The 57,671-nt window shown below is 55.0% G+C and carries 53 protein-coding genes; 21 read left to right on the forward strand and 32 right to left on the reverse strand.

The window, feature by feature from the left end; all coding sequences use genetic code 11:
• Positions 1 to 92: 92 nt before the first annotated feature.
• From QNN88_RS16765 to kdpF, 11 genes are all read right to left on the reverse strand, one after another.
• Positions 93 to 524: a nuclear transport factor 2 family protein gene (locus tag QNN88_RS16765; protein WP_414241215.1), complete on the reverse strand. Its 432-nt coding sequence runs from the start codon at positions 522 to 524 to the stop codon at positions 93 to 95.
• A gap of 204 nt (positions 525 to 728) precedes the next feature.
• Positions 729 to 1,220 (reverse strand): pyridoxamine 5'-phosphate oxidase family protein, encoded by a 492-nt coding sequence (locus QNN88_RS16770; protein ID WP_414241216.1) that lies wholly within the window; start codon positions 1,218 to 1,220, stop codon positions 729 to 731.
• Between the two features lie 66 nt (positions 1,221 to 1,286).
• Complete coding sequence (gene potE / locus QNN88_RS16775) at positions 1,287 to 2,606, reverse strand: putrescine-ornithine antiporter (protein WP_414241217.1); 1,320 nt, start codon at positions 2,604 to 2,606, stop codon at positions 1,287 to 1,289.
• Entirely contained in the window at positions 2,603 to 4,801 is a 2,199-nt protein-coding gene (speF, locus tag QNN88_RS16780) for an ornithine decarboxylase SpeF (protein WP_414241218.1), read from the reverse strand. Before speF ends, potE begins: the two co-directional genes overlap by 4 nt.
• A 257-nt stretch (positions 4,802 to 5,058) precedes the next feature.
• Positions 5,059 to 5,163 carry a leader peptide SpeFL gene (gene speFL, locus QNN88_RS16785; RefSeq protein ID WP_114149115.1) on the reverse strand — a complete coding sequence of 35 codons (105 nt, stop codon included), beginning with the start codon at positions 5,161 to 5,163 and terminating at the stop codon, positions 5,059 to 5,061.
• 278 nt (positions 5,164 to 5,441) lie between these two features.
• A complete protein-coding gene (kdpE, locus tag QNN88_RS16790; protein WP_414241219.1) occupies positions 5,442 to 6,119 on the reverse strand; it encodes a two-component system response regulator KdpE in 678 nt (225 codons plus the stop codon).
• A complete protein-coding gene (kdpD, locus tag QNN88_RS16795) occupies positions 6,116 to 8,803 on the reverse strand; it encodes a two-component system sensor histidine kinase KdpD (RefSeq protein ID WP_414241220.1) in 2,688 nt (895 codons plus the stop codon). Before kdpD ends, kdpE begins: the two co-directional genes overlap by 4 nt.
• Entirely contained in the window at positions 8,790 to 9,368 is a 579-nt protein-coding gene (gene kdpC, locus QNN88_RS16800; protein ID WP_414241221.1) for a potassium-transporting ATPase subunit KdpC, read from the reverse strand. The genes kdpD and kdpC overlap by 14 nt, the downstream gene beginning before the upstream one ends.
• Positions 9,369 to 9,376: 8 nt before the next feature.
• A complete protein-coding gene (gene kdpB / locus QNN88_RS16805; RefSeq protein WP_414241222.1) occupies positions 9,377 to 11,425 on the reverse strand; it encodes a potassium-transporting ATPase subunit KdpB in 2,049 nt (682 codons plus the stop codon).
• A 20-nt stretch (positions 11,426 to 11,445) separates the two neighbouring features.
• The gene (gene kdpA / locus QNN88_RS16810) at positions 11,446 to 13,125 is read right to left on the reverse strand and encodes a potassium-transporting ATPase subunit KdpA (protein WP_414241223.1); all 1,680 of its coding nucleotides are present in this window, start codon (positions 13,123 to 13,125) and stop codon (positions 11,446 to 11,448) included.
• Positions 13,125 to 13,214, reverse strand: coding sequence for a K(+)-transporting ATPase subunit F (gene kdpF, locus QNN88_RS16815; RefSeq protein WP_414241224.1), 90 nt, complete (start codon positions 13,212 to 13,214; stop codon positions 13,125 to 13,127). Before kdpF ends, kdpA begins: the two co-directional genes overlap by 1 nt.
• 308 nt (positions 13,215 to 13,522) lie before the next feature.
• On the opposite strand from kdpF, the gene QNN88_RS16820 reads away from it, so the two are divergent.
• From QNN88_RS16820 to nei, 11 genes are all read left to right on the forward strand, one after another.
• A complete protein-coding gene (locus tag QNN88_RS16820; protein WP_414241225.1) occupies positions 13,523 to 13,729 on the forward strand; it encodes a YbfA family protein in 207 nt (68 codons plus the stop codon).
• A 92-nt stretch (positions 13,730 to 13,821) separates the two neighbouring features.
• Positions 13,822 to 14,775 (forward strand): YbgA family protein, encoded by a 954-nt coding sequence (locus QNN88_RS16825; RefSeq protein WP_414241226.1) that lies wholly within the window; start codon positions 13,822 to 13,824, stop codon positions 14,773 to 14,775.
• A gap of 21 nt (positions 14,776 to 14,796) precedes the next feature.
• A complete protein-coding gene (phrB, locus tag QNN88_RS16830) occupies positions 14,797 to 16,215 on the forward strand; it encodes a deoxyribodipyrimidine photo-lyase (RefSeq protein WP_414241227.1) in 1,419 nt (472 codons plus the stop codon).
• A 129-nt stretch (positions 16,216 to 16,344) separates the two neighbouring features.
• Positions 16,345 to 17,088 (forward strand): radiation resistance protein YbgI, encoded by a 744-nt coding sequence (gene ybgI / locus QNN88_RS16835; RefSeq protein ID WP_414241382.1) that lies wholly within the window; start codon positions 16,345 to 16,347, stop codon positions 17,086 to 17,088.
• A gap of 161 nt (positions 17,089 to 17,249) precedes the next feature.
• Positions 17,250 to 17,906, forward strand: coding sequence for a 5-oxoprolinase subunit PxpB (gene pxpB / locus QNN88_RS16840; protein ID WP_414241228.1), 657 nt, complete (start codon positions 17,250 to 17,252; stop codon positions 17,904 to 17,906).
• Positions 17,900 to 18,832 (forward strand): 5-oxoprolinase subunit PxpC, encoded by a 933-nt coding sequence (pxpC, locus tag QNN88_RS16845; protein ID WP_414241229.1) that lies wholly within the window; start codon positions 17,900 to 17,902, stop codon positions 18,830 to 18,832. Before pxpB ends, pxpC begins: the two co-directional genes overlap by 7 nt.
• Complete coding sequence (gene pxpA, locus QNN88_RS16850) at positions 18,822 to 19,556, forward strand: 5-oxoprolinase subunit PxpA (protein ID WP_414241230.1); 735 nt, start codon at positions 18,822 to 18,824, stop codon at positions 19,554 to 19,556. The genes pxpC and pxpA overlap by 11 nt, the downstream gene beginning before the upstream one ends.
• 77 nt (positions 19,557 to 19,633) lie before the next feature.
• Entirely contained in the window at positions 19,634 to 20,362 is a 729-nt protein-coding gene (locus QNN88_RS16855; protein WP_414241231.1) for a DUF969 domain-containing protein, read from the forward strand.
• A complete protein-coding gene (locus tag QNN88_RS16860; RefSeq protein ID WP_414241232.1) occupies positions 20,359 to 21,354 on the forward strand; it encodes a DUF979 domain-containing protein in 996 nt (331 codons plus the stop codon). The genes QNN88_RS16855 and QNN88_RS16860 overlap by 4 nt, the downstream gene beginning before the upstream one ends.
• Before the next feature lie 9 nt (positions 21,355 to 21,363).
• The gene (pcp, locus tag QNN88_RS16865; RefSeq protein ID WP_414241233.1) at positions 21,364 to 22,008 is read left to right on the forward strand and encodes a pyroglutamyl-peptidase I; all 645 of its coding nucleotides are present in this window, start codon (positions 21,364 to 21,366) and stop codon (positions 22,006 to 22,008) included.
• A 23-nt stretch (positions 22,009 to 22,031) separates the two neighbouring features.
• The gene (nei, locus tag QNN88_RS16870; protein ID WP_414241234.1) at positions 22,032 to 22,823 is read left to right on the forward strand and encodes an endonuclease VIII; all 792 of its coding nucleotides are present in this window, start codon (positions 22,032 to 22,034) and stop codon (positions 22,821 to 22,823) included.
• Here the strand turns inward: nei and QNN88_RS16875 are convergent.
• Both QNN88_RS16875 and QNN88_RS16880 read right to left on the reverse strand, forming a co-directional pair.
• A complete protein-coding gene (locus QNN88_RS16875; protein ID WP_414241235.1) occupies positions 22,820 to 23,866 on the reverse strand; it encodes an AbrB family transcriptional regulator in 1,047 nt (348 codons plus the stop codon). The genes nei and QNN88_RS16875 overlap by 4 nt on opposite strands.
• A 187-nt stretch (positions 23,867 to 24,053) precedes the next feature.
• Positions 24,054 to 25,337, reverse strand: a complete 1,284-nt coding sequence (locus QNN88_RS16880; protein ID WP_414241236.1) for a citrate synthase — start codon at positions 25,335 to 25,337, stop codon at positions 24,054 to 24,056.
• 694 nt (positions 25,338 to 26,031) lie between these two features.
• Here QNN88_RS16880 and sdhC point away from each other — a divergent pair.
• The 8 genes from sdhC (at position 26,032) to sucD (ending at position 35,877) form a co-directional block, all read left to right on the forward strand.
• A complete protein-coding gene (sdhC, locus tag QNN88_RS16885; RefSeq protein WP_414241237.1) occupies positions 26,032 to 26,436 on the forward strand; it encodes a succinate dehydrogenase cytochrome b556 subunit in 405 nt (134 codons plus the stop codon).
• Complete coding sequence (gene sdhD, locus QNN88_RS16890; protein ID WP_414241238.1) at positions 26,430 to 26,777, forward strand: succinate dehydrogenase membrane anchor subunit; 348 nt, start codon at positions 26,430 to 26,432, stop codon at positions 26,775 to 26,777. Before sdhC ends, sdhD begins: the two co-directional genes overlap by 7 nt.
• Positions 26,777 to 28,543: a succinate dehydrogenase flavoprotein subunit gene (gene sdhA, locus QNN88_RS16895; RefSeq protein ID WP_414241239.1), complete on the forward strand. Its 1,767-nt coding sequence runs from the start codon at positions 26,777 to 26,779 to the stop codon at positions 28,541 to 28,543. The genes sdhD and sdhA overlap by 1 nt, the downstream gene beginning before the upstream one ends.
• Before the next feature lie 15 nt (positions 28,544 to 28,558).
• Positions 28,559 to 29,275 carry a succinate dehydrogenase iron-sulfur subunit SdhB gene (sdhB, locus tag QNN88_RS16900; RefSeq protein WP_042285348.1) on the forward strand — a complete coding sequence of 239 codons (717 nt, stop codon included), beginning with the start codon at positions 28,559 to 28,561 and terminating at the stop codon, positions 29,273 to 29,275.
• Between the two features lie 414 nt (positions 29,276 to 29,689).
• Positions 29,690 to 32,491: a 2-oxoglutarate dehydrogenase E1 component gene (sucA, locus tag QNN88_RS16905; protein WP_414241240.1), complete on the forward strand. Its 2,802-nt coding sequence runs from the start codon at positions 29,690 to 29,692 to the stop codon at positions 32,489 to 32,491.
• 14 nt (positions 32,492 to 32,505) lie between these two features.
• A complete protein-coding gene (odhB, locus tag QNN88_RS16910) occupies positions 32,506 to 33,726 on the forward strand; it encodes a 2-oxoglutarate dehydrogenase complex dihydrolipoyllysine-residue succinyltransferase (protein WP_044256556.1) in 1,221 nt (406 codons plus the stop codon).
• A 115-nt stretch (positions 33,727 to 33,841) separates the two neighbouring features.
• Positions 33,842 to 35,008 carry an ADP-forming succinate--CoA ligase subunit beta gene (gene sucC, locus QNN88_RS16915; RefSeq protein ID WP_042320639.1) on the forward strand — a complete coding sequence of 389 codons (1,167 nt, stop codon included), beginning with the start codon at positions 33,842 to 33,844 and terminating at the stop codon, positions 35,006 to 35,008.
• On the forward strand, positions 35,008 to 35,877 hold the full coding sequence (sucD, locus tag QNN88_RS16920) for a succinate--CoA ligase subunit alpha (RefSeq protein WP_005122544.1): 870 nt from the start codon (positions 35,008 to 35,010) through the stop codon (positions 35,875 to 35,877). Before sucC ends, sucD begins: the two co-directional genes overlap by 1 nt.
• 165 nt (positions 35,878 to 36,042) lie before the next feature.
• Here sucD and QNN88_RS16925 read toward each other — a convergent pair whose 3' ends face one another.
• From QNN88_RS16925 to otnK, 8 genes are read right to left on the reverse strand one after another with little or no spacing between them, the layout of a single operon-like run.
• Positions 36,043 to 36,699 carry an aspartate/glutamate racemase family protein gene (locus QNN88_RS16925; RefSeq protein WP_200081795.1) on the reverse strand — a complete coding sequence of 219 codons (657 nt, stop codon included), beginning with the start codon at positions 36,697 to 36,699 and terminating at the stop codon, positions 36,043 to 36,045.
• Positions 36,696 to 37,115, reverse strand: a complete 420-nt coding sequence (locus QNN88_RS16930; RefSeq protein WP_414241241.1) for a GlcG/HbpS family heme-binding protein — start codon at positions 37,113 to 37,115, stop codon at positions 36,696 to 36,698. Before QNN88_RS16930 ends, QNN88_RS16925 begins: the two co-directional genes overlap by 4 nt.
• A 6-nt stretch (positions 37,116 to 37,121) precedes the next feature.
• Positions 37,122 to 38,465, reverse strand: coding sequence for a bile acid:sodium symporter family protein (locus QNN88_RS16935; protein WP_414241242.1), 1,344 nt, complete (start codon positions 38,463 to 38,465; stop codon positions 37,122 to 37,124).
• A gap of 24 nt (positions 38,466 to 38,489) precedes the next feature.
• Complete coding sequence (locus QNN88_RS16940; RefSeq protein ID WP_414241243.1) at positions 38,490 to 39,299, reverse strand: 3-keto-5-aminohexanoate cleavage protein; 810 nt, start codon at positions 39,297 to 39,299, stop codon at positions 38,490 to 38,492.
• Positions 39,300 to 39,335: 36 nt separating this feature from the next.
• Positions 39,336 to 40,112 (reverse strand): hydroxypyruvate isomerase family protein, encoded by a 777-nt coding sequence (locus QNN88_RS16945; protein ID WP_414241244.1) that lies wholly within the window; start codon positions 40,110 to 40,112, stop codon positions 39,336 to 39,338.
• On the reverse strand, positions 40,093 to 40,899 hold the full coding sequence (locus QNN88_RS16950) for a DeoR/GlpR family DNA-binding transcription regulator (protein ID WP_414241245.1): 807 nt from the start codon (positions 40,897 to 40,899) through the stop codon (positions 40,093 to 40,095). The genes QNN88_RS16945 and QNN88_RS16950 overlap by 20 nt, the downstream gene beginning before the upstream one ends.
• A 9-nt stretch (positions 40,900 to 40,908) precedes the next feature.
• Complete coding sequence (locus QNN88_RS16955) at positions 40,909 to 41,553, reverse strand: aldolase (protein WP_414241246.1); 645 nt, start codon at positions 41,551 to 41,553, stop codon at positions 40,909 to 40,911.
• A complete protein-coding gene (gene otnK, locus QNN88_RS16960; protein WP_414241247.1) occupies positions 41,550 to 42,815 on the reverse strand; it encodes a 3-oxo-tetronate kinase in 1,266 nt (421 codons plus the stop codon). Before otnK ends, QNN88_RS16955 begins: the two co-directional genes overlap by 4 nt.
• A gap of 371 nt (positions 42,816 to 43,186) precedes the next feature.
• Here otnK and QNN88_RS16965 point away from each other — a divergent pair, with 371 nt between their 5' ends.
• Positions 43,187 to 44,080 carry a PocR ligand-binding domain-containing protein gene (locus QNN88_RS16965; RefSeq protein WP_414241248.1) on the forward strand — a complete coding sequence of 298 codons (894 nt, stop codon included), beginning with the start codon at positions 43,187 to 43,189 and terminating at the stop codon, positions 44,078 to 44,080.
• On the opposite strand, the gene cobA is transcribed toward QNN88_RS16965, so the two are convergent.
• Positions 44,059 to 44,838, reverse strand: a complete 780-nt coding sequence (cobA, locus tag QNN88_RS16970) for a uroporphyrinogen-III C-methyltransferase (protein WP_414241249.1) — start codon at positions 44,836 to 44,838, stop codon at positions 44,059 to 44,061. The two genes, QNN88_RS16965 and cobA, sit on opposite strands and share 22 nt — an antisense overlap.
• Before the next feature lie 405 nt (positions 44,839 to 45,243).
• On the opposite strand from cobA, the gene QNN88_RS16975 reads away from it, so the two are divergent.
• Complete coding sequence (locus QNN88_RS16975; RefSeq protein ID WP_414241250.1) at positions 45,244 to 46,152, forward strand: LysR family transcriptional regulator; 909 nt, start codon at positions 45,244 to 45,246, stop codon at positions 46,150 to 46,152.
• Between the two features lie 53 nt (positions 46,153 to 46,205).
• Here QNN88_RS16975 and cobO read toward each other — a convergent pair whose 3' ends face one another.
• From cobO to glmS, 10 genes are all read right to left on the reverse strand, one after another.
• Positions 46,206 to 46,808, reverse strand: a complete 603-nt coding sequence (gene cobO, locus QNN88_RS16980; RefSeq protein ID WP_414241251.1) for a cob(I)yrinic acid a,c-diamide adenosyltransferase — start codon at positions 46,806 to 46,808, stop codon at positions 46,206 to 46,208.
• 9 nt (positions 46,809 to 46,817) lie between these two features.
• Positions 46,818 to 48,470, reverse strand: coding sequence for a class I fumarate hydratase (locus tag QNN88_RS16985; protein WP_414241252.1), 1,653 nt, complete (start codon positions 48,468 to 48,470; stop codon positions 46,818 to 46,820).
• A 64-nt stretch (positions 48,471 to 48,534) separates the two neighbouring features.
• Positions 48,535 to 49,536 carry a glutaminase A gene (gene glsA / locus QNN88_RS16990; protein WP_414241253.1) on the reverse strand — a complete coding sequence of 334 codons (1,002 nt, stop codon included), beginning with the start codon at positions 49,534 to 49,536 and terminating at the stop codon, positions 48,535 to 48,537.
• 146 nt (positions 49,537 to 49,682) lie between these two features.
• Positions 49,683 to 50,990, reverse strand: a complete 1,308-nt coding sequence (locus tag QNN88_RS16995; protein WP_414241254.1) for a dicarboxylate/amino acid:cation symporter — start codon at positions 50,988 to 50,990, stop codon at positions 49,683 to 49,685.
• Positions 50,991 to 51,158: 168 nt separating this feature from the next.
• On the reverse strand, positions 51,159 to 51,476 hold the full coding sequence (locus tag QNN88_RS17000; protein ID WP_414241255.1) for a DUF4387 domain-containing protein: 318 nt from the start codon (positions 51,474 to 51,476) through the stop codon (positions 51,159 to 51,161).
• The gene (locus tag QNN88_RS17005) at positions 51,473 to 52,843 is read right to left on the reverse strand and encodes an acyclic terpene utilization AtuA family protein (protein ID WP_414241256.1); all 1,371 of its coding nucleotides are present in this window, start codon (positions 52,841 to 52,843) and stop codon (positions 51,473 to 51,475) included. Before QNN88_RS17005 ends, QNN88_RS17000 begins: the two co-directional genes overlap by 4 nt.
• A 3-nt stretch (positions 52,844 to 52,846) precedes the next feature.
• A complete protein-coding gene (locus tag QNN88_RS17010; RefSeq protein WP_414241257.1) occupies positions 52,847 to 54,088 on the reverse strand; it encodes a methylaspartate ammonia-lyase in 1,242 nt (413 codons plus the stop codon).
• A complete protein-coding gene (locus tag QNN88_RS17015) occupies positions 54,088 to 55,533 on the reverse strand; it encodes a methylaspartate mutase subunit E (protein ID WP_414241258.1) in 1,446 nt (481 codons plus the stop codon). The genes QNN88_RS17010 and QNN88_RS17015 overlap by 1 nt, the downstream gene beginning before the upstream one ends.
• Before the next feature lie 18 nt (positions 55,534 to 55,551).
• Positions 55,552 to 56,940, reverse strand: a complete 1,389-nt coding sequence (glmL, locus tag QNN88_RS17020; RefSeq protein ID WP_414241259.1) for a methylaspartate mutase accessory protein GlmL — start codon at positions 56,938 to 56,940, stop codon at positions 55,552 to 55,554.
• Positions 56,940 to 57,389 (reverse strand): methylaspartate mutase subunit S, encoded by a 450-nt coding sequence (gene glmS / locus QNN88_RS17025; protein ID WP_414241260.1) that lies wholly within the window; start codon positions 57,387 to 57,389, stop codon positions 56,940 to 56,942. Before glmS ends, glmL begins: the two co-directional genes overlap by 1 nt.
• Positions 57,390 to 57,671 lie beyond the last annotated feature (282 nt).

A 57,671-nucleotide genomic window follows, 5' to 3' on the forward strand; every position in this document is an offset into this window, starting at 1 on the left:
CCCGAACGCTTTTCCCGTTGGCTACCGTTTGATTGCCTGATGGCGCTGCGCTTATCAGGCCTACGCTAGTACGCTGTCGGAAGTTCGCGCGATTACTGGGGGAGCTTATATGCCTGACGCGCTAATAACTTCCAGTCTCCGGCACTGTCTTTTTTCATCACCAGCATCACGCCGATTTTTACTTCGCCAGGCTTGCCGCTGTCGTTGGTTTTGGCCTCCAGGATATGGCGGACAATCGCGACATCGCCATCAATCTGCACCGTCTGGTCGTTCAGATTCAGGGTTTTAAATTGTGATTTTCCGGTCACGATAGCGTCAACAAATTCGGCGTTATTTTCAATTCTTCCGCTGGAGTGACCATAGCTCAGAGAAGGTAACCCCACCTTTTCCAGACTCGATTTTTCGCCGCTCAACATCGCCTGACGCATGCTTTCTACTGCATCTGTCACCGCGTTAACGTCTGTGCTCTGTGCAAAGCAAGAACTGCTTAACAGCAAGAGCGCCATACAAAAGGTTTTTTTCATGTCCATCTCCTGATAGAGGTTTTCGGTCTTAGTCGACCCCTGACCAAATAAAACATTGTCACGACATTTAGGAAATAAATAGAACATGTATTCATTAAAAATGAAACTACGTTTTAATGATGGTTGTCACAGACCGCGAAAAAGGTTAGCGGCGGGCCGGACGAAATGCGGTTGGTATTGTTGATGACGCTTTGCTTATCAGGTTTACGATAACGGTGCGGCTACTGCGGTATGCCGCCGACAGGTTAATGTCTGGCAGTCAATGCGAACCACACATACCGCTTTCATCATCTCTTCGCGATAATGGAACGTTTTTTCTGGTACAACCTGACGCATTATCACGTTCAGGCCGTGTTCCATCTCGCTTCGCTGCCGGACAACGAACGCTCTTCCGCTGGCAATAATACTGGTATATGCGAAGCTATAGTCGCAGGCCTCTTCGGCCTCCATCAGCTGGTGATCACCATCAATCTCGATACTGATTGCCGGATTTCTACGTAACAGACGCATCTTTTTCCCGTTACGTGCGCCGTGGAACCAGAAAGTCCATTGCCCGTTCTGATACTCATAACCAAAATTGACGGGCACAATATACGGACTGGTCTCATCGTTGAGCGCTATCCGGCAGATCGGGTGATTTTTGATAATGGCGAGAATTTCATCAGGATCGCTGACGATACGTTCTGGATTACTCATGATTGCAGTCTTAACCAGGAAGTTGAGGGAACCGGACCGCAGTGACCTGCAGTCCGGGAAAGGGTATTAACTGTGTTTATTTTTCAGCTCAAAGCGTGGCGATACCAGGCCATACAGCGTCCAGCCGAGGAAGGTCACGATGGAACCATACAGCATCGCTTCTTCACCTGAAGAATACAGCGCATAGAAGCTGTACATCGCACCGATGAAGGCGACAAAGTTTGCCATCTTCGCTTTTGACGGCGGAACGTTCGCCACTCTCTGGATGATAACCAGCGCCGCCATCGACAGGATGTATGGGATGATATTCGTGACCACGGCCAGGTTGACCAGCACGTTAAACTGGCTGTTCAGCGACGGGCTGATGGTCATCAGCGATAAACCACTCTGGATGATCACAATCGTCAGCATTCCCTGAACCGGTGCATCGACTTTCGTCACGCGAGAGAAGATTTTCGGGAAATAGCCTTCGTCGGCCGAGGATTTAAACACCTGGGCAATGGTGAACTGCCAGCCCAGCAGTGAACCGCAGCAGGACATGATCATCAGTGCCATGATCACTTTACCCACTTCCGGGGTGAACATCTGTGCAAACGCCAGACCAAACGGCGCCGTAGAGTTGGCCAGATCCATATTTGGCACAATCCCGGCAATCACGTTAGTGGAGACGATGTAGATCACCGCCGCGCCCAGCGTACCGCCCAGTACCGCAATCGGTACGTTCTTCTCCGGGTTTTCCACCACTTCCGCGTTAGCGCAGGCGGATTCCAGACCGAGGAACGCCCACAGCGTCATCGCGATAGAGGAACCGACCGCCGTGAAGAACGGTACGTGATGCGGGTTCCACGAATTGGCGTACAGCGTTGGGCTAAACCAGAACCAGCCGATGATGCACAGGCCGACCACCGGAATGATCACCCCCCAGACGGTAATGCTACTGATCTGCCCGGTAATGCGCGCACCGCCAAAGTTAGCCACTGTGCAAATCCACAGCACGCCGATTGTGGCAAGACCGATTTGCACCGGGGTGAGGCTCGCGCCAAACAGCTCGGTACCGTAACCCACAGCAGAAATTGCGATGGCGACGTTAGCAATTAACAGCGACACGCCATAGGTGTAGTTCGCCATAAAGTTACCGGATTTACCAAACGCATATTCTGCGTAGCCACCCATCCCGCCGGCTTTACGGCTGAACATTCCGCACTTGGCGAATGCCCAGGCCAGCGCCATGGAACCGACAGCGGTCACCAGCCAGGAAATAATTGAAATGGTACCGACTTCAGCCAGTTTGGTCGGCAGCATGATGATCCCGGAACCCATCATATTGACCATGGTCAATATGGTGAGCTGCATCACGCCCATCTTATTGGATTTGGCTTTACTCATAATACTTCTCCTTTCAACAGGCCGTTCTGCGCTTCACGCGGTTTTATCACGTAGCACCACACCTGTTTGCGACCATCACGTTCTTCGATGTACACACCCTGAAGTTCCGGCGCGAAACCGGGCAGCAGGTTGATCCCTTCTTCCAGCGCGCTGAAGTAACGCAGCACCGCACCGCCCCAGACTTCCCCAGGAACCACGCACAGCACGCCCGGCGGGTAAGGGAGCGCGCCTTCCGCGGCAATACGACCTTCGGCTTCGGGCAGTGGCACCAGATCCACTTCACCACGCAGATAGGCGTAGTTGGCATCCTGTGGATTCATGCTGACGCGCGGGAAATGCGACTTGCGGAACATCTCTTTTTGCAGTTGTTTCACGTTGTGACGCGCATACAGATCGTGCATCTCCTGGCACAACTGGCGCAGGGTGTAACCGGCATAACGCGCTTCGTGCTGTTTGTAGATAGACGGCAGTACCTCCGCCAGCGGCGCATCAGACTCCAGCAGTCGCTCGAAGCGCACCAGCAGGGCGACGAGCTGTTGCAGTTTCGCCATGTCTTCCGCCGGGGTTAGCAGGAACAGGATCGAGTTGAGGTCGCATTTCTCCGGTACCACGCCGTTTTCACGCAGGAAGTTGGCGAGGATGGTCGCCGGAACGCCAAAGGTGTCGTATTCGCCATTACGTGCGTTGATGCCCGGCGTGGTCAGCAGCAGTTTGCAGGGGTCAACAAAGTACTGGTGCTCGGCGTAACCTTCGAACGCATGCCAGTGTTCACCGGGTACGAAGTGGAAGAAACGCAGATCGTTGGCGATTTCCGCGGTCGGGTATGACTGCCACGGTTTACCCTCAACCAGTTCCGGAACAAACGGACGGATATGATGGCAGTTATCAAGGATCAGTTTACGGGCGTCGATACCGTTGGCGACACAGTCCATCCACATATTGCGTCCACTGACGCCTTCGTGCATTTTGGCGTTAATATCCAGCGCGGCAAACAGCGGATAGAACGGGCTGGTGGAGGCGTGCATCATGAACGCGTTATTCATGCGTTTATGCGGCACATAGCGCGACTGACCTTTGATATGGCTGTCTTTTTTGTGAATTTGCGAGGTCTGGGAGAAACCGGCCTGTTGTTTATGCACGGACTGCGTCACAAGAATACCCGGATCGTTTTCGTTCAGTTCCAGCAGGAGTGGAGAACAGTCTGCCATCATCGGGATAAACTGCTCATAGCCCACCCAGGCGGAGTCGAACAGGATGTAATCGCAAAGGTGACCAATCTTATCCACCACCTGACGGGCGTTATAAATCGTGCCGTCGTAGGTGCCCAACTGGATAACAGCAAGACGGAATGGACGTGCGTCGCGAGCCCGTTGCGGCGCCACTTCGCTGACCAGTTCGCGCAGGTAATTCTCTTCAAAGCAGTGGGCATCGATCCCGCCGATAAAGCCGTACGGGTTACGTGCGGTTTCCAGATAGACTGGCGTTGCGCCCGCCTGTAACAGTGCACCGTGGTGGTTTGACTTATGGTTGTTGCGGTCAAAGAGCACCAGATCGCCCGGGGTCAGCAGCGCGTTCAGCACCACTTTGTTAGATGAAGAGGTTCCGTTTAACACAAAGTAGGTTTTATCGGCATTAAACACTTTCGCCGCGTGTTGCTGTGCGATGCACGGCGCGCCTTCATGGATCAGCAAATCGCCCATTGCCACGTCAGCATTGCACAGGTCGGAACGGAAAAGCGTTTCGCCGAAATATTCCACGAACTGGTTGCCAGCAGGGTGACGGCGGAAAAATTCGCCGCCCTGATGTCCGGGGCAGTCGAAGGCGCTGTTTCCCTGGTTTACATAATCAACCAGCGCGCGGAAGAACGGTGGTCGTAATTGTGTTTCGTAATGACTGGCTGCCGTTTCTAACTGACGACCGTAGAAAGCGGTACGGGCTTCATTGCATTCGAATACGCCCGAAATGCGCGGCAGATGTTCTGCCGGAACGCGCTCTTCTTCTTCGGTTGCGATAAATACCGGAATACCGTATCCGGTTGCGTCAATTTCATCGAGTTTTCCACGTTCAATATCATTGACAGACAACACCACGGCAGCGACATCAATAAAATTACTTTCATCAACATTCACAATCGTGCGTTGTGTTGAAAAACAGTCAGGGCAAGAACGACTCACGGCAATTTTTAATTCAGACATTTTCATCTCTTTATTTTTCAGATAATAGCAGGTCCTCAATTTCCCGAATGAGAAACTGATAACGCCGGAATAAAAGCAAAGTCTGTCCCCTGATAAATAAATCAGTGAATTGCTTTTTTCAGGATGCAAAAAACCTCACCTGTCCGGTCACAGGCAAATCAAGGTTTAAGCAGTGTGAGCACTATGAGATACAGGCGTAAGCCTGCGATACAGCGAGTCAGGAAGACCTGTATGCTGGAGTGCCCTTAGTCGAAAGACTAACGGGCATTAAAGAAATGAAAGTCAAAACTATTACGGTGGGCAAACATCATAATATGTGTTGTCCGCCTGATATGTGGCATAGTACGGCTATTGTTTTCCATTTTGATTACCTTTCCTTTATCAGTAGAAGGTGAAGGTATTTTATCCAGGAAAACGGCCTAATCCGTGAAGGAGATCAATAAAAAACGATCATTTTCAAAATATTTAGTCGTTTTTAATGCATGGTCTGCGATAAGATATCATTTTGTTAATTATTTGTTATAACTCTGTATTTATTAATTTTGTGGAAAATCTTAAATTCCCGAAATAATATAATTTAGGGAAAGTAAGAATAATGGAAATTAATTTTTAGATTTATTTAAAAATAATGAATAACCATTCATGGCATAAAACGATAACCAATCCCGGTTTCGGTAATGAAATGACGTGGTCGCGCCGGATCCTGCTCCAGTTTCTGGCGCAGGTGACCCATATAAATACGCAGATAATGGCTATGTTCGACGGCGTTCGGTCCCCAGACCTGATTCAATAACTGGCGCTGGGTCAGCACTTTTCCGGCGTTGTTAAGCAAGACGGCCAGGAGACGAAACTCAATCGGCGTCAGATGGATCTCCGTTTCGCCGCGATGAATCAAGTGGGCGGCGAGATCGACGACCACATCGGAAAAGCGTACTACCGGCTCAGGAGAGGGGGTCGCAGAATGACGCCGCAGAGCGACGCGCAAGCGCGCCTGCAGTTCGCCAATGCCAAATGGTTTACTCAGATAATCGTCGGCACCAGCGTCGAGCGCGGCAATTTTATCGCTCTCTTCGCTACGTGCAGAGAGTACGATCACCGGGACGGCGCTCCACTGTCGCAGGTCGCGTATGAAATCGATGCCGTCACCATCCGGCAGGCCGAGATCGAGAATGATGAGATCGGGCTTACGCGTTGCCGCCTCCAGCAAACCGCGTTGAAGCGTCTCGGCTTCGAACACGCGCAAGCCATCGGCTTCCAGCGCGGTGCGCAGAAAGCGGCGAATGGCTTGCTCATCTTCAACAATCAGAACGTTTGTCACATATCCTCATGAAAATCTTCAAGTTCTGGCGGGGCTTCTTGCGCCAGTGTAACACGAAAACAGGCACCGCCCTGGGGGCGATTATAGACGGCAATGGTCCCGCCGTGTACTTCGACAATTGCCCGACAAATGGCCAGCCCCAGCCCGACCCCCGGCACGGCGGACTCTTTGTTGCCCCGGGCGAATTTATCGAAAACAGACTGTTCCTGACCCTGTGGAATACCCGGCCCATTATCCCAGACGTCAAGTTGCAGATGGTCGCTCTCAACCTGCGCGTCAATGCCGATCTGCGCCTGCGGTCCGGCGTATTTGATGGCATTTTCCAGCAGGTTTATCAGCACCCGCTCGAACAGGGGACCATCCACATGAATCAGCGTCAGCGGCGCGGGCAGGGAAAGATTGATCGGGTGAAGCAAACCCGGCTCCAGCATTTTCAGCGCGCTACCGACGACTTCTTCCAGCGTCAACCACTCTTTTTTAAGGTTGAAGCCGCCGGACTGAATGCGTGCCATATCCAGCAGATTGTTAACCAGTCGCGTGGTATTAAGCACGTGCTGGCGAATTTCGCTGGCCTGTCTGGCGTGCGGGGAACCTTCACTGGCGAGGTCGAGCGTGAGGATTTCCGCCTGACCAAACAGCACGGTGAGCGGGGTACGCAGGTCGTGAGAAAGCGCGGCGAGCAGGGCGTTACGCAGGCTTTCCCGCTCACTTGCCATTCGCGCCAGCTCTTCGCTGGCCGTTAAGGTCAGCCGTTCCAGCGCGTTTGCCACCAGCAGCGTGAAGGTTTCCAGCAGACGCTGCTGTTCGGGAATCATCAACTGGCGCAGATTGCCGGGTTCGACAACCACCAGTCCGTGCGTTTTGTCGGCGCTGCGTAACGGCAGGATCTGATACGGCACGCCGGGGAGTGTGTCGGTGCCAGCGCCCGCCGGTAACCCTTTGTCAAAACTCCAGCGAGCGATCGCATCATCCCAGGGAGTCATTCCCTGTTGATGGGTGAGGGCGTTCAGCTTGCCGTCTTTGTCCGGCAGCAGGATCTGGCTGCGGGCATGAAACGTCGAAGCAATAAATTGCTCGCTGGTGGAGGCGATATCTTTTTCACTGCGTCCCATTGCCAGCGCTTTCGACATCTCATAAAGATGACGGGTACGCTGTTCCCGGTATCGCGCCACGCGCGCCTGGTAGCGTACCCCCGCCGTCAGATTGCCGACGAGCAGCCCCACCGTCAGCATGACGCCAAAAGTGAGTAAATACTGCACGTCCGAGACGGCGAGCGTGCCGCGAGGGGCAATAAAAAACAGATCAAAACTGACGACGCTGATAACCGTGGCAAATACCGATGGCCAGCGGCCATAGAAAAGGGCAATCACCACCACGCCGAGCAGATAGAGCATCACCAGGTTTGCGGCATCAAAGGCCGCCAGCCACTGGCTGGCAATAAACGTCGTCAGCGCACAGAGCGCAACAGCAACCAGGCAGCCCTGAATTTGTACCCGCCACTTGTCCTTAAAGGCGCGGGTGTCGGGCAGTGACGACAGCGTCCGGACCGGTGACTCATCGAGGGCGACCACCATCAAATCCAGTTCAGGGGCGCGTTTCGCCAGCCGATCGGCAAAGGATTCCCGATGCCACCAACGCCGTGTCGTGCCACGACCCAGCACGATTTTCCCAAGATTGTGTTCGCGGGCGTAGCGGACCACCGCTTTGTCTTCGCTGGGATCGGAAAGTGTGGCGGTTTCCGCACCTAACTCTTGTGCCAGTCGCAGGGCGTGCAGAATATCGCGTCGTTGCTTTTCGGGCAGACGATGCAGCGCCGGTGTTTCGACGTAGACGGCATGCCAGACGCTGCCCAGCCGTGATGCCAGCCGTGCGGCGGTACGCACCAGTTTTTCACTGCCGGTGTTATGCCCGATGCACAACAGGATCGCGTCACGGGTATGCCAGACTTTCTCTTCCCCCGGACGCCCGCGCCAGGCGCGCATCTGATCGTCCACACGATCTGCGGTGCGGCGTAGCGCCAGCTCGCGCAGCGCGATTAAATTGCCCTTACGAAAGAAGTGTTCGATGGCGCGTTCAGCCTGACCGGCAATATAGACTTTGCCCTCTTTCAGGCGCTGGCGCAGATCGTCAGGCGGCAGGTCGACCAGCACCACTTCGTCGGCGGCATCAAAAAAGGGATCCGGCACGGTTTCTCGCACCTGAATCCCCGTCACACCGCTGACCACGTCGTTCAGGCTTTCCAGATGCTGCACGTTAACCGTCGTAAAAACGTCGATACCGGCATCAAGCAGCTCTTCAATGTCCTGCCAGCGCTTGGGATGGCGCGAACCTGGCGCATTACTGTGCGCCAGTTCGTCCATTAAGATCAGCGCCGGGCGGCGGGCAAGCGCCGTGTCGAGATCGAACTCGCTGATATGACGCCCGTGACGCGCATGGCGTTTCAGCGGCAGAATGTTAAGACCCTCCAGCAGGGCGGCCGTCTCTTTGCGTCCGTGGGTCTCCACCACGCCAATCAGAATATCCAGCCCCTGGGCACGTAGCCGTTGGGCCTCGGCCAGCATGGCCCAGGTTTTCCCCACGCCCGCGCAGGCGCCGAAGAAAATTTTCAGTTTTCCCCGATGCGGGGCAACCGCCTGCTCAAGCAGGCGATCGGGGTCGGGGCGTAGCGGTTCATTCTTCGCCATTCATGCTGTCCAGCGCTAAATTGAGTTCGACAATATTTACGACCGGTTCACCGATAAAGCTCACCAGCGGTTTCTGCGTGTATTCTGCAACCCGTTGCGTCACCTGTTCAATGGTGAGATGTCGGGCCTGCGCCACGCGGGGGATTTGCCACGCCACCGCCGCAGGCGTCAGGCTGTAGTCCAGACCGCTCGCGGAGGCGGTAACCAGTTCCACCGGTACGCGACGACTGGCCTGCGGGTTGGCGGCGCGCAGGGCGGCGACCCGGCTTTGCAGCAGTTTATCCAGTTCCGGGTTACTGGCGGCGAGATTACTGCCGCCGGATGCCATGGGATTATAGGGCATTTCAGCGGTGGCTGAAGGTCGTCCCTGGAAATAGCCTTCAGAGGTAAAGTTCTGCCCGATCAGCGCAGAACCCCGCACGCCATGCTCATCCCGAATCAGTGAACCGTTGGCCTGATGCGGGAACCACCATTGCCCCAGCGCGGTGGTCAGCAGCGGATACACGCCGCCCGTCAGCAGCAGCAGGAAAATCATTGTTGAAAACAACGGACGTAAACCTTGCATTGAGCACCTCATACCAGACCCAGCAGGGTCAGCAGTAAATCAATCACTTTGATGCCGATAAACGGCACCACCAGACCACCCAGACCGTAGATCCACAGGTTACGACGCAGCATGGCGGAGGCGGAGAGCGGTTTATAACTCACGCCTTTCAGCGCCAACGGGATCAGAAAGACAATGATCAGGGCGTTAAAGATCACCGCGCTCAGAATGGCCGAATCCGGCGAATGCAGACGCATGATGTTCAGCGCATTCAGTTGCGGATAGGTCGCGGCGAACGCGGCGGGAATAATCGCGAAATACTTTGCTACGTCATTGGCGATACTAAAAGTGGTCAGTGAACCCCGCGTCATCAGCATCTGTTTGCCGATGTGCACCACTTCAATCAGCTTGGTCGGGTTGGAGTCGAGATCGACCATGTTGCCCGCTTCTTTTGCCGCCTGGGTTCCGGAGTTCATCGCAACTGCCACATCAGCCTGCGCCAGCGCCGGGGCGTCGTTGGTACCATCACCGGTCATCGCCACTAAACGACCTTCCGCCTGGTACTGGCGGATGAGCGCCAGCTTGGCTTCCGGTGTCGCTTCGGCAAGAAAGTCATCCACGCCCGCTTCGGCGGCAATGGCGGCAGCCGTCAGACGGTTATCGCCGGTGATCATCACCGTTTTAATGCCCATTTTGCGTAGCTGAGCAAAGCGTTCTTTGATCCCGCCTTTAACAATATCTTTCAGCGCAATGACGCCTAATACGCGAGAGCCTTCCACCACCACGAGCGGCGTGGCGCCCAGACGGGCGACGCTATCGACTTTTTGCTCAACATCCGCCGGGAACTGGCCGCCGCAGGCCTCAACGTGGCGACGGATGGCGTCGACGGAACCTTTACGAATCATCCGGTTGTCGATGTTAATGCCGCTCATCCGGCTCTGGGCGGTAAAGGGGACGAAGGTCGCATGCAGCGACTGGACATCGCGCTCACGCAGGTTAAAGCGCTGCTTGGCGAGGATCACGATGCTACGGCCTTCCGGCGTCTCATCGGCTAACGACGAGAGCTGCGCGGCGTCGGCCAGCGTTTTTTCATCGACACCCTGCGCAGGCAGGAAGTCCGAGGCCTGGCGGTTTCCCAGCGTTATGGTGCCGGTTTTGTCCAGTAGCAACACGTCCACGTCGCCCGCCGCTTCCACCGCCCGTCCGCTGGTGGCGATAACGTTGGCGCCAAGCATACGGCTCATCCCGGCGACGCCAATCGCGGAGAGCAACCCGCCGATTGTCGTTGGGATCAGGCAAACCAACAGGGCGACCAGCACCGTGACGCTGACCGCATGACCGCCCCAGGCAGAAAACGGCCACAGCGTGGCGGTTGCCAGCAAAAAGACAATCGTCAGGGCTGTCAGCAGAATGGTCAGGGCAATCTCGTTGGGCGTTTTACGGCGCTGGGCGCCTTCGACCATCGCGATCATCCGGTCAAGGAAGGTTTCGCCGGGGTTCACGCTACATTCGATCACCAGCCAGTCAGAGAGAATGCGCGTACCGCCGGTTACCGAGGCGAAATCACCTCCGGATTCGCGGATCACCGGCGCGGACTCCCCGGTGATGGCGCTTTCATCCACAGAGGCACCGCCTTCAATGACTTCGCCGTCGCAGGGAATAATATCGCCTGCTTCCACCAGTACGATGTCGCCTTTGCGTAGCTCATCGGCCGGGACGTGGTCCATCTTCGCACCATATTTCGGCTCGCGCAGTTTGCGGGCAAAGGCCGTCTTTTTCACCCCTTTGAGGCTGTTGGCCTGCGCTTTACTGCGCCCCTCGGCGAGCGCTTCGGCAACGTTAGCGAACAGTACGGTGACCCACAGCCACAGGCTGATGGCGCCGGTAAACAGCGCGTTACCAGACATCTGTCCGGTCGCCATGGCAATGGAAATCAGGGTGGTCAGCAGGCTGCCAATCCAGACGATGAACATCACCGGATTGCGCCACTGGGTATGAGGACTCAGTTTTTTCACGGCGTCCATCAGCGCCTGAGCGACCAGAGACGGTTCGAACAGCGCCAGTTGTTTGCGACTCATAACATTGTGCTCCGCATCGCTTAGCGTAAGGAAAGGTGTTCAGCGACTGGGCCAAGCGCCAGTGCAGGAATAAAGGTCAGGGCGCCGACTAACAGCACCGTGCCGATCAGTAAACCGACAAACAGCGCGCCGTGCGTCGCCAGGGTGCCAGGACTGGCCGGTTGGATCTTTTTCGCCACCAGCGATCCGGCAATTGCCATCACCGGGATGATGACCCCGAAGCGACCGACAAACATGCAGAACGCCAGCAGGCAGTTCCAGAACGGCGTATTAGCACTTAGCCCCCCAAAGGCGCTACCGTTGTTGTTGGCAGCCGAAGAAACGGCATACAGCACCTCGCTAAACCCGTGCGGACCAGGGTTGAGCATGGCGCTGCGCCCCGCGTCGGTCATCATGGCGAGCGCAGTGCCGAGCAGAACCAGTGCAGGCGTCACCAGAATCGCCAGTGCGGTCATTTTCATCTCGCGAACGTCGATCTTTTTGCCCAGATATTCCGGCGTACGCCCAATCATCAGTCCGGCGATAAACACCGCCAGCAGCACGAACAGCAGCATGCCGTAAAGACCCGAACCAACGCCGCCGAACACCACTTCGCCAATCTGCATCAGCCACATTGGCACCATGCCGCCGAGAGCAGTCATTGAATCGTGCATGGCGATCACCGCCCCGCAGGAGGCTGCTGTCGTCACCACCGCAAACAGGCTGCTTACCAGCACGCCAAAGCGGCTCTCTTTGCCTTCCATATTGAGACTGGAATCCGCGCCAAATTGCAGCAGATGGGGGTTGCCCTGAACTTCCGCCCACATCACCACCGCCACGCAGACGATGAAGATGAGCGACATAGCCCACAGCAGCATTCGTCCCTGACGACGATCGCCTGCCGCGTCGCCAAAGGCGAAACAGAGCGCGGTGGGAATTAAAAAGATCGCCAGCATCTGCACCAGGTTGGTCAGCGGAGTCGGGTTTTCAAACGGATGCGCAGAGTTAGCGTTAAAGAAGCCGCCGCCGTTAGTGCCGAGCATTTTGATGGCTTCCTGCGACGCTACCGGCCCCATCGGCAGCAGTTGCTGCACGCCTTCCAGCGAGGTGAAGGGCTGATAGGGCAGTACGTTTTGCAGAGTGCCTTGCTGAATAAAGAACAGCGCAATCACCAGCGCGATGGGGCATAAGATCCATAGCGTAATACGCACCAGGTCGACCCACGCATTGCCCAGCGTGCTCACGCTCTGGCGGGTAAACGCGCGGATCAGCGCGAACACCACCGCAATGCCGGTCGCGGCAGACAGGAAGTTTTGTACCGTCAGCCCGGCCATCTGGCTGAAATAGCTTAAGGTGGTTTCCCCACTGTATGCCTGCCAGTTAGTATTGGTGACAAAGCTCACCGCCGTATTAAGCGCCAGATGCCAGGGCAAACCGGGCAACTGCTGTGGATTGAACGGCAGGAGGTTCTGCACCAGCAGCATCACAAAAAGGATCGCCAGCCCCAGAACATTCAGTCCGAGGATCGCCAGCAGATATTGTTTCCAGTTCATCTCGTCTGACGAAATGCCCAGACCGCGCCACAGCAGGCGCTCAACACCCGACGTAGCGGGTAGCGAATGATTGTTGATAAGCCGTGCCAGCCCCGCGCCTAGCGGCCTGGCGAGTACGAATAAAATCACCAGAAAACTGGCAATAAGTAAAAATCCTTGCGCAGCCATCAGAATGCCTCCGCATGGAGTAATGCATACACCAGATAACCCAATAATAAAAAAATCAGCACGATGCCGATTATCACGCCTGCACTCACAGTGCACCTCCCGTGGCTTAAAGGTGATAAACAGAGCGTAAATATCTGCCTGCAAAGATTTCGCAAAAATCGGCGGCTGCGGTGTAAAAAAAGTATAAAAATGGCAAAGACCATTATTTAACTAATGATTAGTATTAATTTAACTTTCTTGTAACTTAATTACGGAATGAATGTAAATAAAGCCTAAATAACTAAAATTAAGTGGTCGGATGAGTAGTAAAATTACACGCAAAGCGGTACTATTTTCAGCAGATAACCAAATTAATTTTACCGGTGATGATTACCGGCCAGATAAAGGGGAGAAGATCATGGAGTTGTACAAAGAATATCCAGCACATGTTATTTTGTTACGCCGTACTTTCGCCGTCGTGGCTGGGGTTTTGGCGCTGCCGGTGATGTTGTTCTGGAAAGACCGCGCCCGTTTTTACAGCTATTTGCATCGCGTCTGGTCTAAAACCAGCGATAAGCCGGTGTGGATGGATCAGGCTGAGAAAGCCACCTGCGATTTCTACTAACAGAATCGCGCTCTGAAAAACCGCCAACAGCAATGTGGCGGTTTTTTTGTATCTTATGGCTACACTTAATCAGAAATGGAAAAGGAGTCGTCATGAGCGAGAAAATCCCTGTTGGCATCAGTGCTTGTTTGTTAGGGGAGGCGGTTCGCTTTGACGGTGGACATAAACGCCTGACCTTTGCGGTAGAAGAGTTGTCGCCGTGGGTTCAGTTTGAACCGGTCTGCCCTGAAATGGCGATAGGTTTGCCAGTGCCGCGCCCTGCGCTGCGTCTGGTGAAAACGGACGGTGCGACTGCGCTACGGTTTAGCGATAAGCGAGAGGGCGATTTAACGCAAGCGATGACCGCCTTCAGCGAGCAACGCGTTAGCCGTTTCGAACATCTCTGCGGCTATATTGTTTGTGCAAAATCCCCCAGTTGCGGCATGGAGCGCGTGCGCGTGTATGACGCGGAGGGAAAAAACAATCGCAAAGCCGGGCGCGGCATCTACACCACAGTGCTGATGGCGCGTTATCCGTGGCTTCCTGTGGAAGAAGATGGCCGTTTGCAGGATCCGCATATCCGGGAAAACTTTGTCGAACGACTGTATGCCCTGCATGAGCTGAACGGCATCCGCCAGCAAGGGCTGACGCGCGGCGCGCTAATTGACTATCACAGCCGTTACAAGCTGTTGCTGTTGGCCCATTCACAGCCGGAATATCGCGAGCTGGGGCGCTTTGTCGCCGCCATCCACGAATGGGACAGTCTCGAGGCGTTTTTCGTTGAATACCGTCAACGCCTGATGCATCTCATGTCGCATCATGCGACGCGACGTAACCACACCAACGTGCTCATGCATGTTCAGGGATATTTCCGTAAACAGCTCAATGCCCGTCAGCGGCAAGAACTCACCTCTCTCATCGAGGGTTACCGGCGCGCCACGCAACCCTTGCTTGCACCCGTCACGCTCCTCAAACACTATATGGCGGAATATCCGGATGCGTACCTCTGCGGGCAGCGCTATTTTGATCCCTGGCCGGAAGCCCTGCGTCTGCGCTACGGGAGTTGAGTTTTTACTTTCAGGAGTGTTATGTCCACCCATCTGGTCTGGTTTCGTCGCGATCTTCGTCTGCATGACAATCTTGCCCTCGCCGCCGCCTGTCGTCACCGGACGGCGCGCGTCGTGGCGCTCTTTATCTCCACGCCTGAACAGTGGGCGAATCACACGATGTCGCCGCGTCAGGCCGCTTTTATCCAGGTCCAGCTAAATGCCTTACAGCAGGCGCTGGCGGAAAAAGGCATTCCGCTGCTGTTTGAGGAAGTCGACGACTTCACGGCCAGCATTGAAACGGTGAAATCGGTGTGCGAAAAGCAAGACGTCAGCCACCTGTTTTATAACTATCAGTATGAAGTGAACGAGCGTGAACGCGATGCGGCGGTAGAGAAGGCGCTACCGCATATCGTTTGCGAAGGGTTTGATGACAGCGTGATCCTGCCGCCAGGTGCGGTGATGACTGGCAATCACGAGATGTATAAAGTCTTCACGCCGTTTAAAAACGCCTGGTTAAAACGGCTAAAGGAGGGGATGCCGGAGTGCGTATCCGCCCCGGCCCGCCGGGAGAACGGGATCGTTTCTTCCGCGCTGTTACCGATTAACCTTCATTACCCGCAGCAGGAATTCGACCCCGTCCTTTTTCCCGCCGAGGAGAAAGCCGCGATTGCCCGGCTGCGCCAGTTTTGCCAGCAGGGGGCGGGGGAGTATGAAGAACGACGTGACTTCCCGGCCATTGAGGGGACCAGTCGTTTATCCGCCAGTCTGGCGACCGGCGGCTTATCACCGCGCCAGTGTCTGCATCGTCTGTTGGCCGAACAGCCACAGGCGCTCGAAGGCGGCGCGGGCAGCGTCTGGCTGAACGAACTTATCTGGCGTGAGTTTTATCGCCATCTGATGACATATCATCCCAAACTGTGCAAACACCGCCCCTTTATTCTCTGGACGGATCGCGTGCGCTGGAGAGAGAGTGAAAGCGATTTACAGGCCTGGCAGGAAGGTAAAACGGGTTATCCGATTGTCGATGCGGCGATGCGGCAACTGAACGCCACCGGCTGGATGCACAATCGTCTGCGGATGATCACCGCCAGCTTCCTGGTCAAAGATCTGCTGATCGACTGGCGCCTGGGCGAGCGCTATTTTATGTCGCAACTGATTGATGGCGATCTCGCTGCCAATAACGGCGGCTGGCAGTGGGCGGCCTCCACCGGCACCGACGCTGCGCCCTATTTCCGCATTTTTAACCCGACAACGCAGGGGGAAAAATTCGACAGCGACGGTGAGTTTATCCGCCAGTGGCTCCCTGAGCTGCGCGATGTCCCCGGCAAAGCGGTTCACGAGCCGTGGACATGGGCGACGAAAGAGGGCATTTCGCTCGACTATCCGCAGCCGATTGTCGATCACAAACAGGCGCGCCAGCAGACGCTTGCCGCTTATGAAGCGGCGCGAAAAAGCTGACGTTCGCGATGCATTTTGACGAGCGCAAAACGTGATGATGGTTTCTTGACAGCGTCTGGAATTGTCTATCGACGAACAGGCGCAGTGACGCTATGTTAACGGAGTGCATAAATAAACAAGGGATCGATGATGAAAAACACCGAACTGGAACAGCTGATCAACGAGAAGCTGAACAGCGCCGCCATCAGTGACTACGCGCCTAACGGTATGCAGGTTGAAGGTAAAGAGACGGTGCAAAAAATCGTCACTGGTGTGACCGCCAGCCAGGCATTACTGGATGAAGCGGTGCGTCTGGAGGCTGATGCCGTCATCGTTCATCATGGTTATTTCTGGAAAGGCGAATCGCCGGTTATCCGCGGCATGAAGCGTAATCGTCTGAAAACGCTGTTAGCGAATAACATTAACCTCTACGGCTGGCATCTCCCACTCGATGCCCACCCGGAACTGGGTAACAACGCGCAACTGGCGACCCTGCTGGGCATCACCGTGATGGGTGAAATCGAGCCGCTGGTTCCCTGGGGCGAACTGACGATGCCGGTCCCTGGGCTGGAACTGGCGTCGTGGATTGAAGCGCGCCTGGGTCGCAAACCGCTGTGGTGTGGCGATACTGGTCCGGATACCGTGAAACGCGTTGCCTGGTGTACCGGTGGCGGGCAAAGCTTTATCGATAGCGCCGCCCGGTATGGCGTCGACGCCTTTATTACCGGCGAAGTCTCCGAGCAAACCATTCACTCCGCCCGCGAGCAGAATCTGCATTTTTACGCCGCCGGACACCATGCTACCGAGCGCGGCGGGATCCGTGCGCTCAGTGAATGGCTGACGGAGAACACCGATCTGGATGTGACATTTATTGATATTCCCAACCCGGCATAACCCGCCTCATAAGGGCTATTTACTTGCCATTCTGGCCCTGGGCAGTGCTCAAAATCCTCACGTACTCCCTGTACGCTCCGGTTTTTGCGCGCTGTCCGAGTCCAGACTGGCTGCGACAATAACGCCTGATGAAGCGGGTGGTAAAAACAAGAGGAACGCAAGTGCAACGAGCGCGTTGTTATCTGTTAGGTGAAACGGCGGTGGTGCTGGAGCTTGAGCCGCCGGTGACGCTGGCGAGTCAGAAACGTATCTGGCGACTGGCGCAGCGTCTGGTCGAGATACCCAATGTGGTTGAAGCCATTCCCGGAATGAACAATATCACGGTGATCCTGCGTGACCCGAAAACGCTGGCGCTGGATGCCATTGAGCGTCTGCAGCGCTGGTGGGAAGAGAGTGAGGCGCTGGAGCCTGATTCGCGCTATATCGAAATTCCGGTGACCTACGGCGGCGCAGGTGGTCCCGATCTGGCGGACGTTGCCCGCCACAGCGGCCTGAGCGAAAAGCAGGTGGTGGAACTGCACGCGTCGGTCGAGTACGTGGTCTGGTTTTTAGGTTTTCAGCCGGGATTCCCGTATCTCGGCAGCTTACCGGAACAACTGCACACGCCAAGACGCGCAGAGCCGCGTCTGATGGTCCCGGCGGGGTCGGTGGGTATTGGCGGACCGCAAACCGGCATTTATCCGCTGCCCACGCCGGGCGGCTGGCAGTTGATTGGTCATACTTCGCTGCCACTGTTTGATCCTAAACGTGAAGAACCTGTTCTCCTGCGCCCTGGCGATAGCGTGCGCTTTATCCCGCAGAAGGAGGGGGTATGCTGAATATCATTCGCGCAGGAATGTACACCTCCGTTCAGGATGGTGGTCGTCACGGTTTTCGCCAGTCCGGCGTTAGCCACTGCGGCGCGCTGGATCAACCCGCGATGCAAATCGCCAACCTGCTGGTGGGCAATGAGGCCAGTGCGGCGGTGCTGGAAATTACGCTTGGACAACTGGTTGTGGAGTTTGAAACCGACAGCTGGTTTGCCCTGACCGGTGCGGGATGTGAAGCGAAACTGGATAATCACCCCGTCTGGACGGGCTGGCGCCTGCCGGCGAAAGCGGGCCAGCGTCTGGCGCTGAAGCGTCCGCAGCATGGCGTACGCAGCTATCTCGCTGTTGCGGGCGGCATTGACGTGCCGGAAGTGATGGGGTCATGCAGTACCGATCTTAAAGTCGGTATTGGCGGGCTGGAAGGGCGCTTGCTCAAAGATGGTGATCGACTGGCAATCGGTCAACCCCGACGCCCGTTCAGGGAAGCCCGAGGGGTAAAACAGCTGCTGTGGGGGAATCGTATTCGGGCGTTGCCAGGGCCGGAGTATCACGAGTTTGACCCGGTTTCCCAGGAATCCTTCTGGCGTTCGCCGTGGCATCTTAGCCCGCAGAGTAACCGGATGGGCTACCGGTTACAGGGACAACAACTGGTACGTACGACCGATCGGGAACTGGTGTCACACGGTTTACTGCCTGGTGTGATTCAGGTTCCGCACAACGGCCAGCCGATCGTGTTGATGAATGATGCCCAGACGACCGGCGGCTATCCGCGCATCGCCTGTATTATCGAGGCTGACATGTACCATCTGGCGCAGATTCCGCTCGGTCAACCTATTCACTTTGTTCAGTGTTCGCTGGAGGAGGCGCTGAAAGCGCGTCAGGACCAACAGCGCTATCTCGAACAACTCACCTGGCGACTCAGTGATGAAGATTGATTTAAATGCAGACCTCGGCGAAGGCTGCGCCAGCGATGGAGAGCTGTTGACTCTGGTCTCATCGGCCAATATCGCCTGCGGCTTTCACGCTGGCGATGCGCAAACCATGCTGGCGAGCGTGCGTGAGGCGCTGAAAAATGGCGTTGCCATTGGCGCGCATCCGAGCTTTCCGGATCGGGAAAATTTTGGCCGCACGGCAATGACCCTGCCGCCGGAAACGGTCTATGCGCAAACGCTGTATCAGATTGGCGCACTGGCGGCGATAGCCCGGGCGGAAGGAGGCGTGATGCGCCACGTTAAACCGCATGGCATGCTCTACAACCAGGCGGCAAAAGATCCACAGCTGGCGGATGCCATTGCCAAAGCGGTATACGCCTGTGATTCGGCGTTAATTCTGGTCGGCCTGGCGGGAAGCGAACTTGTCCGCGCCGGGGAGCGCTATGGTCTCGCCACCCGACAGGAGGTGTTCGCCGATCGCGGTTATCAGGCGGACGGCAGTCTGGTGCCGCGTAGCCAACCGGGCGCTTTGATTGAAGACGAAGAACACTCGCTGGCGCAAACGCTGGAGATGGTAGAAACCGGTCGCGTAAAAAGCATTACCGGTGAATGGACACGCGTGGTCGCGCAAACGGTCTGTATTCACGGGGATGGCGAGCACGCACTCGCCTTCGCACGACGTTTACGCGCGGCGTTTGAAGCTCGCAGTGTCGATATTGTTGCATAAATATACTGACGCAGCCTCCACGGAGGGGCTGCGCATATAAAGACACCACAACAAAACACAACATACAGGAATGGATTATGGGAGACGCAGTCACTCTCTGGCCACTGATGGGCATCGCCGTCATTGTGGTTGGATTTCTTTTACGTTTTAACCCGGTGCTGGTGGTGATTGTCGCCGGGATCGTCACCGGACTGGCGGCGCAAATGCCGATCGCCACGATCCTCGAAAAACTGGGCGAAGGTTTTCTCAACACCCGTAACCTGCCGTTCATTCTGCTGATCCCGCTGGCGGTTATTGGCCTGCTTGAGCGTCACGGCCTGAAAGAACGCGCCCAGACGTGGATTGCTAAAATTCGAAGCGCCACGTCCGGCCGCTTGCTGATTGTATATCTGTTTATTCGTGAAGCCACCGCTGCGCTGGGGCTGACCAGCCTGGGCGGTCATCCGCAAATGGTGCGTCCGTTGTTAGCGCCTATGGCGGAAGGGGCCGCGGAGAAAACGTACGGAGCATTGCCCGGCGCGGTGCGCTACCGTCTGCGAGCCATGTCGGCGGCGACGGATAACGTGGGCCTCTTCTTTGGTGAGGATATTTTTGTCGCTTTCGGCGCGATTATCTTCATGCACAACTTTATGCTGGAGTCCGGCGGCATTCAGACCGAACCGCTGCACATTGCCCTGTGGGGGATCCCTACGGCCCTGTGCGCCTTTTTGATCCATGGTACGCGCCTGTGGCGGCTGGATAATTATCTACAACGCGAAATGGCGAAAGCCGGTTCTGTTGACTCCCACAAAGGAGAGGCGCAATGAATTTTCAACAAAGCTACCTCTACTGGCTGGCGGGGATCGTGCTGCTGATTGTCGCCATCATGTCCTGGAGGGACAAAGCCAATCCACGTCGACTGACGACCGGGTTGTTCTGGGGTGTGTACGGACTGTTGTTTCTGCTGGGCGACTGGACGTATCAACTGGTGGGTGACAAACGTACGGTCAACATTGCCGTCGGCGTTGCGGTGGTGCTCATGGCGTTGATCGCCGGTTTTGGCGGCGTGAAGTTGGGCAGTTATCATCAACGCACCCGCGAGCAGCGGGAAGAGAGCGCCACGCGCCTGGGAAACCGCCTGTTTTATCCGGCGCTGGCTATTCCGGTCGTCACCGTGATTGGTGTGCTGATGTTCAACCACATTCCGGGCTTGCAGGAAAACCTTTTTGGACCGGGTAATCATGCCACGCTGGTGACGCTGTTCTCGATGACTGCAGGCTCACTGATAGGCCTGGGCATGGCTATCAAAATGACCCATGAGAAGGTGCACCAGCCGATTCAGGAGGCGCGCCGTCTGCTGGATTCCATCGGCTGGGCATTTATTCTGCCGCAGATCCTCGCCACGTTAGGACTGCTGTTTACGGCGGCAGGCGTCGGCAGTGGCATTTCGTATCTTACTCAAGAGTATCTGGCCGTCGACAGCCGCTTTATTGCGGTGGCGGTGTATACCATTGGCATGGCCCTGTTGACGATGGTGATGGGCAATGCGTTTGCCGCGTTTCCGATTGTCACTGCGGGGATTGGCATTCCGATTCTGGTGCTTCAGCACGGTGGAAACCCGGCGGTGATGGCGGCTATCGGGATGTTCTCCGGCTACTGCGGTACGCTGATGACGCCGATGGCGGCAAACTTTAACATCGTGCCCGCCGCGCTGCTGGAGCTGCCGGACAAAAACGCGGTCATTAAAGCGCAGGTGCCGACCGGCGTGCTGTTACTGCTCGTTAACGTATTCCTGATGTATTTCCTGATGTTCCTGTAAGGAGGACCGATGAAAACGGTTTTAATCACCGGGTTTGAGCCCTTCGGCGGCGAGCAGGTTAACCCTTCCTGGGAAGTGGTCTCGCGCCTCGACAATGCTATTATCGCCGGGTGTCGCGTGGTGGCGCGCCAACTGCCGTGTGTGTTTGACGAATCGCTCAGTGTGCTGAATTCTGCCATTGATACCCTTTCTCCGGCGTTGGTGCTGGCGATCGGTCAGGCTGGCGGGCGCACCGATATTACCGTCGAACGGGTGGCGATTAATGTCGATGATGCGCGAATTGCAGATAATAAAGGTCAGCAGCCGGTGGATGAGCCGATTGTTGCTGAAGGGCCAGCGGCCTGGTTTAGCACGCTGCCCATCAAAGCGATGGTGGCCGCGATGCGTGAAGCAGGCGTGCCGGCGTCGGTATCACAGACGGCGGGGACGTTTGTCTGCAATCACGTCATGTACGGCCTGCTGCATAAACTGAGCGACCTGTCGGAGGTAAAAGGGGGTTTTATCCATATCCCTTATTTGCCACAACAGGCGGCGGCGCATCCCGGTGCGCCCAGTATGGCGGCCGAGACGGTACGGCTGGCGCTGGAGATTGCCATTACCACCGCGCTACAGGTCGACAATGACATCGCCGTAACTGGCGGCGCCACGCATTAACCCGATCAGATAAGGACAGAACCATGCCTGAAGGCCCGGAGATTCGCCGCGCGGCGGATACCCTGGAGGCGGCGATTAAAGGCAAACCGTTGACGAATGTCTGGTTTGCTTTTGATCGGTTAAAACCGTTTGAATCGCAACTGACTGGACAGACCGTTACGGAGATGGAGACACGGGGCAAAGCGTTGCTCACGCATTTTTCCGACGGTCTGACGCTCTACAGCCATAACCAGCTGTATGGCGTCTGGCGCGTGGTGGAGCGCGGCGAAACGCCACACACGACCCGCGTTTTACGCGTTAAGTTACAGACCGTCGATAAAACCATTCTGCTTTACAGCGCGTCTGACATTGAAATGTTAACGCCGGAACAGCTCGCCACCCATCCCTTCCTGCAACGGGTGGGACCGGACGTGTTGGACCCGCGTCTGACGCCGGAAGCGGTTCGGCTCCGGTTACTCTCGCCGCGTTTTCGCAACCGCCAGTTTTCCGGTTTGCTGCTGGATCAGGCTTTTCTCGCCGGACTCGGAAATTATCTGCGGGTGGAAATTCTCTGGCAGGTGGGGATAACCGGTCAGCATAAAGCGCGCGATCTCAGCGAGACGCAACTGGCGGCGTTATCCCATGCGCTGCTGGATATTCCGCGCTTGTCCTACACTACGCGTGGGCAGGTCGATGAAAATAAACACCATGGCGCGCTGTTTCGCTTTAAGGTTTTCCACCGCGATGGCCAGCCATGCGAACGCTGCGGCGGGATCATCGAGAAAACTACGCTCTCCTCACGCCCGTTCTATTGGTGTCCGCATTGCCAGCATTAATGGGCCTGTCGCGGCGCTTTGGCTGAAATAAAACGGGCGATGGCCGGGCCGGTCAGCAAAATGCTGAACAGGCGCAGGGTTTGCATCGCCATGATAAGCGACATGTCGGCGTGACTGCCGGCGGCAATCACCGCAACCGTATCCAGCCCGCCAGGGCTGGTGGCAAGATAGGCGGTTAAAAAATCAATCTGCATATAGTGGGCGAGGCCCCAGGCCATGGCTGCGCAAATGGCGAGCAGGGCGAAGATGGAGAGCAGGATCTGGGGTAACGGTCGCAGGGCCATAAAGAAGACATGTTTGTCGAACCCTAAACCAATTTGCCAGCCAATAATCATATACGCTATCGCCAACAGCCATTCCGGCAGTTCAATCACCATCACGCCGCTTGCGTGCAGCACGGCGCCCACCAGCATCGGCACGAGCATTGTGCCGGAGGGAATGCGCAGCACCCGTCCGACAACGCTGGCAACTGCCGCTAATAGCAGCGTAGTAAACAGATTGCCGCTCAGCGGCGGGAACCATTCAAACTGTTGGCTGACGGCTTCCGCGCTTTCGCCCATGATAAACCGCGTCACCAGTACCGCCGCGCCGGCAACAAACAGGACTCGCAGATACTGCATGAACGCAACCAGACGGATATCGGCACCGTAGTCTTGCGCCATCGCGACCATTGCTGCCGCACCGCCGGGGGATGAGCCCCACGCGCCGGTATTACCCGGTAGCGAACTGTAGCGAACCAATAGCCAGCCAACGACCGTACTGGAGAGTAGCGTCACCAGCAGAACCGCCAGCACCACTACCCAGTTTGCTGCGAGGGTCGTTAGCAAAGACGCGGAAAGATTTTGCGCAATCATACAGCCAAGAATGGCCTGCGCGCCGAGGAACGTGCAGCGAGGAAGCTTCAGTGAGATACCGCGAAGACTAAACAGAATACCGGTGATCATCGGGCCAAGCAGCAACGCCGCCGGAAGATGAATGCAGAGAAAGAGCAGGGAAAGAAGGAGTGACAGCAAAAACAACAAGCCCCACTGCAGAACTGGCATCCTGTGCTCCCGGAAGAAAGTGAACAAACTCTCCGTAAATCATAGAGAAGGAGGGAGAAGATTAATATAGCGAGGGTCAAGAAAAGAGGGGGAAAATGCCGGATGGCGCGAATACTTATCCGGCCTACGAATCGACAACCGTAGGCCGGACAGGACGCGGTAGCGTCGCCATCCGGCAGTCTGACGATTAATGCTTAAGGTCAGATTTAAAATCGCGTTTTTCATAGCCGGTGTACAGCTGACGCGGACGGGCGATTTTCATGCCATCGGTATGCATTTCGTTCCAGTGCGCAATCCAGCCAACGGTACGCGCCATCGCGAAGATCACGGTGAACATCGAGGACGGGATCCCCATCGCTTTCAGGATGATACCGGAGTAGAAGTCGACGTTCGGGTAGAGTTTTTTCTCAATGAAGTACGGGTCGTTCAGCGCGATGTGCTCCAGCTCCATCGCCACTTCCAGCAGGTCATCTTTCGTACCCAGCTCTTTCAGTACTTCATGACAGGTCTCACGCATGACGGTGGCGCGCGGATCGTAGTTTTTGTAAACACGGTGACCGAAGCCCATCAGGCGGAAAGAGTCATTTTTGTCTTTCGCACGACGAACGAATTCTGGAATGTGCTTAACAGAACTGATCTCTTCCAGCATTTTCAGTGCGGCTTCGTTCGCCCCGCCGTGCGCCGGTCCCCACAGGGAGGCAATACCGGCAGCGATACAGGCAAACGGGTTCGCGCCAGACGAGCCAGCGGTACGTACGGTCGAGGTAGACGCGTTCTGTTCGTGATCGGCGTGCAGGATCAGAATACGGTCCATCGCGCGTTCGAGAACCGGGTTTACTTCATAGGTTTCGCACGGCGTGGAGAACATCATGTTCAGGAAGTTACCGGCGTAGGAGAGGTCGTTACGCGGATAAACAAACGGCTGGCCGATTGAGTATTTGTAACACATCGCGGCCATCGTCGGCATCTTGGATAGCAGGCGGAAGGCGGCGATTTCACGATGGCGCGGATTATTAACATCCAGAGAATCATGATAGAACGCAGCGAGCGCACCGGTGATCCCGCACATTACGGCCATCGGATGGGAGTCGCGACGGAAAGCGTGGAACAAACGGGTGATTTGCTCATGGATCATCGTATGGCGGGTAACGGTGGTTCTGAACTCGTCGTACTCTGCCTGAGTCGGCTTTTCGCCGTACAGCAGGATATAGCAGACTTCCAGATAGTTAGACTCGGTAGCTAACTGATCGATCGGGAAGCCGCGATGCAACAAAATACCTTCGTCGCCATCGATGAAGGTAATTTTTGATTCGCAGGATGCAGTAGAGGTGAAACCAGGGTCAAAAGTGAACATCCCCTTTGAACCCAGGCTACGAATATCAATAACGTCTTGACCTAGCGTGCCCTTCAGCACATCCAGTTCAATAGCAGTATCACCATTTAGGGTGATTTTTGCCTTTGTATCAGCCATTTACGGTCTCCTTAGCGCCTTATTGCTTAAGACTACTTAAGTGAGATTTGCCATCGATACATCAATCAACCGTTACCAGTTTGTTATTCGGCTCGCCGCTCTGTGAAGAGGAGAAACCAGGGTACAGAGCAATGGGCGCTTGCAGGTAAATCAGTTAACTCATGGTGAATTAGCAACAAATCAACAACTTAGCAATCCGAATTATTCAACCTGTCTATCACTATTAACTGTACTGAAGGGATCGGTCAATATCTTCCTACTGTTACATAACTTATTTGCAGGTTAAAGAGTGACCCCATAACTTTTACGCATTATATGCCTTTTCTGGTGTTGTTTGTAACAACTTTGTTTAATGATTGTCAAATCAGATGATTAAAAATTAAATAAATGTTGTTATCGTGACCTGTGTCACTGTTCGGGATAAAACCCGACAAACTATATGTAGGTTAATTGTAATGATTTTGTGAACGTCCTATACTGCCGCCAGGTCTCCGGAAACCCCTGCAATCCCGAGCCACCCAGCGTTGTAACGTGTCGTTTTAGCATCTGGAAGCAGTGTTTTACATGACGCGCAGTTATAGAAAGGACGCTGTCTGACCCGCACGCAGACCGGAGGAAGGAAATCCCGTCGTCTTTCAGGCTACAGGTGGATGTGCCTCTGTACCCGAAGTCTAAAGGGAATAATAAGAACAGCATGTGGGCGTTATTCATGATAAGAAATGTGAAAAAACAAAGACCTGTCAATCTGGATCTACAAACGATCCGGTTCCCAATCACGGCGATAGCGTCCATTCTCCATCGCGTTTCCGGAGTGATCACCTTTGTGGCGGTCGGGATCCTGTTGTGGTTACTGGGCACCAGCCTCTCTTCCCCTGAAGGATTCCAGCAGGCATCCGCCATCATGGGTAGCTTTTTTGTTAAATTTATTATGTGGGGCATCCTCACCGCGCTGGCGTATCACGTCGTGGTCGGTGTTCGTCACATGATGATGGATTTTGGTTATCTGGAAGAAACATTCGAAGCGGGTCAACGCTCGGCCAAAATCTCATTTGTAATCACTGTCGTGCTTTCAATTCTCGCAGGAGTCCTCGTATGGTAAGCAACGCCTCCGCATTAGGACGCAATGGCGTACATGACTTCATCCTCGTCCGTGCTACCGCTATCGTTCTGACCTTATACATCATTTATATGGTGGGTTTCTTCGCCACAAGCGGCGACCTGACCTGGGAAGTCTGGACCGGTTTCTTCTCATCGGCTTTCACCAAAGTGTTCACCCTGCTGGCTCTTTTCTCCATCTTGATTCATGCCTGGATTGGCATGTGGCAGGTGTTGACCGACTACGTTAAACCGCTGGCAATTCGCCTGCCGCTGCAACTGGCTATCGTGGTTGCACTGGTGGTTTACGTGATTTATGGATTTGTTGTGGTGTGGGGTGTGTAATGAAACTGCCAGTCAGAGAATTTGATGCTGTAGTCATTGGTGCAGGCGGCGCAGGTATGCGTGCGGCGCTGCAAATTTCCCAGAGCGGCCAGACCTGTGCGCTGCTGTCCAAAGTGTTTCCAACCCGTTCCCATACCGTTTCTGCGCAGGGTGGTATCACCGTTGCGCTCGGTAATACCCATGAAGATAATTGGGAATGGCACATGTACGACACCGTGAAAGGGTCGGACTACATTGGTGACCAGGACGCTATCGAATATATGTGTAAAACCGGTCCGGAAGCGATTCTGGAACTGGAACATATGGGTTTACCGTTCTCCCGTCTTGACGACGGTCGTATCTATCAGCGTCCGTTTGGCGGCCAGTCGAAAAACTTCGGCGGCGAGCAGGCGGCACGTACCGCGGCGGCGGCTGACCGTACCGGTCACGCGCTGCTGCATACCCTGTATCAGCAGAACCTGAAAAACCACACCACCATTTTCTCCGAGTGGTATGCGCTGGATCTGGTGAAAAATGCCGATGGCGCAGTGGTCGGTTGTACCGCACTGTGCATTGAAACCGGTGAAGTGGTCTACTTCAAAGCCCGAGCCACCGTACTGGCAACCGGCGGCGCAGGCCGCATTTATCAGTCCACCACTAACGCGCATATCAATACCGGCGACGGCGTGGGGATGGCAATCCGTGCCGGTGTTCCGGTTCAGGATATGGAAATGTGGCAGTTCCACCCAACCGGTATTGCCGGCGCGGGCGTGCTGGTCACAGAAGGCTGTCGTGGTGAAGGTGGTTATCTGCTGAACAAACACGGCGAGCGCTTTATGGAGCGTTATGCCCCGAATGCAAAAGATCTGGCGGGTCGTGACGTGGTGGCGCGTTCCATCATGATCGAAATCCGTGAAGGTCGCGGCTGCGATGGCCCCTGGGGTCCGCATGCCAAACTGAAGCTTGACCATCTGGGCAAAGATGTTCTCGAATCCCGTCTGCCGGGTATTCTGGAACTGTCCCGTACCTTTGCACACGTTGACCCGGTGAAAGAGCCGATTCCGGTTATCCCAACCTGTCACTACATGATGGGCGGTATTCCGACCAAAGTGACCGGTCAGGCACTGACGGTGAACGAGCAGGGTGAAGACGTGGTGATTCCGGGGCTGTTTGCGGTCGGTGAAATCGCCTGCGTATCGGTACACGGCGCTAACCGTCTGGGCGGTAACTCGCTGCTGGATCTGGTGGTGTTCGGTCGTGCGGCCGGTCTGCATCTGCAGGAATCGATCGCCGAGCAGGGCGATCTGCGTGATGCTACAGAAGACGAAATCGATGCGTCCCTGGCGCGTCTGAACCGCTGGAACAATAACCGTGATGGTGAAGATCCGGTCGTGATTCGCAAAGCGCTGCAGGAATGTATGCAGCATAACTTCTCGGTCTTCCGTGAAGGCGATGCGATGGCGAAAGGGCTTGAAGAGCTGAAAGCCATCCGCGAGCGTTTGAAAAATGCCCGTCTGGACGACACTTCCAGCGAATTCAACACCCAGCGCGTAGAGTGCCTGGAGCTGGATAACCTGATGGAAACTGCCTATGCAACCGCAGTGTCCGCCAACTTCCGTACCGAGAGCCGTGGCGCGCATAGCCGCTTCGACTTCCCGGAGCGTGATGATGCAAACTGGCTGTGCCATTCCCTGTATCTGCCAGAGACGGAATCCATGACCCGACGTGAAGTCAACATGGAACCGAAACTGCGCCCGGCATTCCCGCCGAAGATTCGTACTTACTAATGCGGAGACAGGACAATGAAACTCGAGTTTTCAATTTATCGCTATAACCCGGATGTTGACGACGCTCCGCGCATGCAGGATTACACCCTGGAAGGCGAAGAAGGGCGTGACATGATGCTGCTGGACGCGTTAATGCAGCTTAAAGAGAAAGACCCCAGCCTCTCTTTTCGTCGCTCGTGTCGTGAAGGCGTGTGCGGGTCAGATGGCCTGAACATGAACGGCAAAAACGGGCTGGCGTGTATCACACCTATTTCTGCGCTGAATCAACCGGGCAAGAAAATTGTTATCCGTCCGCTGCCAGGTTTGCCGGTAATTCGCGATTTGGTGGTAGACATGGGGCAATTCTACGCACAATATGAGAAGATTAAGCCTTACTTATTGAATAATGGGCAAAATCCTCCGGCTCGCGAACATTTACAAATGCCGGAGCAGCGGGAAAAACTCGATGGGCTGTATGAATGTATTCTCTGCGCATGCTGCTCAACGTCTTGCCCGTCCTTCTGGTGGAACCCGGACAAGTTTATCGGTCCAGCGGGTCTGTTGGCGGCGTATCGTTTCCTGATTGACAGCCGCGATACTGAAACCGACAGCCGTCTGGAAGGGATGAGCGATGCATTCAGCGTATTCCGCTGTCACAGCATCATGAACTGCGTCAGTGTATGTCCTAAAGGGCTGAACCCGACGCGCGCCATCGGCCATATTAAGTCGATGTTGTTGCAACGCAGTGCGTAAGTAGACATTGCCCGCGGTGGCAATCCTGTAGGCCGGATAAGACGTTTACGTCGCCGTCCGGCACATGTTGCCTGATGGCGCTTCGCTTATCAGGCCTACGGGGTCGCCATCAGGCAAATCAGTGCAGGAAACCTCTAAAAACTGCCACATTGATAGCAATAATCGAGATGTTCAGCGCGAGACAAGGCGCGAGCGGAACGAATCACCGGGAGCATAGTTCACTATGTGACCGGGGTGAGAGACGGGTGCAACGCAGTCGCAGCCTGAACAACGACGATTATTAGACAGTTTTTAAAGGTTCCTTAGCGGACGCAGATCACACGACAGTCCGTAACAAGTGAACCCCGGCACGCACATCACTGTGCGTGGTAGTATCCACGGCGAAGTAAGCATACAAATGCTTAAGGGATCACGATGCAGAACAGCGCTTTGAAAGCCTGGTTGGACTCTTCTTACCTCTCTGGCGCAAACCAGAGCTGGATAGAACAGCTCTATGAAGACTTCTTAACCGATCCTGACTCGGTAGACGCTAACTGGCGTTCGACGTTCCAGCAGTTACCTGGTACGGGAGTCAAACCGGATCAATTCCATTCAAAAACGCGTGATTATTTCCGTCGTCTGGCGAAGGATGCCTCGCGTTACTCTTCTTCGATTTCCGACCCTGACACCAATGTGAAGCAGGTTAAAGTCCTGCAGCTCATCAACGCTTATCGCTTCCGTGGTCACCAGCATGCGAATCTCGATCCGCTGGGACTGTGGCAGCAAGACACTGTTGCCGATCTGGATCCCTCCTTCCACGATCTGACAGAGGCCGACTTCCAGGAAAGCTTTAACGTAGGTTCTTTTGCCGGCGGCAAAGAGACGATGAAGCTGGGCGAGCTGATTTCCGCGCTCAAACAAACGTACTGCGGCCCGATTGGCGCTGAGTACATGCACATCACCAGCACCGAAGAGAAACGCTGGCTGCAACAGCGCATCGAATCCGGTCGCTCGGCATTCAGCAGCGAAGAGAAAAAACGCTTCCTGAGCGAACTCACCGCAGCCGAAGGCCTGGAGCGTTATCTGGGCGCCAAATTCCCTGGCGCGAAACGCTTCTCGCTGGAAGGCGGCGATGCGTTAATCCCGATGCTCAAAGAGATGATCCGTCACGCCGGCAACAGCGGCACCCGTGAAGTGGTGCTGGGTATGGCGCACCGTGGTCGTCTGAACGTCCTGGTCAACGTGCTGGGTAAAAAACCGCAGGATCTGTTCGACGAATTTGCGGGCAAACATAAAGAACACCTCGGCACTGGCGATGTGAAGTACCACATGGGCTTCTCGTCCGATATCGAAACCGAAGGCGGTCTGGTTCACCTGGCGCTGGCGTTTAACCCGTCGCACCTGGAAATCGTCAGCCCGGTGGTAATCGGTTCGGTGCGTGCGCGTCTGGATCGTCTGGATGAACCCAGCAGCAACAAAGTGCTGCCAATCACCATTCACGGCGACGCCGCGGTAACCGGGCAGGGCGTGGTTCAGGAAACCCTGAACATGTCGAAAGCGCGGGGTTACGAAGTGGGCGGTACCGTTCGCATCGTGATCAACAACCAGGTGGGCTTTACGACCTCTAACCCTCTGGATGCACGTTCCACCCCGTACTGCACCGATATCGGTAAAATGGTACAGGCACCGATTTTCCACGTGAATGCGGATGACCCGGAAGCGGTCGCTTTCGTCACTCGTCTGGCGCTGGATTTCCGCAATACCTTCAAACGCGATGTCTTCATCGACCTGGTGTGCTATCGCCGTCACGGCCACAACGAAGCTGACGAGCCGAGCGCAACCCAGCCGCTGATGTATCAGAAAATCAAAAAGCATCCGACCCCGCGCAAGATCTATGCTGATAAGCTGGAAGCGGATAAAGTCGCGACGCTGGAAGATGCCACCGAAATGGTCAACCTGTATCGCGACGCGCTGGACGCGGGCGAATGCGTGGTGAAAGAGTGGCGTCCAATGAACATGCACTCCTTTACCTGGTCGCCGTACCTCAACCACGAGTGGGATGAAGCGTATCCGAACAAGGTTGAAATGAAACGCCTTCAGGAACTGGCGAAACGCATCAGTACGGTGCCTGAAACCGTTGAGATGCAGTCTCGTGTGGCCAAAATTTACGGCGACCGCCAACTGATGGCGAACGGGGAAAAACCGTTCGACTGGGGCGGCGCAGAAACGCTGGCTTACGCTACGCTGGTTGACGAAGGGATCCCGATTCGCCTGTCTGGTGAAGACTCCGGTCGCGGCACCTTCTTCCACCGCCACGCGGTGATCCACAACCAGACCAACGGGTCGACCTGGACACCACTGCAGCATGTCCACAACGGACAGGGCTCCTTCCGCGTCTGGGACTCCGTGTTGTCTGAAGAAGCGGTACTGGCTTTCGAATATGGCTATGCCACAGCGGAACCGCGCACCCTGACCATCTGGGAAGCGCAGTTCGGTGATTTCGCCAACGGCGCGCAGGTGGTTATCGACCAGTTCATCTCCTCTGGCGAGCAGAAATGGGGCCGGATGTGTGGCCTGGTGATGCTGCTGCCGCACGGTTACGAAGGACAGGGTCCGGAGCACTCCTCCGCGCGTCTGGAACGTTATCTGCAACTTTGCGCCGAGCAGAACATGCAGGTGTGCGTACCGTCTACCCCGGCTCAGGTGTATCACATGCTGCGTCGTCAGGCGCTGCGCGGGATGCGTCGTCCACTGGTGGTGATGTCGCCGAAATCGCTGCTGCGTCATCCGCTGGCCATCTCCAGCCTGGACGAACTGGCTAACGGTACCTTCCTGCCGGCCATCGGTGAAGTGGATGACCTCGATCCGAAAGGCGTGAAGCGCGTGGTGATGTGTTCTGGTAAGGTTTATTACGATCTGCTGGAACAGCGTCGCAAGAACAATCAGAAAGATGTCGCCATCGTGCGCATCGAACAGCTTTATCCGTTCCCGCATCAGGCGATGCAGGACGTATTGAAACAGTACGCTCACGTACATGATTTTGTCTGGTGCCAGGAAGAGCCGCTCAACCAGGGCGCATGGTACTGCAGCCAGCATCATTTCCGTGAAGTGATTCCATTTGGGTCCGCTCTGCGTTATGCAGGTCGCCCGGCCTCCGCCTCTCCGGCGGTAGGGTATATGTCCGTTCACCAGAAACAGCAACAAGATCTGGTCAATGACGCGCTGAACGTCGATTAATTAAAGGATACATAATGAGTAGCGTAGATATTCTTGTTCCCGACCTGCCTGAGTCCGTAGCGGACGCGACTGTAGCCACCTGGCACAAAAAACCGGGTGATGCGGTGGTTCGTGACGAAGTGCTGGTAGAAATCGAAACTGACAAAGTGGTACTGGAAGTACCGGCATCAGCGGACGGCATTCTGGATGCGGTTCTGGAAGACGAAGGCACCACCGTGACCTCGCGCCAGATCCTCGGTCGCCTGCGTGAAGGCAATAGCGCGGGTAAAGAAACCAGCGCTAAGTCTGAAGAAAAAGCGTCTACCCCGGCGCAGCGTCAGCAGGCTTCTCTGGAAGAGCAAAATAACGATGCGCTGAGCCCGGCGATCCGTCGTCTGTTGGCTGAGCACAACCTCGACGCCAGTGCGATCAAAGGCACCGGTGTGGGCGGTCGTATCACCCGTGAAGATGTGGATAAGCATCTGGCTAAAGCTCCGGCGAAAGCCGAGGCCAAAGCACCGGCAGAAGCCCCTGCTGCACAGCCAGCCCTGGGTGCACGTAGCGAAAAACGCGTACCGATGACCCGTCTGCGCAAACGCGTTGCCGAGCGTCTGCTGGAAGCGAAGAACTCCACCGCCATGCTGACGACCTTCAACGAAGTCAACATGAAACCGATCATGGATCTGCGTAAGCAGTACGGTGAAGCGTTTGAAAAACGCCACGGTATCCGTCTGGGCTTCATGTCCTTCTACGTGAAGGCGGTAGTAGAAGCGCTGAAACGCTATCCGGAAGTGAACGCCTCTATCGACGGCGACGACGTGGTGTATCACAACTACTTCGACGTGAGCATGGCGGTGTCCACGCCGCGCGGTCTGGTGACTCCGGTTCTGCGTGACGTTGATACGCTGGGTATGGCTGACATCGAGAAAAACATCAAGACGCTGGCTATCAAAGGTCGTGACGGCAAGCTGACGGTGGAAGATCTGACGGGCGGTAACTTCACCATCACCAACGGCGGTGTGTTCGGTTCCCTGATGTCCACGCCGATCATCAACCCGCCGCAGAGCGCGATCCTTGGCATGCACGCGATTAAAGATCGTCCGATGGCGGTAGATGGCAAGGTCGAAATCCTGCCGATGATGTATCTGGCGCTGTCCTACGATCACCGTCTGATCGATGGTCGCGAATCCGTGGGCTTCCTGGTGGCCATCAAAGAACTGCTGGAAGATCCGACTCGTCTGCTATTGGACGTGTAGTAAACAAGAGTATCACCTGCCTCGTAGGCCGGATGAGCGTAGCGCCATCCGGCACAAGCACCACGCCGGTCTACGGGTTTAAAGATAACGATTACCTGAAGGATGGACAGAACACATGAACTTACATGAATATCAGGCAAAACAACTTTTTGCCCGCTATGGCTTACCGGCGCCGGTGGGTTATGCCTGTACTACTCCGCGTGAAGCTGAAGAAGCGGCATCGAAAATCGGTGCGGGTCCGTGGGTAGTAAAATGTCAGGTTCACGCAGGCGGCCGCGGTAAAGCGGGCGGTGTGAAAGTCGTAAAAAGCAAAGAAGAAATTCGCGCGTTTGCTGAACACTGGCTGGGCAAACGTCTGGTGACCTATCAAACAGACGCCAATGGTCAACCGGTCAACCAGATTCTGGTGGAAGCCGCGACCGATATCGATAAAGAGCTGTATCTGGGCGCGGTCGTTGACCGTAGCTCTCGTCGCGTGGTCTTCATGGCATCCACCGAAGGCGGCGTTGAAATTGAAAAAGTGGCGGAAGAAACCCCGCACCTGATCCACAAAGTGGCGCTCGATCCGCTGACCGGCCCAATGCCGTATCAGGGACGCGAGCTGGCGTTCAAACTGGGTCTGGAAGGTAAACTGGTTCAGCAGTTCACCAAAATCTTCATGGGCCTGGCGACCATTTTCCTTGAGCGCGACCTGGCGCTGATCGAAATCAACCCGCTGGTTATCACCAAACAGGGCGATTTGATCTGCCTCGACGGCAAACTGGGCGCTGACGGCAACGCGCTGTTCCGCCAGCCGGATCTGCGTGAAATGCGCGATCAGTCTCAGGAAGACCCGCGCGAAGCGCAGGCAGCGCAGTGGGAACTGAACTACGTCGCGCTGGATGGCAACATCGGCTGCATGGTTAACGGCGCAGGTCTGGCGATGGGCACCATGGACATCGTTAAGCTGCACGGCGGCGAACCGGCGAACTTCCTCGACGTGGGCGGCGGCGCAACCAAAGAGCGCGTCACCGAAGCGTTCAAAATTATCCTCTCCGACGATAACGTGAAAGCGGTCCTGGTTAACATCTTCGGCGGTATCGTGCGTTGCGATCTGATCGCAGACGGCATCATCGGCGCGGTAGCGGAAGTGGGTGTTAACGTTCCGGTAGTGGTTCGTCTGGAAGGCAACAACGCCGAACTCGGCGCGAAGAAACTGGCTGACAGCGGCCTGAATATTATTGCAGCGAAAAGTTTGACGGATGCAGCTCAGCAGGTTGTTGCCGCAGTGGAGGGGAAATAATGTCAGTTTTAATTAATAAAGATACCAAGGTTATCTGCCAGGGCTTCACCGGTAGCCAGGGGACATTCCACTCCGAACAGGCAATTGCCTACGGTACGCAGATGGTTGGCGGCGTAACGCCAGGTAAAGGCGGCACCACGCATCTGGGCCTGCCGGTGTTCAATACCGTGCGTGAAGCCGTAGAAGCGACGGGCGCCACCGCGACCGTTATCTACGTGCCGGCGCCGTTCTGCAAAGACTCTATTCTGGAAGCCATCGACGCAGGCATTAAGCTCATCATCACCATCACCGAAGGTATCCCGACGCTGGATATGCTGACCGTGAAAGTGAAACTGGATGAAGCTGGCGTACGCATGATTGGGCCGAACTGTCCGGGTGTTATCACCCCGGGCGAATGCAAAATCGGCATCATGCCGGGTCACATTCACAAGCCTGGCAAAGTGGGTATTGTCTCCCGTTCCGGTACGCTGACCTATGAAGCGGTTAAGCAGACCACGGATTACGGTTTCGGCCAGTCCACCTGTGTGGGCATCGGCGGCGACCCGATCCCTGGCTCTAACTTCATCGACATCCTGAAGCTGTTCCAGGAAGATCCGCAGACCGAAGCGATCGTGATGATCGGTGAGATCGGCGGTAGCGCGGAAGAAGAAGCGGCTGCCTACATCAAAGATCACGTGACCAAACCGGTGGTTGGTTATATTGCCGGTGTGACCGCGCCGAAAGGCAAACGTATGGGTCACGCAGGCGCCATTATCGCCGGTGGTAAAGGGACTGCGGATGAGAAATTCGCAGCGCTGGAAGCCGCTGGTGTGAAAACTGTTCGCAGCCTGGCCGATATCGGCGAAGCGCTGAAAGCCGTCATTAAGTAAAAGCAATAAAACAGCCCAACCCCTGCATTTACCCGTGATGCAGGGGAAAGGGCTGGTCCATTTTCGACATGGTTGGCCATCTGATGATGGCCTTTTTTTTGCCTGTCTGTTTGCCGGATGGCGCTGGCGCTTATCCGGCCTACGGGGGAGTGTTGACTTGATGGGCTATGCGCTTTCAGCCAGCGTTTTCAGCCAACGGATACCGCTTTCCGGAGAGGTCATCACCGGGACGGGCGGAGACGGAAGCTGCTGCAAAACACGCGCCATCGACGCTTGCGCCAGCATGACCACATCAGCCTGTTTATACGCGCTGTGCAATCCTTCGCTGACGATGCGATCGTGAGTTTCCATATCGCCCGCCAGCAGAGCATGGAAGGCCTCTTCCATCAATATCGGCGTCACCGTACATTGCTTACCGCTGGCCTGCACTTTGCGTTGCACATACTCCAGCGTCGGTTTCATCGTGGTGGCGACGGTGGCCAGCACGGCGATGTTCTCACCCAGGCTAATGGCTTTTTCCACCATCGCACAGTCGATACGGGCAAGTTGCAGCGGCGTCATAAACTGACACTGCTCCACCGCCGTGCCAATAGACGAACAGGCGGTAATGAAAATCTCGCAATCCGCTTTTTCGGCTATGTGGACGTAGTCGGCAATACGTGCCGCAATGTTCGGCGTCACGCCTCCGGCCTTCATCACCTGCTTAATCATCGACTCTTCGACCAGGTGCATCACGTCCGCTTCTGGCATGATGTCGCCGATCAGTTGCTGCATCATGGCGAGCGTGGCGGAACTGGTGTGAAGCATAGCGATCTTTTTCATTCTTCGATCTCCTTGAGCAAACATTCGGCAACGGCCATGGCCGCATCGTGATCTTCCTGGGCGGACAGTCCACCAACCGCAACAGCCCCCAGGCATTTACCGTTGTGAAGAATCGGTATGCCGCCGGGCAGCGCGGTAAAACGTGGGTCAGCAAAGTAGCTGATCTCCAGAGACTCTTTTTGCAGGCGCTGTAAAAACGCCTGTGTGCTGCAGCCTAAACGGCTGCTGGTGCGCGCTTTGCGCTGCGTGAGCTCAATGGTCAAGAGTCTGGCGTTATCCATACGGGCAAAGCTCAGCAACTCGCCGTGGGCGTCGCAGACTGCCACGCTGAGCGGACGTTGCGCATAACGGGTGTCGGCGAGATCGAGTGCGAAATCTACCGCGCGTCGTGCCTGTTGCAGGGTTAAAGTCATCATGGTGAGTTATCCTTTTGACAGAGGTTCTGATACTGGCTGAGCAGGCGTGGTCTGGCTCAGGGCCGCGTGCCGGGCATCTTTTTTGCGCCAGTAGTTCGCCAATAACGACCCGCTGACGTTGCCAAGTGGCGTCATAACCGCAGAGGCGAGACCGACGGTGGCCAGTTTGCCCATCGCGGCGGCAAGACCCGACGCCATACCGCCGTTTTGCAGACCGACTTCGAAGGCCACCGTCCGCGCTGACTGGACATCCATGCGGAAGACCCAGCGGCTCATCAGATAGCCAATCAGGAAGCCGCCGAGGTTGTGCATCAGCATGGCGAAGCAGAGCAGAAAGCCGACCTGAACCAGGTTGTCGCGCCCGGCCGCTGCCGCCGTGGTGGTGAAGAAAATGATGCCCATCATTGAGATGGTCGGCATGATCTTCTTAACGCCGTCCACGCGTCCGTACAGCCAGTTATAGAACAGCGCCCAGATGATCCCGCCCGCCACAAAATTCAGCACCACCGCATACATTTGCGCGTCGGCGCTGGCGAGTCCAAACAGCGCGTCCCAGCCGCCGGCTATCATATACAGCAGCCAGACGGCGCTGATCCCGGCGAGAATTTGCACGGTACGACGTCCCTGCACGCCGGCATAGGTTTTCAGATAGTCGTGTAAAATCGCGGCGCCAATCGGGATGAGCACAATTTTCACGACGTCCATCACCATCGCCGTGAGCTGGATGTCAATCATTGAACCTGCCAGCAGATTCACCCACAGCGGGGTCATGACCGTCGCCGCCAGCGTTGAGACGGCGGCGATAGAGACCGCCAGCGCCAGGTTGGCGTTGGCGATATACACCATAACGGTGGAGGAGAGCCCGCTGGGACAAGAACCAATCAACAGAATCCCTACCGCCACTTCCGGCGGAAAGTCAAAGATCAGCGTGATGCTCAGGCCGAGCAGAGGCATGATGACGAAATGACAGAAGGTGCCGATGAACACTGCCCAGGGCATTTTAGCGACGTCGATAAAGTCCTGAATCGTGAGTTTGGTGCCCATACTGAACATGGTCGCCTGGATCACTAAAAAGACGATCCATTTATGGGTGATGTTGAATCCGCCCCAGACGATCAGATCGGTTGACCAGGTCATCGCCGCGACAAAGCCTGCGATGATCCACAGGGTGAACTGGTAGCTGCGAAGATTTGTCCAGTAGCCCGCGCCTGCGGCGAACCCTGTCGTCAGCATCACCAGCCCCGGCTGCCAGAGGGCGGGAGACTGCATCAGCGCGCCAATTGCCGCCAGTGCGCCACCGGCTATGCAGACGCCCAGTCCGGTTTTGTGAATAACGGTTGTGATAGTCATGGTGAAATGTCCTTTCTCTCGTTATTACTGCCGAGGTGGAATCGCTAACATTTGCCGCGCAATATCCGGCGTGGCGACCTTTTTATCCATACTGCGAATCAGCGTGGCGAGTTTGGCAACCTGCTGATAATTATGCTGAGCTTTTTCTTCGGCGCTTAAATAATCGCTGTCTTCAAAACCAATTCTCACTTCACTGGCGCCCATACCGACTGCTGCTGCAATAATATCGAAATTCTTGCGGCCAAAATGGGTAATTCCCCATAAGGCGTCGCGTGGGATCATACTGCGCAAGGCAATTAATGCATCTACCGTCGCCGGTGAACTTCCACGGTGTCCGAGGACAATATTGAACAACATCGGTTTCTTGAACGATATTTTTTCTTCCAGCGTCAGGATGTTATTAATCATGCCAATTTCGAAAATTTCAAATTCCGGGATAATGCCGCGCTGGATAATTTGTTGTGAACAATATTCGACGTCCGGACCGGGATTAACGTACACGGCATCGCCGAGGTTAACAGAGCCGACATTCAGCGAGGCCATTTCAACGCCGGGACAGTCCAGCGGTGCGCAGCGTTCGGCAATCGACATAGAGGAGACACCGCCGGTGGAGGCCTGAATAATCAGGTTGGAATGGCGCATGACGTGGTCGATCGTCATCTGAAAATCGGTGGTGTCCGGCGTCAGGCGACCCTGCTTATCGCGAACGTGTAAATGCACGATGGCAGCACCATGTTCGACGCTTGCCAGTATTTCCTGCGCCAGTTCTTCAGGTATAACGCGGGGACAATCCGCGGCAACGGGTGCCAGCGAGATAATAACAGTATCCGACATAGGTTCCTCCGGTTTTCCGGTACAGAGATATTAAAATTATAAGTACGGTGTCATCCAGATTAACGATTCGGGCCCTGGTGTTGACGGTTTATATTCACAACCTATCCAGCCCTGATAACCTGTTTGCTTAATAAAATTAAAAAGCCATGTTTCGTTTAATTCTCCCGTGCCGGGTTCATGGCGACCCGGCACGGAAGCAATCTGAAAGTGTTTTATTATCGGTAAATAGCGTTCAATAAGGTGCGCAACATTACCGTGTATTTTTTGGCAGTGATAAATATCAAACTGTAAGCCGATATTATTTCTGGCCACGTCATTAATGAGGCTTTCGGCCAGTGGAAAACTATCAATGAAATAACCAGGCATATCCTCTGGGTTTAACGGTTCAATCAGCACGTCGATTCCGGCCTCGACCATAACATCACAGGCGATACGCAGTCGGGCGATTAATTGTTCACGCTGGGTGCTGGCGGAAAGGCCATTCACGCGCAATCCGGCCATGACGTGCACCTTGCGGCAACCCAACGCCGTGGCGTAGTCGCGGGCAATCAGCAGACTGCGATGAAACGCCTCGTTATGGCCCGGCAGGGATGCCAGTCCGCGCTCGCCTGCCTGCCAGTTACCTGCCGGGGCATTCATCAACACCACCGGCAGACCGGTATCCCGTTGCGCCGCCAGCAAAACATCCAGCGGTTGCTGCCAGAGAAACAGTCCTTCAACACCGTGGAATCCCGCCGCCTTTGCCGCCTGAAATCGCCCGGCAATGGGATATTCGCAAAACAGCCAGTCGAGGTTAGCCGCTAACTTCAGCATGGTGCGTTCCCTCCCGGCAATCCACCAGATGCAGTTTTACGCCCTGGCCGGCAATGGTGTCCTGCGCCGCGTCGGGCAAGTGGGTATCCGAAATAATGTCGGTCAGTTGATCCAGCGAGCAGATGTGGAACATCCCGTATTTGCCAAATTTACTGCTGTCACAGACCAGCACCCGACGGCGGGAGACGGTGAGCACCGCCTCTTTCACCGAGGCTTTGCCTTCGCTGGGGGTCGACATTCCACGTTCGGTATCCCACGAGGACGAGCTGAGAAACGCCACGTCGATGTTTATCGTGCGCAGAAAACTGGCGGCGCTTTTCCCAAGGCATGAGCGGTTGCGCTGATCCACCAGTCCTCCGGTGTGATACAGCGTGATGTGCGGCATATCCATCAGGTAGTGGCTGATGGAAAAATCGTTGGTCACCACCGTCAGGTTGAAGCAGTGGCTGGCGGCGACGGCTTTTGCCACTTCAAACAACGACGTTCCCGCATCGAGATACAACGTTTGCCCTGGCTCTATCAGCATGGCGGCAAGTTGCCCCATCCGTCGTTTCACGTCATGATGCAGCTCGGCCTTTTCCCGCCACGGCAGCTCCGATTTCAGCAAATTGTTGAGTTTCACCCCGCCATTGATCGAGATGACTTTGCCTTCTTCTTCCAGCAACTGAATATCGCGGCGCACGGTCATGTGCGACACGCTCATCAGATCCGCCAGCTCATTAAACGAGGCGACGTTTTTTTCATGCACGTAGCGGTAGATAAAATCACGTCGTTGTTCGGGGATCATCTTCTCACCTCATGCTCGCCGGGATTGTTCGAGTTCAGCGACTGCTTCCGCCGTTAGCGGCGCGTAGCCGAGTGGTTTTAAAGTCAGCCAGATGCGGGCGCTGTCTTCCAGCTCTTCGGCATTAAACACCGCCTCACGGAGTGAGCGGCCACTGACTACCGGGCCATGATTGGCCAGTAACGCCGCAGTATGGTCAGCCGCAATTTCACTGAGTGCGCTGGCGATACCCTCATGACCGGGTTTGAAATAGGGTAAAAGCGGCAGTTGCCCCACGCGCATCACGTAGTATGGCGTTAACGGCGGTAGACAGTTTTCCGGCGTGCTGCACGGCAGACAGGAAAGGGCGGTCAGCCACGGCGAGTGCAGATGAACCACCGCGCCGCAGGTCGGACGATGCCGGTACCAGGCCAGGTGCATGGGCACTTCTTTCGACGGTTTATCGCCACTGAGATGAACGCCGTTAGCATCCAGCTTGCTGAGCGTCGCGGCATCCAGTTCGCCCAGACAGGAGTTGGTCGGCGTGACCAGATAGCCACCGTCAGGCAGTTTTACGCTCAGGTTGCCCGAACCACCGCTGCTGAAGCCGCGCATAAACAGGGAGCGACCGTAATGCACCAGCTGTTCGCGGAGTTGTTGTTCGTTAAGCTCACTCATGATGCAGACTCCTGCGCGGTGAAAAAGAACTCTTCGTCACCGAAGTTGCCTGACTTCAGCGCCAGCGCGAGCGGCGGCTCGGCAGAAAACACCCACGGCACGCCGGGTGCGATGGCTTTGCCGACCGTCAGTCGCGTCACCTGTAACGCCTCCACCACGGTGCCGGACGTTTCGCCGCCGGCGACGATAAAACTATTTACGCCCGCGGCCTGCAGTTTGGCCGTCAGTCTGGCAAAGGTATGCTCAATCGCCCGGCTGGCGCGCTGTTCGCCGTACTCCTGTTGAATACGTTTCAGCGCTTCCGGCGGCTGGGTGGCGTAAATCAGCGGTGCGAGCGCGTCATCGACATGAGCCATTGTCCAAAGCGACAACTCATCGCTGTAATGCTCTGCATCTGTCAGGCAGCGCGCCACGTCGAGGGCAAGGGACGCGGCCTGTGCTTTATAGCGATTCACCTGGCGGTTGCTCATGGTGGAACAACTTCCTGAAAAGACGACTGTTTTTGTCGGCTGCGGGAAAGAATGTACCGCCTCCTGCCTGTGCTGTGAGGAGGCACACGCGGCCAGTGCGCCGCCCAGGCCGGAACCGCCCGCCAGCAGCGGCGTGTGTCGCAAGACCTGAGCGAGGGTCTGCAGATCGGCTTCGCTAAAGGTATCCACTATCACGTGACGTACACCTTCAGACTGGCAGCGGTCCAGCGCGTGAGTGACCGCTTCCACACCTTTTAGAATCGTGCTGAGGTTAATGCGCCCGACGGTGTTGGTAGTTTGCGCCGTGAGCAGGCGAATAAGGTTCGCATCGGTCATCGGGTTGAGTGGATGTTTCTCCATGCCGGATTCATTCAGCAATACGCCATTCACGAACAGATGGCCGTGTATCACCGTCCGTCCGTTTTGCGGTAGCGCAGGACAATGAACGATGTACGGCGCATGCATCGCTTCCATCAGCGCATCGCTCACCGGACCGATATTCCCGGCGGGGGTGGAATCAAAGGTGGAGCAATATTTAACGTAAATCTGCCGCGCACGTGCCGTGTTGTGCAGCCATTGCCAGCAGCGTAATGATTGATCGATGGCCTGGTCAGCCGGGAGAGAACGGCTTTTCAGCGAGATGACAATCGCGTCGACCTCTTCATTCCACGGCTGTGCGGCGTCTGGTATTCCGGGCAGCAGCGCGACCCTCCAGCCTTGCTCGGCCATAAAACTTGCTATATCCGTTGCGCCAGTAAAGTCGTCGGCGATAACACCTGTCGTGACGGGCATACATCCACTCCGTTCAGATTGTCTTGTCATTGAGCCTATTATTCAGGAGGGCGTTTCACATTCACATGATGATTCTCACAAATAAGCACATCATAAAACTGTATGAATTTTTGATAACAAATTGAAAATAATAAATAAAATGATTATTTGCTTTGAAATGTCACTCACAGCGGGATGTGAAGATTCGTTAATCTTTGGGAAAAGTTGTCATAGCAGCCAGCGGAAAGATGTTGAGCAGAAGGGACTCGCTCTTGCAATTTGATCATAATCACCTGAATAAATGAGATTATTTTTTGCGGCCAGGGTCATTTTTTCACCTGGACAAATTTTGCATAGTAGCCTCGTTATTCAGAAAATGGGGGAAACGTAACGTGCCTCAGTATATTCAGGACGATGTCTTACACACTTATTATTCACTGGCAGAGGTATTTTCTAAGGCGACCGGGCTCGCTGCCGTGGTGGTGGACATTCATGGTCGGGAAATCTCCGCCTGTCATAATTTTAATTCGTTCTGCTCATTACTGCGTGCCGATCCGCAATACCAAAAAAGTTGTCAGAAATGTGATAAATATTGCGCTTTCGAGGGGCTGAAAGAAGATAAAACAAAAATACTCAGTTGCCATGCAGGGTTGAGTTTTTTCTCTATGCCATTAATTCGGCAGGGGCATTTGCTGGGATTTATTATTTGTGGACAGGTGCGCGCAAAGTATCCGGAATATAAAACTATTGTCATTGATGACGACAGAAAGTGGGTTTTCGATGCCAAAATTAAATCCGCGTGGAATCAGGTTGCCATTGTAGAAAATAATCATCTGGTGGCGGCAGCAAACCTGCTCAGTTTTATTATTAATAATATCAATCCGATCCAGAGTACAACGCGAGGCACCGCCGATGTACAGTTGAGCGATCTGCGCATGTCGGCAATGGAACTTTCACGTCATGAAAAGAAACTGGTCGCCGCGCTGCGCTATATCGATGAGCATTTATACGAGGAACTGACGCTGGAGTCGGTGGCTGCGCACGTGTGTCTGAGTGCTAACTACTTCAGTCGCTTCTTTAAGAAACGGCAGGGCGTGAATTTTAAAACCTGGGTGAACCAGAAAAAAATGCAGCGGGCGAGCGAGTTGCTGCGCGATCCTAAGCACTCTATCGACAGCATCGCCCGGAAACTTCAGTATGCGCAGACCAGCTACTTTTGTCGGGTGTTCCGGGCGGCTCACCAGACCTCTCCGCAGTCATTCCGTCATGAACAACTTTCGCTGTAGTCGTGTTCCATCACCTCTGGAATAAAAGAGAGCCGGTCGCTCAGTCGTACAACATCGCCAATGACAATCAGTGCCGGCGGTACAATATTCGCTTCCTGCGCTTTCGTCAGTAATGTACCGAGCGTACAGGTTAAGCGCCGTTGATTTTCGCGGGTGGCTGACATCACAACGGCGGCGGGGGTGTCCGGTGATTTGCCCCCCATCAGCAGTTCTTCACAGATAAACGGCAGATTTGCGATCCCCATGACAATCACCAGCGTACCGTTAAGCTTCGCGAGCTGACGCCAGTCCTGCTGCTGGTTGCCTTCACGAGTGTGTCCCGTCACAACATGAAAACCTGATGCCATGTCGCGGTGGGTCACCGGGATCCCGGCGCAGGCTAGCCCGCCAATGGCAGAACTGATGCCAGGCACCACTTCAAAGGCAATCCCTTCCTCGACCAGACACTCCACCTCTTCGGCACCACGACCAAATACGTAAGGATCGCCGCCTTTCAGGCGCACAATGTTGCGATGCGTCTGTGCATGCTGGATAAGCAGGGCATTGATCTCCTCCTGAGGGACACAATGATAGCCCGGATGTTTACCGACGTTGATACAGGTACAGCTCGCCGGGCACCACTCAAGTATTTTGGGATTGACCAGCCGATCGTAAATAATCACATCAGCCTGTTGAATGCATTGCAGGGCTTTGAGGGTCAGTAAGCTGATATCACCAGGACCTGCACCAACCAGCCAGACTTTTCCGGAATTTTTCATATGTCGTCCTTAATTATTGTCGGGAAAAACAGTAAAAAGTGTAAAAGCGGATGGAAAAACGCCATCGTTTGCTTATCGTTTAGTGAACTAAATTCTCCTGAAATAAGAAGTAAATAATATTGATTAAACCCGCAAAGTTTTTTCTCCGATAAACAAGTTATCTTGAAAAATTATTAAGAACTTATTGGCGCTATTTGTCGCAAAATAACCTTATTTAAATTGTGTTTATGTCCCGCCTTGCGTATTATTGGTCATTATTTGTTCGCCTCCTGTTTGATTAAATCATGGAGTGGATCAATGACATCCAGGTAGGAAATAAAATATAACTTTCGGGCTAATCGGGAGTCGGTTGCATTTATTTTTTATAAATTAAACTTTTTTTGTACGCGGCATATGGAAGACGTTATGAGAGGAAAGATACCAAAGACTGAATTACTGGTGACGTTTGAAGTGGTGGCACGTCATGAAAGTTATACACGTGCAGCGGAGGAGTTAGCATTAACGCAAAGTGCCGTATTTCGCCAGGTGAATGCGCTTGAGGATTTTCTGCATACAGAATTATTTAGTCATGCCAAAAAGCGGATTTTTTTAAACGCGGCCGGTAAGCATTATTTGAGCATTGTTAAGGAAACGCTGAATAAACTTGAGCGAGATACCAACACCATAATGACCTGGCAGCCCACAGTGGAAGTCATTGAACTGGCGGTCAATCCGACGTTCAGCACCCACTGGCTGATCCCCAATCTGCGTGAATTCAACAAACTTAACCCTGATATTATCGTCAATATTCACTCGCTGGCGAACATGGGTGATTTTCTCAACCGGGAATATGATGCGGCTATCATGCGGGAAGACTTCTGTTCACCGTGGTCAGAAGTGGAGTATCTGTTCGAAGAGGAAATTCTGCCGGTCTGTAGCGGTAGCCTGCTGTCACAGCCTAATCAGAAACTGGCGGTTGAAGAGTTGCTCAATGAGTTTCCTCTACTGCATCAAAGTACGCGAATTAACGGCTGGCAAGAGTGGTTCGCCCTGTCGGATGTCAGTAGCCCACTGGCCAACAAAGGCCCGCGCTTTGATCTGCTGTCGATGCTGATCGCGGCGGTGCGGTCTAATCTCGGGGTTGCGCTGCTCCCGCGCTTTGCGATCCAGCACGATCTGGACAACGGCGACATGGTGATCCCCTGCGATGTCCCCATGCGTACGGGTAATCGTTTCATCATGACCTGGCGGGAAGAAAAAGCGGAATCCCGACATTTACAGGTCTTCCGCGAGTGGTTGTTGCAAAAATCGGTGGTGTCACCGCTGGAACGCTGATGGCGGAGAACAGTTGGCCGGATTAGCGCATGCGCAATCCGGCAATAACGCCACTACCAGTCAATTCCGGCCTGTGCCTGGATACCGCTGTCAAATGCGTGTTTCACCGGGCGCAGTTCGCTCACCGTGTCGGCAAGCTCCAGCAACTGCGCGTGACAACCCCGTCCGGTGACAATCACACTCTGCTGCGCCGGACGTTCCCGGATGGCGGCAATCACCTCATCTGTATCAAGGTAGTGATACGCCAGCATGTAAGTGAGTTCATCCAGTACGACCAGATCGTAATGCGCATCCGCCAGCATGCGCTTGCTCTCTGTCCAGACGGCCTGCGCCGCCGCGATATCCGCCTCGCGGTTTTGCGTTTCCCAGGTAAATCCGGTGCCCATAATGTGGAACTCAACGCCCAGCGGATGCAGGGTGTTGTATTCGCCATTATCCCACTGGCCTTTGATAAACTGCGCGACGCCAACGGTTTTACCGTGCCCCACCGCGCGCGTGGCAGTGCCAAAAGCTGCTGTGGATTTTCCTTTTCCATTACCGGTGAAAACGATCAAAATCCCTTTTTGCTCGGTGGCCGCGGCCACGCGGATATCAACCTGTTCCTTCAGCTTTTGCTGACGCTGGCGATGACGGTCGCCATTGGCTCGCGCTTGCATACTGACTCCTTAATGACCTGCAGGGCAGCTTGCGCAACGGTGTTGTTGCTCAAACTGACTGAAGAAGTTGTTTCCTTTGTCATCCACCAGCACGAAGGCTGGCAGGTTTTCAACTTCCATCATCCAGACGGCTTCCATTCCCAGCTCGGGATATTCGAGACAGTGCAGACTTTTCACATATTGCTGTGCCAGCAAAGCTGCGGCGCCGCCGATACTGCCGAGGTTGAAGCCGCCATGTTTATGACAAGCGTCGGTCACCTGCGGACTGCGGTTGCCTTTTGATAGCATGATCAGGCTACCGCCTGCGGCCTGGAAGGCATCGACATAACCGTCCATGCGCCCGCCGGTGGTCGGCCCGAGTGAACCACAGGCCATTTGATCCGGCGTTTTAGCCGGACCGGCGTAGTAGACAATGTGGTTTTTCATGTATTCGGGCATCGCTTCGCCGTTGTCCAGCCGCTCTTTGAGTTTGGCGTGCACGATGTCGCGGGCGACGACAATCGGGCCGTTCAGCGAAAGCCGCGTGCCGACCGGCAGAGCGGATAAATCATGCATGATCTCGCGCAGTGGGCGGTTCAGATCCAGGGTGACGCTTTGCGCACTGTTCTCAATGCGGCTGGATTCTGGGATAAATTTGCCTGGGTTATGCTCGAGTTTTTCCAGCCAGATCCCGTGTTTGTTGATCTTCGCTTTGATATTGCGATCGGCGGAGCAGGAGAGGGCCATCGCTATCGGGCAGGAACCGCCGTGACGCGGCAGACGAATCACACGAATATCGTGGGCGAAATATTTGCCGCCAAACTGTGCGCCAATACCAAATTCACGGCTGGCATTGAGCAGCGTGGACTCCAGCGCCGTATCGCGAAACGCCTGACCCAGCTCGTTGCCGCTGGTGGGCAGGTTGTCGTAATACTTGGTTGAGGCCAGTTTGGCGACCTTGAGCGCCTGATCAGCGGACAGACCGCCGACCACAAAGGCAATGTGATACGGCGGGCAGGCTGCCGTGCCCAACGATTTCATCTTCTCAATCAGAAAGGCGGTGAGCTTTTCCGGTTGCAGGATCGATTTGGTTTCCTGGAACAGCGCCGCTTTGTTGGCGGAGCCGCCGCCCTTATTAACAAACAGGAAGCGGTATTCGTTACCCGGCGTGGCGCTGATATCAATTTGCGCTGGCAGGTTGGTGCCGGTATTTACCTCGGTATACATATCCAGCGCGGCGTTTTGCGAATAGCGCAGGTTATTTTCTTTAAAGGTCGTATAAATCCCTTTGCTGAGCGCTTCGGCGTCATCACCACCGGTCCAGATCTGCTGCCCTTTACTGGCGACCACAGTCGCCGTGCCGGTGTCCTGGCAGTTAGGCAGCACCCCTTTCGCCGAGACTTCTGCGTTACGCAGTAGCTGAAGCGCGACATATTTATCGTTACTGCTGGCCTGCGGATCGTGCAGGATGCTGGCGATCTGCTTTAAATGTCCGGTGCGCAGGAAGAACGAGGCTTCATAGAATGCCTGTTGAGCCAATAGCGTTAATGCTTCCGGCGCCACTTTGATGACCTCTTCGCCCTCTAACTCAGTCACCGTAATATGCTGATTGCTCAGTAATTCGTATTCCGTACTCTCTTTGCTTTGTACAAAGAGTTCTTGCCAGACAAAGGGTTTAGACATTTGACTTCTCGCCTCTCGTGATTTTTCGCCGGATGGCGGCGTTTCGCCTTCTCCGGCCTACAGGTTAATGCGCGATAAAAAGGTTGGCCTGCGTGGCGTGGGCAACATACTCAATGGTCTGCTGGGCGCGCACGCTATTCCCGGCGCTGTCCAACGGCGGTGAGTAAACGGCAATAGCGTATTGTCCCGGCACTACCGCGACCATCCCGCCGCCAACACCGCTTTTCGCCGGAATACCGACGGTGTAGAGCCATTTGCCGCTGCCGTCATAGAGGCCGGCGATGGCCATTTCCGCCAGCACCTGCGGCACATAATGTTCATTCAGTAACTGTTTGCCGTTGAACGGTGATTTCCCCTTATTGGCCAGCACCACGCCCATTTTGGCGAGCTGCTCAACGGTGATATCCACCGAACACTGGCGGGTGTAAATCTCCACGGCTTCCTGCGTATCGCCGTAGAAGCTGTTATACGATGCCATTAATTGCGCCAGCGCCTGGTTGTGCTGGTTGGTCTCCATTTCTGACCTGAACACCGGTTCATTGACCGTGAGCGTGGCGTCAGCCCAGGCGTTCAGGTTGGTGAGGATTTTGTTCCAGCGGTCGGCTTTATCTTTCGCCTCAATCAGGCTGACGGTACTCATCGCGCCCGCATTGACCAGCGGATTTTCTGGCGCGCCCTTCGTGAGTTCGACGGCGAGGCCGGAATTAAAGGGCAGGCCGGTGGCATTGGCGCCGAGTTTATCCAGCACCTCCTGCGGTCCGCGCTGTTCCATCGCCAGCGCGAGGGTGAAGACTTTACTCAGCGACTCCATCGGAAACGCTTTTTCGACGTCCCCGGCCTGGTAAATTTTGCCGTCAACGGTAGCGAGGGTTATTGCGAAGTTGTTGGGGCTGTAAGCGGCAAGGGCAGGGATGTAGTCGGCGACTTTTCCGTCGTGGTTACTCTGGTACTTCTGGTGCGCCTGTTCGACTAACGCAGCATAGTCCGGTGCGGGTTGCGCCAGCGTGGCGGTGCTAAACAAAACGCTGAAAGTAAAGAGACTCACGCCGATCATTGCTTTATTCATTGTGCATTCCCGGTGGTGTTGTAGGAAAAACTATCCCGTAGGCCGGATAAGGCGTTTACGCCGGCATCCGGCGTAAACGCGGCATCATTGCCGGATGGCGACGCTGGCGCGTCTTATCCGGCCTACAATGAGTCGTCCTTTCGCTGTCAGGACATTGCCACTTCTGACGGCTCAGTGGCAGGGCGTTCCTGTTCCGGCGTTTTGGCCGGTGCGGTTCCGCGGCAACCTGAACCGAAGTGCTCGCCTTCCCAGCGACCGACAATCGCCGCACCCATCGCATTGCTCATCACGTTGGTTGCAGAACGGCCCATATCGAGGAACGGATCGACGCCCATCAGCAGGATCAGACCGGCTTCCGGAATGTTGAACTGGTTAAGGGTAGCGGCAATAACCACCATCGAAGCACGCGGTACGCCCGCCATGCCTTTGGAAGTCAACATCAGGATCAACAGCATGGTGATCTGCTCGCCCATGCTCAGCTCAATATTGCACGCCTGCGCGATAAAGACGGTGGCAAACGAGCAGTAGGCCATTGAACCCACGAGGTTGAACGAATACCCGATAGGCAGCACGAAGCTGGCAATCTTGGACGAGACGCCGAATTTCTCCAGCTTATCCAGAGTACCAGGGAACGCGGCTTCAGAACTGGACGTGGTGAACGCCAGCAGTGCCGGTTCGAGGATGGCTTTCGTCAGACGACTGATGCACGGACCGACAATCACCGTGGACAGACCGATGAGGATCGCCCACAGCATACCCAGCGTGAGATAGAACTCACCCATGAAGATCCCTGCGCTGACCATCACGCCCAGACCGCGTTCAGCAATAAGCCCGGAGATGGCGGCAAATACGGTTAACGGGGCAAACAGCATGACGTAGCCCGTCAGTTTCAGCATGACGTGAACCAGAGAGTCGAGCACCTTCACGATCGGCTCGGCTTTCTCGCCAATCGCCGCCAGGCTACAGCCGAGGAAGATTGAGAACACGACGATTTGCAGGATTTCGTTACGTGCCATCGCATCAACGATGCTGGTCGGTACGGCGTGAGAAATAAATACTTTCAGCGTGAACGGTTCTGACTGAACGGCCGCCACAGCCCCGGCGTCATGGGCAACAAAGTTAATGCCCGCGCCTGGCTGGAACAGGTTGACGATCACCAGACCCAGCGCAATCGACAGCAGCGAAGCGCAAATAAACAGGAAAAAAGTTTTCGAGAATATACGACCCAACGTTTTCGCATCGCCCATTTTTGCGATGCCGACAACCAGGGTTGAAATAACCAACGGCGCGATAATCATTTTCACCATACGTAAGAATATAGTGGTGAAAATAGAAATATCCTGCGCATACGATTTTGCTGTATCAGCCGATGCCATATTATTAATAGCCACCCCGGCAATCATGCCGAGTATCAGGCCTAATATGATCATTTTTGTTAGACTTATTTTCTTCATGTTTACTCCATCGGATCAAGGCTGGTCTGTGAAGTGTTGTAGGGTAGCGTGCGCCTGACGCCGGACAGCAGCTCAGACGCACGCAGGTTATGACCAACCGCATGAATTATATGGAATACAGTGATACAGCGAAATCCTGTACGCCAATGGATGTTGTTGTATTTTTTACTACAGGTCGAACTCAATACTTAATAACGGCGCATGCTGCTGCGCGCCATAAACATCATTGTCACCGACGTTGCCGGAAATAATATCGCGAGGCATCACGATTTTTACGGCATTCGCCGGGTCAAACCAGACGATGCGATGAATAAAATCAGGTTCAACGTTATATAAGCGGGCAATTAACTGTGGAGTTAATTGCTCAGAACGTTTTACCCGCTGATAGTCTTCGCGTGTTTTAAATAAAATATCCAATACCAGTTCATACGGTCCGGCATTTTTAGAACGAATCACCTGCGCCAGGCTGCAAATCGCGTGTTTCATGCCTGAACTCCTTCTGGCGTCACCTGTTCGATATGGAAGTCAAAACGCAGGGCGTCGCTGGCTTCGATCAGGTGATAGATTGAGAACTCATACACCGGCCCGCTTTGAATGTCGGATGGCGAGAACGGGAAGGCGAGGTTGCCTGCCGTGGCGATCCGGTTTTCGTAGCCGTAGTGCAATAGAGTAGAGCGCACCAGCGAACAGACGCTGTTGGCGATATCCTGCGTTGGCGCGACCACGTCCAGCAAAATCCCCAGCTCATGCCCGGCAGTTTGCACTGGTTCATGGTTACCCATCACGCCGTTCTTGCCGTACAGGTGGAAGGTCATGCGGATGCTGTCATCATTCAGGGAGAGGTTGCGGGCAACGCTTGCCTGAACGTCTTCGAGAATAGTGTCAATGCCAGCAATCATGATCGGATCGCGGGTGCCGGCGATGGTCAGGCAGCGGAAGCCCACCTGACGCGCGCCTTCCAGCTTCAGCGCATAAGGCGTCTCTTCGTGACGAGAACCGCTGACGTACACTTCGCCATCGTTCACGGCTTTGAAGCTACACCCTTTCAGGTTTAGTACGCCGCCAGGGCCTGGCAGGAAGTACGGATCGGACTTCTCATACAGGGTGTGTGCCGCCGCCGAGGTCTCGGTAAACTTGCGCTTAGGATTGAACGTCTTCAGCGTAAAGCCGTTGTCGTCGATAATCCCCATCGCGCAGTCGGAACCGGAACCTGGGGTGGCGGCAATGGCCGCACATTCCAGGATCTTGCCACAGTGCAGCGCCAGACCTTCATCAAAGCCCTGCATAATCGGCAGCGCCGCAAAGCAGGCCGGATCGTAAGCCCGTCCGCCCAGCACCACCTGCGCACCGGCTTCCAGCGCACGCTGGAACGGTTCGATCCCCATCTGCGCCACGATGTAAGTGCTCTCTTCGATCGCTTCGTGGGTTAACGGTGGAACGAAATCCAGCGCGGTGATTTTGCCGTTATCCAGCGCCTGATGAACCACCTCTTTCTCAACGTCTGAAGGGATGAGCGCCATTGAGAAGGAGAGTTTTTCTTCCTGCGCAATCTCGTGGATTATCTGCCGACACCACTCAAGATGCGGCGCGGCGCCGGACCCTCCGGCTGTGCCAATCACCACCGGAATATTGTGCTTAACGCCCGCCGTGATCATATAGCGCAGATCGCGTTTCACTCCGGCCCGGTCGGTGAACGGTTTACCTGCCCCCAGATAATGGGGGCCCGGATCGGAGGAGCCTGCGTCAACCGCGATCAGATCCGGTGACTCTTCCATGGCTTTGCGAAAGCTCTCTTCCGGGAAGCCATAACCCAGGATAGCCGTCGGCGATAAGATCTTAAATGTGCGTGCCATCTCTTAATCCTTAGTCTGCAACAGCGCGATGGTGCGGTTCATTTCGTTAAACACGATATTGAGACCTTCATCGAAGCCCATACCTGGTTTGATCAGCATACGCATCGGACGCGCGGCGAGAGCCACATGGACGCAGGTGCGGGCGCTGATTTCAGTTTCGTTGCAGGTGCCGCCCTGGTAGGCTTCCATCCCGTGTTTGTTGCAATACAGCACCGCGTCAACGATGTTGTGAATGCCGCCGAGATCCGGGGTTTTGATCTGCACCATGTGGCAGCTGCCGGCATCGGTGAAGTCAACAATGTCCTGATAGGTGTTACACCATTCGTCGGCGACAATTTTCACGCCGGAACCCAGACGGGTCAGCTCTTTGGTGATGGCGGTCAGCATGCGGATCTGATCCGGCTTGTTACCCGCGTCGACCGGGCCTTCAATGTACAGCGGCAGACCCTGCGCTTCTTTTTCCAGGCTGGCGATGTACTCGGCGCAGCGTACCGGGTCCATATCGAAGATCAAACCGATGGTGCCATATACGTCGATATGCAGCGTCGGGTGATAGCGTGGGCTGCTGCGCAGGCTGATGATACGGTCAGACAACCAGCGAACGTACTCACGCAGTTTTTCGCCTTTAAAGCCGAGCTTCTCTTCTACGTTGTTGATCAGCGCGTGCGGCAGAACGTCAACGCCTTTGAGGATCATTTTGTCGACGGCGATGTAGCGGTCGTCGCCGCTCTGGCCAAATAACGGAATGGCTTCCGGTACGCACGGCAGTTGCCATTCGTCACACACCACTTCGGTTTTCAGACGACCTGAGGCCAGCGCGGTGGCGTCAAGCAGCGCCTGAGACAGACCGTAACGAACGGCGGTATGCAGCAAATTACCGTCGATGCGCAGTTTGTCGAAGAAACGGGCGTTCGGCAGGAATGCATCCACGTCGCGGCCTTCCAGCAGCGGCTTAATGTGGTCGTTGAGGAACGGAATAAAATGTTCTGCCAGGAACAGCGGATCGCGACCGCCGGCACCAGAGTATTGCACCGCAGCGCAATCACCCACCGCGACGGCGCCGTTTTCCAGAATCAGTTGTACGGAAACACACTCGCCAGCCTGGCGAACGGAGGTAAAGCCCGGCGTGACAGGAGCACCGGTGTAAATGAATCCATCATGACCTGCGCCATTTTTGATCGCCTGCTGGTCATCAAAATAGAATGAGGAGTAGCCAGCGGTGAAAAGCGCCTGTTTAATTTTCATTATGGTCTTCCTATTAATTGACTGTGGGATACAGCGTTGATGTCATCAACAACCATCTGGAATGAAGGTTTACGTCCTTCGAAATGGGCACGTTCGGCGACGTAATCGTGGTGCAGGGCGAGAATGTCCTGCGGCAGCGGAACGGAGCCCGCTTCCAGAACACGGATCGCACCGGCGTTGTCGCGAACCGGCAGGATTTTACCGGCGTTGCAAGAGGCTGGAGCGAAAGGCACATCCAGCACGCCTGCTTCGAAGGCCAGCACGGTGCCACGCGCGATATCGCCGTTGCCCAGTTCAAACACTTTCTTCAGAACGGCGCGGACTTCGCTCTTAATCAGTTCCACTTCCTGCTCGACAGCGGCGCACGGCGGGAATTTCTGGTCACTGACCATGTTGAGCATCTGACGTGACGCGCGCAGCCCTTGTGCGTTAGCCGCTGCCGTCGGGATACCAAAGGCTTCATGCGGGCTCTTGGTGATCACTTTGGTGGCACCAGACATACCGGCTACTGCCGCGCCCCAGGAAATAATGGCGAAGGCTTTGGATTCGTCTTCCGGGAAGCCTCCCATCCACTGGTGGAAGACGGTGCTCAGCTCGTAATCATCGAAACCGTAGTTCTGGAAATATTCATGAGACAGTTCACGCAGTGACTGAATCGCCGCGATATCCTGCGTCAGGCTGCCAACCTGGCCGTAGCCGACGGTAATTGACTTCACGCCCTGTTCCAGCGCCAGCAGACCTTCGATAATCGCCACCGAGTGAGACATAAACGGCGGGATCAGCGTGCCGGTGAGCGGGCCAAACGGTTCGCGGTTGATGCGAATGCCGTGCTCTTCGTACAGCCCCATCAGGCGGTCACAGTACTGCCAGTCGCGGATCGATTTTTCCAGCGTAACGCGCTTAGCATAAGGAATGTTGTAGGAGATACCGCCGCCTTCATAGCTGGTAAAGCCGCTGGCCATCGCAATTTCTGCCAGCAGACGGGCATCGGGCGTTCCGTGACGCACCTGGATCGGTTTCTCCAGCGCTTCGGTCATTCGGCGGCAAGCCGCGACGCCGTGGTTAACCACCGGCAGCCCGTTGAGCTTCGAAGTGCCCGCTTCGATGGATTTCTGGATCCCAATAGCGGCTTCTTCATAACGATTCAGACGGGTATACGCATCAATGGTGCTGGGCAGCAGGTCGCACTCGACCTGCAGGGTTTTCAGCAGTTCGATATGCTCATCCATCAGCGCCACACCCGCACGCGGTTGGCTCAGCGTTTTCCCTTCCTGATCGGCCTTCAGCAAGGCATGGGAAAACCGTTTTTTCTCAGGAATGGTCTGCTGGTACTTCACGCCATCTTCAAAATTTTCGACGTCCTTGCCGGTATGCCACGTCTGCAATACCTGATGCCGCTCGGTCATAAATTCGTCATGGGTTAATTTTTTATTTCGAAGTTCCATTCGTCGCTGCCTTAGGTTTTATAGGGTTAAACAGTGAATGCTGGTGCGGGCTGCGGCCTGCGGATCCAGTCTGGCGACGTTCGCCAGCAGAGGAAGCAAACCTTTTGCGTCGCGGTAGTACTCAAACTGAGTGGGTAAAAGAATGCGTCGGCCCTCATCGTCCAGCTCGCGGTATTTGAGCCAGCGATGGATATCAAATTGACTGGCGCGGGAGAGCCAGCCGCCCGAGCCGACCACTTTGCGCACGGTGGTCAGGTCGCGGCCCATCTGTAAATCGACGTTGCCCACGCAGGTACACACCTGCTTCTTGGTGCCTGCGTGACGCTCGGCGGCATAGCCGACACACAAACCGGCTAACAGGGAATCAAAAAAACGCTCTTCATCGGTTTGCGGCAGGTAATCGGGATGGGCAACCAGATGGCGCAGATAGCCATAAAAGGCTTCCTGGCGCGCCGCTTGCTGAGCAAATACCACTTTCACCAGTTCCTGGGTGCTTTCGCCAACCACCACGGCGGAGACACGCATGCCGAGATCGCCTTCCACCGTGCGCTTAACGAACGGCTCCGGGACGCCGTGCAGCACGGTGTCTGGCGACAGCATGTTGGCGCTGGCGGAGTAGACGTCAGTCGTCGCGCCGCCCATATCAATGAGCATGAACTCTTTCCACGCGCTATCGACATCGCTGATGGCTTTGACCAGTTCGTACACCGTCCATGGGGTCGGCATGGGTTCTTCGCCAGTTTCACCGACAATCACATCCAGCCCTTTACCTTTCACGATACGGGACAGGAAGACATCGCAAATCGCCTTGCGGGCGGCAAAAGGGTTGGGGTGATCGAGGTCAGGCAGAATGTTATCCACCGTAGTCAGATCTTTGTGTCCCAGAATCGTCTGGACATCGTCCTGAATGTCGCGGTTGCCGGCGTAGATAATGGCGCAGTCAAGGCTGGACTCTGCCAGTGCGCGCGCATTGGCCAGTCCGTAGCTCTCTTCACCGCCGTCCGTACCGCCCGTGAACAGCAGAATGTCAGGCGGGGAGGCTTCCAGCGCCTGAATATCATGGCGATTCAGTTTGTACGAATAGTACTGGGCGATTTTCGCTCCGGCGGAATGCGCCGTGACTTTTGCCGATTCCAGGGTGATTGACGGCACCAGCCCCATTGCGGCGACGGCAAGGCCGCCTTTCGCCGATGAGGAGTATTTCAGGGTCACTTCACCGCTGTTAAGCAGTGGACGCGCATCGGCAACGTTTAGCACCTGATTCAGACTGGCGAAAAACCCTTCCGCCAGATGATGGGTTGTCGTCGGAGTCAGAACGTGATTAACCAGTGTTAACGCATCCCCCTCCCTGGCGAAGAGGGCTGCTTTGGTCCACGTCGAGCCGATATCGACAGAGACGGTTTGCATCAGATAGCCTCTTCCAGACAACGGTTTTCAACGCCGTGACGCTTGTTGATATCTGCCGCCATCAACTGGCAGACATCTTCGAGATCGTGGCTTGGCGCAAAGACGCGCTGGAAGCCCATTTCTTTAAATTTGGCTTCGATGTCCGCGAAGTCATGCTTCCCGACTACCAGGTTGCCGCCAACATAAAGGAGGATATCGCCAATGCCGCGTTCGATGCAGCGTTCGCGCAGTCCCAGGCAGTCAATGTCGCCGTGACCATAAATAGAGGAGACGACAATCGCATCGGCGCCAGTTTCGATCGCGGCATCGATATATTCATCCTGGCTCACCATGACGCCCAGATTGATTACGCGAAAATCATGGGCAGTAAAAACGCGGTCCAGAACTTTATTGCCTACGGCATGGCAGTCAGCACCAATGACGCCAATAACGAGTGTTGATTTTTTCATGGGTAATCCTCTCCAGGACTCAGTGTAAGAAATAAAAATGTTTTTAAGCGTTTTAATAGGGACGGAGTGTCGTGGGGAGGCGCGCTGGATGCAATTGATCTATTTTCAAAATATCTTTCTAAAAACGATTATTCTATGAATGAAAAATAAAAAATCATTGATTATCATGTGGTTATTCGTATTTTAAAGCAGGCTTCATATTATAATATATAGATTTCTATTAAACGGGATTCAATGTTTGTGATCTGAATCTTGTTTATTTGTCTTTACGTAAAAGAGGTG

Source organism: Citrobacter sp. ANG330 (assembly GCF_047467925.1).
Lineage (GTDB): Bacteria > Pseudomonadota > Gammaproteobacteria > Enterobacterales > Enterobacteriaceae > Citrobacter_A > Citrobacter_A amalonaticus_G.

What these genes read in the sequence shown, in the direction of transcription:
- QNN88_RS17000 (WP_414241255.1), bottom strand. Translation starts at nt 51,476, where the DNA reads ATGAAACACGCGATTTGCAGCCTGGCGCAGGTGATTCGTTCTAAAAAT.
- cobO (WP_414241251.1), bottom strand. Translation starts at nt 46,808, where the DNA reads ATGCAAGCGCGAGCCAATGGCGACCGTCATCGCCAGCGTCAGCAAAAG.
- QNN88_RS16930 (WP_414241241.1), bottom strand. Translation starts at nt 37,115, where the DNA reads ATGATGACTTTAACCCTGCAACAGGCACGACGCGCGGTAGATTTCGCA.
- sdhC (WP_414241237.1), top strand. Translation starts at nt 26,032, where the DNA reads ATGTGGGCGTTATTCATGATAAGAAATGTGAAAAAACAAAGACCTGTC.
- QNN88_RS17015 (WP_414241258.1), bottom strand. Translation starts at nt 55,533, where the DNA reads ATGGAACTTCGAAATAAAAAATTAACCCATGACGAATTTATGACCGAG.
- pxpC (WP_414241229.1), top strand. Translation starts at nt 17,900, where the DNA reads ATGCTGAATATCATTCGCGCAGGAATGTACACCTCCGTTCAGGATGGT.
- otnK (WP_414241247.1), bottom strand. Translation starts at nt 42,815, where the DNA reads ATGCCCGTCACGACAGGTGTTATCGCCGACGACTTTACTGGCGCAACG.
- kdpD (WP_414241220.1), bottom strand. Translation starts at nt 8,803, where the DNA reads ATGGCGAAGAATGAACCGCTACGCCCCGACCCCGATCGCCTGCTTGAG.
- QNN88_RS16955 (WP_414241246.1), bottom strand. Translation starts at nt 41,553, where the DNA reads ATGAGTGAGCTTAACGAACAACAACTCCGCGAACAGCTGGTGCATTAC.
- sucA (WP_414241240.1), top strand. Translation starts at nt 29,690, where the DNA reads ATGCAGAACAGCGCTTTGAAAGCCTGGTTGGACTCTTCTTACCTCTCT.
- phrB (WP_414241227.1), top strand. Translation starts at nt 14,797, where the DNA reads ATGTCCACCCATCTGGTCTGGTTTCGTCGCGATCTTCGTCTGCATGAC.
- QNN88_RS16825 (WP_414241226.1), top strand. Translation starts at nt 13,822, where the DNA reads ATGAGCGAGAAAATCCCTGTTGGCATCAGTGCTTGTTTGTTAGGGGAG.
- ybgI (WP_414241382.1), top strand. Translation starts at nt 16,345, where the DNA reads ATGAAAAACACCGAACTGGAACAGCTGATCAACGAGAAGCTGAACAGC.
- sucD (WP_005122544.1), top strand. Translation starts at nt 35,008, where the DNA reads ATGTCAGTTTTAATTAATAAAGATACCAAGGTTATCTGCCAGGGCTTC.
- QNN88_RS17005 (WP_414241256.1), bottom strand. Translation starts at nt 52,843, where the DNA reads ATGGCACGCACATTTAAGATCTTATCGCCGACGGCTATCCTGGGTTAT.
- speFL (WP_114149115.1), bottom strand. Translation starts at nt 5,163, where the DNA reads ATGGAAAACAATAGCCGTACTATGCCACATATCAGGCGGACAACACAT.
- kdpB (WP_414241222.1), bottom strand. Translation starts at nt 11,425, where the DNA reads ATGAGTCGCAAACAACTGGCGCTGTTCGAACCGTCTCTGGTCGCTCAG.
- QNN88_RS17010 (WP_414241257.1), bottom strand. Translation starts at nt 54,088, where the DNA reads ATGAAAATTAAACAGGCGCTTTTCACCGCTGGCTACTCCTCATTCTAT.
- QNN88_RS16880 (WP_414241236.1), bottom strand. Translation starts at nt 25,337, where the DNA reads ATGGCTGATACAAAGGCAAAAATCACCCTAAATGGTGATACTGCTATT.
- potE (WP_414241217.1), bottom strand. Translation starts at nt 2,606, where the DNA reads ATGAGTAAAGCCAAATCCAATAAGATGGGCGTGATGCAGCTCACCATA.
- speF (WP_414241218.1), bottom strand. Translation starts at nt 4,801, where the DNA reads ATGTCTGAATTAAAAATTGCCGTGAGTCGTTCTTGCCCTGACTGTTTT.
- QNN88_RS16855 (WP_414241231.1), top strand. Translation starts at nt 19,634, where the DNA reads ATGGGAGACGCAGTCACTCTCTGGCCACTGATGGGCATCGCCGTCATT.
- sdhD (WP_414241238.1), top strand. Translation starts at nt 26,430, where the DNA reads ATGGTAAGCAACGCCTCCGCATTAGGACGCAATGGCGTACATGACTTC.
- QNN88_RS16935 (WP_414241242.1), bottom strand. Translation starts at nt 38,465, where the DNA reads ATGACTATCACAACCGTTATTCACAAAACCGGACTGGGCGTCTGCATA.
- kdpA (WP_414241223.1), bottom strand. Translation starts at nt 13,125, where the DNA reads ATGGCTGCGCAAGGATTTTTACTTATTGCCAGTTTTCTGGTGATTTTA.
- QNN88_RS16985 (WP_414241252.1), bottom strand. Translation starts at nt 48,470, where the DNA reads ATGTCTAAACCCTTTGTCTGGCAAGAACTCTTTGTACAAAGCAAAGAG.
- QNN88_RS16940 (WP_414241243.1), bottom strand. Translation starts at nt 39,299, where the DNA reads ATGTCGGATACTGTTATTATCTCGCTGGCACCCGTTGCCGCGGATTGT.
- QNN88_RS16945 (WP_414241244.1), bottom strand. Translation starts at nt 40,112, where the DNA reads ATGCTGAAGTTAGCGGCTAACCTCGACTGGCTGTTTTGCGAATATCCC.
- glmS (WP_414241260.1), bottom strand. Translation starts at nt 57,389, where the DNA reads ATGAAAAAATCAACACTCGTTATTGGCGTCATTGGTGCTGACTGCCAT.
- glsA (WP_414241253.1), bottom strand. Translation starts at nt 49,536, where the DNA reads ATGAATAAAGCAATGATCGGCGTGAGTCTCTTTACTTTCAGCGTTTTG.
- nei (WP_414241234.1), top strand. Translation starts at nt 22,032, where the DNA reads ATGCCTGAAGGCCCGGAGATTCGCCGCGCGGCGGATACCCTGGAGGCG.
- QNN88_RS16770 (WP_414241216.1), bottom strand. Translation starts at nt 1,220, where the DNA reads ATGAGTAATCCAGAACGTATCGTCAGCGATCCTGATGAAATTCTCGCC.
- cobA (WP_414241249.1), bottom strand. Translation starts at nt 44,838, where the DNA reads ATGAAAAATTCCGGAAAAGTCTGGCTGGTTGGTGCAGGTCCTGGTGAT.
- sdhB (WP_042285348.1), top strand. Translation starts at nt 28,559, where the DNA reads ATGAAACTCGAGTTTTCAATTTATCGCTATAACCCGGATGTTGACGAC.
- QNN88_RS16820 (WP_414241225.1), top strand. Translation starts at nt 13,523, where the DNA reads ATGGAGTTGTACAAAGAATATCCAGCACATGTTATTTTGTTACGCCGT.
- QNN88_RS16925 (WP_200081795.1), bottom strand. Translation starts at nt 36,699, where the DNA reads ATGAAAAAGATCGCTATGCTTCACACCAGTTCCGCCACGCTCGCCATG.
- kdpC (WP_414241221.1), bottom strand. Translation starts at nt 9,368, where the DNA reads ATGCAAGGTTTACGTCCGTTGTTTTCAACAATGATTTTCCTGCTGCTG.
- odhB (WP_044256556.1), top strand. Translation starts at nt 32,506, where the DNA reads ATGAGTAGCGTAGATATTCTTGTTCCCGACCTGCCTGAGTCCGTAGCG.
- sucC (WP_042320639.1), top strand. Translation starts at nt 33,842, where the DNA reads ATGAACTTACATGAATATCAGGCAAAACAACTTTTTGCCCGCTATGGC.
- pcp (WP_414241233.1), top strand. Translation starts at nt 21,364, where the DNA reads ATGAAAACGGTTTTAATCACCGGGTTTGAGCCCTTCGGCGGCGAGCAG.
- QNN88_RS16995 (WP_414241254.1), bottom strand. Translation starts at nt 50,990, where the DNA reads ATGAAGAAAATAAGTCTAACAAAAATGATCATATTAGGCCTGATACTC.
- QNN88_RS16860 (WP_414241232.1), top strand. Translation starts at nt 20,359, where the DNA reads ATGAATTTTCAACAAAGCTACCTCTACTGGCTGGCGGGGATCGTGCTG.
- QNN88_RS16950 (WP_414241245.1), bottom strand. Translation starts at nt 40,899, where the DNA reads ATGATCCCCGAACAACGACGTGATTTTATCTACCGCTACGTGCATGAA.
- QNN88_RS16765 (WP_414241215.1), bottom strand. Translation starts at nt 524, where the DNA reads ATGAAAAAAACCTTTTGTATGGCGCTCTTGCTGTTAAGCAGTTCTTGC.
- QNN88_RS16875 (WP_414241235.1), bottom strand. Translation starts at nt 23,866, where the DNA reads ATGCCAGTTCTGCAGTGGGGCTTGTTGTTTTTGCTGTCACTCCTTCTT.
- QNN88_RS16975 (WP_414241250.1), top strand. Translation starts at nt 45,244, where the DNA reads ATGAGAGGAAAGATACCAAAGACTGAATTACTGGTGACGTTTGAAGTG.
- pxpA (WP_414241230.1), top strand. Translation starts at nt 18,822, where the DNA reads ATGAAGATTGATTTAAATGCAGACCTCGGCGAAGGCTGCGCCAGCGAT.
- glmL (WP_414241259.1), bottom strand. Translation starts at nt 56,940, where the DNA reads ATGCAAACCGTCTCTGTCGATATCGGCTCGACGTGGACCAAAGCAGCC.
- sdhA (WP_414241239.1), top strand. Translation starts at nt 26,777, where the DNA reads ATGAAACTGCCAGTCAGAGAATTTGATGCTGTAGTCATTGGTGCAGGC.